The sequence below is a fragment of the Actinomadura latina NBRC 106108 genome, assembly GCF_001552195.1.
GTDB classification, from domain to species: domain Bacteria; phylum Actinomycetota; class Actinomycetes; order Streptosporangiales; family Streptosporangiaceae; genus Spirillospora; species Spirillospora latina.
Genome location: NZ_BCQS01000038.1, coordinates 1 through 54,030 on the forward strand (window position 1 = coordinate 1; position 54,030 = coordinate 54,030).

54 protein-coding genes are annotated in these 54,030 nt (G+C 74.9%); 22 read left to right on the forward strand and 32 right to left on the reverse strand.

The window, feature by feature from the left end; translation table 11 throughout:
• Positions 1-336: CbiX/SirB N-terminal domain-containing protein (locus AL2_RS32490; protein ID WP_281181643.1), on the forward strand; the 336-nt coding region annotated here is incomplete at its 5' end.
• Here AL2_RS32490 and AL2_RS32495 read toward each other — a convergent pair.
• The gene (locus AL2_RS32495; RefSeq protein WP_067640489.1) at positions 288-806 is read right to left on the reverse strand and encodes a MarR family winged helix-turn-helix transcriptional regulator; all 519 of its coding nucleotides are present in this window, start codon (positions 804-806) and stop codon (positions 288-290) included. The genes AL2_RS32490 and AL2_RS32495 overlap by 49 nt on opposite strands.
• A 117-nt stretch (positions 807-923) precedes the next feature.
• Between AL2_RS32495 and AL2_RS32500 the strand changes: the two genes are divergently transcribed.
• Entirely contained in the window at positions 924-1,907 is a 984-nt protein-coding gene (locus AL2_RS32500) for an ATP-binding cassette domain-containing protein (protein ID WP_067640491.1), read from the forward strand.
• A gap of 2 nt (positions 1,908-1,909) precedes the next feature.
• Positions 1,910-2,797, forward strand: a complete 888-nt coding sequence (locus tag AL2_RS32505) for an ABC transporter permease (RefSeq protein WP_067640493.1) — start codon at positions 1,910-1,912, stop codon at positions 2,795-2,797.
• Between the two features lie 79 nt (positions 2,798-2,876).
• Here AL2_RS32505 and AL2_RS32510 read toward each other — a convergent pair whose 3' ends face one another.
• From AL2_RS32510 to AL2_RS32515, 3 genes are all read right to left on the reverse strand, one after another.
• Entirely contained in the window at positions 2,877-4,253 is a 1,377-nt protein-coding gene (locus AL2_RS32510) for an RNA polymerase sigma factor (RefSeq protein ID WP_067640495.1), read from the reverse strand.
• Positions 4,254-4,572: 319 nt separating this feature from the next.
• Complete coding sequence (locus tag AL2_RS37840) at positions 4,573-4,815, reverse strand: hypothetical protein (RefSeq protein WP_157438512.1); 243 nt, start codon at positions 4,813-4,815, stop codon at positions 4,573-4,575.
• A 59-nt stretch (positions 4,816-4,874) separates the two neighbouring features.
• Entirely contained in the window at positions 4,875-6,038 is a 1,164-nt protein-coding gene (locus AL2_RS32515) for an AMP-binding protein (RefSeq protein ID WP_174550901.1), read from the reverse strand.
• A gap of 112 nt (positions 6,039-6,150) precedes the next feature.
• Here AL2_RS32515 and AL2_RS32520 point away from each other — a divergent pair, with 112 nt between their 5' ends.
• The 3 genes from AL2_RS32520 (at position 6,151) to menD (ending at position 9,744) form a co-directional block, all read left to right on the forward strand.
• The gene (locus tag AL2_RS32520; RefSeq protein WP_067640499.1) at positions 6,151-7,050 is read left to right on the forward strand and encodes a 1,4-dihydroxy-2-naphthoyl-CoA synthase; all 900 of its coding nucleotides are present in this window, start codon (positions 6,151-6,153) and stop codon (positions 7,048-7,050) included.
• 79 nt (positions 7,051-7,129) lie between these two features.
• Positions 7,130-8,080 carry an o-succinylbenzoate synthase gene (locus tag AL2_RS32525; protein WP_083947133.1) on the forward strand — a complete coding sequence of 317 codons (951 nt, stop codon included), beginning with the start codon at positions 7,130-7,132 and terminating at the stop codon, positions 8,078-8,080.
• A complete protein-coding gene (gene menD, locus AL2_RS32530) occupies positions 8,077-9,744 on the forward strand; it encodes a 2-succinyl-5-enolpyruvyl-6-hydroxy-3-cyclohexene-1-carboxylic-acid synthase (protein ID WP_067640501.1) in 1,668 nt (555 codons plus the stop codon). The genes AL2_RS32525 and menD overlap by 4 nt, the downstream gene beginning before the upstream one ends.
• Positions 9,745-9,887: 143 nt before the next feature.
• Here menD and AL2_RS32535 read toward each other — a convergent pair whose 3' ends face one another.
• Complete coding sequence (locus AL2_RS32535) at positions 9,888-10,691, reverse strand: tyrosine-protein phosphatase (protein WP_067640502.1); 804 nt, start codon at positions 10,689-10,691, stop codon at positions 9,888-9,890.
• Between the two features lie 200 nt (positions 10,692-10,891).
• On the opposite strand from AL2_RS32535, the gene AL2_RS32540 reads away from it, so the two are divergent.
• Both AL2_RS32540 and AL2_RS32545 read left to right on the forward strand, forming a co-directional pair.
• Positions 10,892-11,932: a fatty acid desaturase family protein gene (locus tag AL2_RS32540; RefSeq protein ID WP_067640504.1), complete on the forward strand. Its 1,041-nt coding sequence runs from the start codon at positions 10,892-10,894 to the stop codon at positions 11,930-11,932.
• A gap of 22 nt (positions 11,933-11,954) precedes the next feature.
• Positions 11,955-12,773 carry an Fpg/Nei family DNA glycosylase gene (locus tag AL2_RS32545; RefSeq protein WP_067640578.1) on the forward strand — a complete coding sequence of 273 codons (819 nt, stop codon included), beginning with the start codon at positions 11,955-11,957 and terminating at the stop codon, positions 12,771-12,773.
• 23 nt (positions 12,774-12,796) lie between these two features.
• Here AL2_RS32545 and AL2_RS32550 read toward each other — a convergent pair whose 3' ends face one another.
• From AL2_RS32550 to AL2_RS32575, 6 genes are all read right to left on the reverse strand, one after another.
• On the reverse strand, positions 12,797-14,047 hold the full coding sequence (locus AL2_RS32550; RefSeq protein ID WP_067640506.1) for a cation:proton antiporter: 1,251 nt from the start codon (positions 14,045-14,047) through the stop codon (positions 12,797-12,799).
• A gap of 6 nt (positions 14,048-14,053) precedes the next feature.
• On the reverse strand, positions 14,054-14,536 hold the full coding sequence (locus AL2_RS32555; RefSeq protein WP_067640508.1) for a cation:proton antiporter regulatory subunit: 483 nt from the start codon (positions 14,534-14,536) through the stop codon (positions 14,054-14,056).
• Positions 14,537-14,624: 88 nt separating this feature from the next.
• Positions 14,625-15,623 carry a helix-turn-helix transcriptional regulator gene (locus tag AL2_RS32560; RefSeq protein WP_067640510.1) on the reverse strand — a complete coding sequence of 333 codons (999 nt, stop codon included), beginning with the start codon at positions 15,621-15,623 and terminating at the stop codon, positions 14,625-14,627.
• A 30-nt stretch (positions 15,624-15,653) separates the two neighbouring features.
• Positions 15,654-16,889: an isochorismate synthase gene (locus AL2_RS32565; RefSeq protein ID WP_067640512.1), complete on the reverse strand. Its 1,236-nt coding sequence runs from the start codon at positions 16,887-16,889 to the stop codon at positions 15,654-15,656.
• Positions 16,890-17,073: 184 nt separating this feature from the next.
• A complete protein-coding gene (locus AL2_RS32570) occupies positions 17,074-17,661 on the reverse strand; it encodes a biotin transporter BioY (protein ID WP_067640514.1) in 588 nt (195 codons plus the stop codon).
• Positions 17,662-17,766: 105 nt separating this feature from the next.
• On the reverse strand, positions 17,767-18,474 hold the full coding sequence (locus AL2_RS32575; RefSeq protein ID WP_067640516.1) for a spermidine synthase family protein: 708 nt from the start codon (positions 18,472-18,474) through the stop codon (positions 17,767-17,769).
• Between the two features lie 72 nt (positions 18,475-18,546).
• Here AL2_RS32575 and AL2_RS32580 point away from each other — a divergent pair, with 72 nt between their 5' ends.
• The 6 genes from AL2_RS32580 to AL2_RS32605 all read left to right on the forward strand — a co-directional run bounded on the left by AL2_RS32580 (position 18,547) and on the right by AL2_RS32605 (position 23,849).
• Positions 18,547-19,347: an SDR family NAD(P)-dependent oxidoreductase gene (locus tag AL2_RS32580; protein WP_067640518.1), complete on the forward strand. Its 801-nt coding sequence runs from the start codon at positions 18,547-18,549 to the stop codon at positions 19,345-19,347.
• Between the two features lie 44 nt (positions 19,348-19,391).
• Entirely contained in the window at positions 19,392-19,931 is a 540-nt protein-coding gene (locus tag AL2_RS32585; protein ID WP_067640520.1) for a GNAT family N-acetyltransferase, read from the forward strand.
• A gap of 63 nt (positions 19,932-19,994) precedes the next feature.
• Positions 19,995-20,939 (forward strand): S1C family serine protease, encoded by a 945-nt coding sequence (locus AL2_RS32590; protein WP_067640522.1) that lies wholly within the window; start codon positions 19,995-19,997, stop codon positions 20,937-20,939.
• Positions 20,940-21,097: 158 nt separating this feature from the next.
• A complete protein-coding gene (locus AL2_RS32595) occupies positions 21,098-22,714 on the forward strand; it encodes a glycoside hydrolase family 10-like protein (protein WP_067640524.1) in 1,617 nt (538 codons plus the stop codon).
• 57 nt (positions 22,715-22,771) lie between these two features.
• On the forward strand, positions 22,772-22,969 hold the full coding sequence (locus AL2_RS32600) for a DUF3040 domain-containing protein (RefSeq protein WP_067640526.1): 198 nt from the start codon (positions 22,772-22,774) through the stop codon (positions 22,967-22,969).
• A gap of 358 nt (positions 22,970-23,327) precedes the next feature.
• The gene (locus AL2_RS32605; protein ID WP_083947135.1) at positions 23,328-23,849 is read left to right on the forward strand and encodes an ATP-binding protein; all 522 of its coding nucleotides are present in this window, start codon (positions 23,328-23,330) and stop codon (positions 23,847-23,849) included.
• A gap of 14 nt (positions 23,850-23,863) precedes the next feature.
• Here AL2_RS32605 and AL2_RS39910 read toward each other — a convergent pair whose 3' ends face one another.
• Both AL2_RS39910 and AL2_RS32615 read right to left on the reverse strand, forming a co-directional pair.
• Positions 23,864-25,003 (reverse strand): helix-turn-helix transcriptional regulator, encoded by a 1,140-nt coding sequence (locus AL2_RS39910; protein WP_067640528.1) that lies wholly within the window; start codon positions 25,001-25,003, stop codon positions 23,864-23,866.
• A 92-nt stretch (positions 25,004-25,095) separates the two neighbouring features.
• Positions 25,096-27,942: a hypothetical protein gene (locus tag AL2_RS32615; RefSeq protein ID WP_067640530.1), complete on the reverse strand. Its 2,847-nt coding sequence runs from the start codon at positions 27,940-27,942 to the stop codon at positions 25,096-25,098.
• A gap of 171 nt (positions 27,943-28,113) precedes the next feature.
• Here AL2_RS32615 and AL2_RS32620 point away from each other — a divergent pair, with 171 nt between their 5' ends.
• On the forward strand, positions 28,114-29,172 hold the full coding sequence (locus tag AL2_RS32620; RefSeq protein ID WP_067640532.1) for an EamA family transporter: 1,059 nt from the start codon (positions 28,114-28,116) through the stop codon (positions 29,170-29,172).
• Here AL2_RS32620 and AL2_RS32625 read toward each other — a convergent pair.
• On the reverse strand, positions 29,070-29,840 hold the full coding sequence (locus tag AL2_RS32625; RefSeq protein ID WP_210748710.1) for an ABC transporter permease: 771 nt from the start codon (positions 29,838-29,840) through the stop codon (positions 29,070-29,072). The two genes, AL2_RS32620 and AL2_RS32625, sit on opposite strands and share 103 nt — an antisense overlap.
• Positions 29,841-29,873: 33 nt before the next feature.
• A complete protein-coding gene (locus AL2_RS32630) occupies positions 29,874-30,821 on the reverse strand; it encodes an ATP-binding cassette domain-containing protein (RefSeq protein WP_067640534.1) in 948 nt (315 codons plus the stop codon).
• A 93-nt stretch (positions 30,822-30,914) separates the two neighbouring features.
• Here AL2_RS32630 and AL2_RS32635 point away from each other — a divergent pair, with 93 nt between their 5' ends.
• Positions 30,915-31,613, forward strand: coding sequence for a TetR/AcrR family transcriptional regulator (locus AL2_RS32635; protein ID WP_067640536.1), 699 nt, complete (start codon positions 30,915-30,917; stop codon positions 31,611-31,613).
• 277 nt (positions 31,614-31,890) lie between these two features.
• Here the strand turns inward: AL2_RS32635 and AL2_RS32640 are convergent, their stop codons facing one another.
• Positions 31,891-32,343 carry an acyl-CoA thioesterase gene (locus AL2_RS32640; protein ID WP_168444842.1) on the reverse strand — a complete coding sequence of 151 codons (453 nt, stop codon included), beginning with the start codon at positions 32,341-32,343 and terminating at the stop codon, positions 31,891-31,893.
• A 147-nt stretch (positions 32,344-32,490) separates the two neighbouring features.
• On the opposite strand from AL2_RS32640, the gene AL2_RS32645 reads away from it, so the two are divergent.
• A complete protein-coding gene (locus AL2_RS32645; protein ID WP_067640540.1) occupies positions 32,491-32,874 on the forward strand; it encodes a YybH family protein in 384 nt (127 codons plus the stop codon).
• A 25-nt stretch (positions 32,875-32,899) separates the two neighbouring features.
• On the opposite strand, the gene AL2_RS32650 is transcribed toward AL2_RS32645, so the two are convergent.
• Positions 32,900-34,198: an RNA polymerase sigma factor gene (locus tag AL2_RS32650; protein ID WP_067640542.1), complete on the reverse strand. Its 1,299-nt coding sequence runs from the start codon at positions 34,196-34,198 to the stop codon at positions 32,900-32,902.
• 15 nt (positions 34,199-34,213) lie between these two features.
• Complete coding sequence (locus tag AL2_RS32655) at positions 34,214-34,633, reverse strand: YciI family protein (protein WP_067640544.1); 420 nt, start codon at positions 34,631-34,633, stop codon at positions 34,214-34,216.
• A 191-nt stretch (positions 34,634-34,824) separates the two neighbouring features.
• On the opposite strand from AL2_RS32655, the gene AL2_RS32660 reads away from it, so the two are divergent.
• Together AL2_RS32660 and AL2_RS32665 are read left to right on the forward strand one after the other, a co-directional pair.
• Positions 34,825-36,009 (forward strand): AI-2E family transporter, encoded by a 1,185-nt coding sequence (locus AL2_RS32660; protein WP_067640584.1) that lies wholly within the window; start codon positions 34,825-34,827, stop codon positions 36,007-36,009.
• 134 nt (positions 36,010-36,143) lie between these two features.
• Positions 36,144-38,003, forward strand: a complete 1,860-nt coding sequence (locus AL2_RS32665; protein ID WP_067640546.1) for a glycoside hydrolase family 3 protein — start codon at positions 36,144-36,146, stop codon at positions 38,001-38,003.
• Between the two features lie 141 nt (positions 38,004-38,144).
• Here AL2_RS32665 and AL2_RS32670 read toward each other — a convergent pair whose 3' ends face one another.
• Positions 38,145-39,125: an alpha/beta hydrolase gene (locus AL2_RS32670; RefSeq protein WP_157438513.1), complete on the reverse strand. Its 981-nt coding sequence runs from the start codon at positions 39,123-39,125 to the stop codon at positions 38,145-38,147.
• 193 nt (positions 39,126-39,318) lie between these two features.
• Positions 39,319-40,107, reverse strand: a complete 789-nt coding sequence (locus tag AL2_RS32675) for an alpha/beta fold hydrolase (protein WP_067640550.1) — start codon at positions 40,105-40,107, stop codon at positions 39,319-39,321.
• A gap of 138 nt (positions 40,108-40,245) precedes the next feature.
• Here AL2_RS32675 and AL2_RS32680 point away from each other — a divergent pair, with 138 nt between their 5' ends.
• Positions 40,246-41,241 (forward strand): helix-turn-helix transcriptional regulator, encoded by a 996-nt coding sequence (locus tag AL2_RS32680; RefSeq protein WP_245667090.1) that lies wholly within the window; start codon positions 40,246-40,248, stop codon positions 41,239-41,241.
• A gap of 53 nt (positions 41,242-41,294) precedes the next feature.
• Here the strand turns inward: AL2_RS32680 and AL2_RS32685 are convergent, their stop codons facing one another.
• The 10 genes from AL2_RS32685 to AL2_RS32730 form a co-directional block, all read right to left on the reverse strand.
• Positions 41,295-41,855 carry a GNAT family N-acetyltransferase gene (locus tag AL2_RS32685; RefSeq protein WP_067640554.1) on the reverse strand — a complete coding sequence of 187 codons (561 nt, stop codon included), beginning with the start codon at positions 41,853-41,855 and terminating at the stop codon, positions 41,295-41,297.
• 9 nt (positions 41,856-41,864) lie between these two features.
• On the reverse strand, positions 41,865-42,914 hold the full coding sequence (locus AL2_RS32690; RefSeq protein WP_083947137.1) for a YihY/virulence factor BrkB family protein: 1,050 nt from the start codon (positions 42,912-42,914) through the stop codon (positions 41,865-41,867).
• 67 nt (positions 42,915-42,981) lie between these two features.
• Positions 42,982-43,368, reverse strand: a complete 387-nt coding sequence (locus AL2_RS32695) for a DUF3618 domain-containing protein (protein ID WP_067640556.1) — start codon at positions 43,366-43,368, stop codon at positions 42,982-42,984.
• Positions 43,365-43,853, reverse strand: a complete 489-nt coding sequence (locus tag AL2_RS32700) for a phage holin family protein (protein ID WP_083947138.1) — start codon at positions 43,851-43,853, stop codon at positions 43,365-43,367. The genes AL2_RS32695 and AL2_RS32700 overlap by 4 nt, the downstream gene beginning before the upstream one ends.
• Before the next feature lie 158 nt (positions 43,854-44,011).
• Positions 44,012-44,761, reverse strand: a complete 750-nt coding sequence (locus AL2_RS32705; protein ID WP_067640558.1) for an SDR family oxidoreductase — start codon at positions 44,759-44,761, stop codon at positions 44,012-44,014.
• A 57-nt stretch (positions 44,762-44,818) separates the two neighbouring features.
• Entirely contained in the window at positions 44,819-45,943 is a 1,125-nt protein-coding gene (locus tag AL2_RS32710; protein WP_067640560.1) for an AAA family ATPase, read from the reverse strand.
• Positions 45,927-46,715, reverse strand: coding sequence for an RNA ligase family protein (locus tag AL2_RS32715; protein WP_067640562.1), 789 nt, complete (start codon positions 46,713-46,715; stop codon positions 45,927-45,929). Before AL2_RS32715 ends, AL2_RS32710 begins: the two co-directional genes overlap by 17 nt.
• A gap of 52 nt (positions 46,716-46,767) precedes the next feature.
• Positions 46,768-48,159 (reverse strand): MFS transporter, encoded by a 1,392-nt coding sequence (locus AL2_RS32720; protein WP_245667091.1) that lies wholly within the window; start codon positions 48,157-48,159, stop codon positions 46,768-46,770.
• Positions 48,160-48,263: 104 nt separating this feature from the next.
• A complete protein-coding gene (locus tag AL2_RS32725; protein WP_067640564.1) occupies positions 48,264-48,926 on the reverse strand; it encodes a response regulator in 663 nt (220 codons plus the stop codon).
• Positions 48,914-50,074 carry a sensor histidine kinase gene (locus AL2_RS32730; RefSeq protein WP_067640567.1) on the reverse strand — a complete coding sequence of 387 codons (1,161 nt, stop codon included), beginning with the start codon at positions 50,072-50,074 and terminating at the stop codon, positions 48,914-48,916. Before AL2_RS32730 ends, AL2_RS32725 begins: the two co-directional genes overlap by 13 nt.
• Before the next feature lie 155 nt (positions 50,075-50,229).
• On the opposite strand from AL2_RS32730, the gene AL2_RS32735 reads away from it, so the two are divergent.
• Entirely contained in the window at positions 50,230-50,631 is a 402-nt protein-coding gene (locus AL2_RS32735) for a DUF6069 family protein (RefSeq protein WP_067640568.1), read from the forward strand.
• 141 nt (positions 50,632-50,772) lie between these two features.
• Here AL2_RS32735 and AL2_RS32740 read toward each other — a convergent pair whose 3' ends face one another.
• A complete protein-coding gene (locus AL2_RS32740; RefSeq protein ID WP_245667092.1) occupies positions 50,773-51,927 on the reverse strand; it encodes a hypothetical protein in 1,155 nt (384 codons plus the stop codon).
• A gap of 119 nt (positions 51,928-52,046) precedes the next feature.
• On the opposite strand from AL2_RS32740, the gene AL2_RS32745 reads away from it, so the two are divergent.
• Positions 52,047-53,231, forward strand: coding sequence for a tyrosine-type recombinase/integrase (locus tag AL2_RS32745; protein ID WP_083947139.1), 1,185 nt, complete (start codon positions 52,047-52,049; stop codon positions 53,229-53,231).
• A gap of 132 nt (positions 53,232-53,363) precedes the next feature.
• Here the strand turns inward: AL2_RS32745 and AL2_RS32750 are convergent, their stop codons facing one another.
• On the reverse strand, positions 53,364-53,933 hold the full coding sequence (locus AL2_RS32750; protein ID WP_067640574.1) for a TetR/AcrR family transcriptional regulator: 570 nt from the start codon (positions 53,931-53,933) through the stop codon (positions 53,364-53,366).
• Between the last annotated feature and the right edge of the window lie 97 nt (positions 53,934-54,030).

Below are 54,030 nucleotides of genomic sequence, written 5' to 3' on the forward strand. Positions count from 1 at the left end.
GCGGCGGGGTCCGCCGACCCGGCGGGCGCCACCGACGTGCGGGCCGCCGCCCAGCTGCTGGCGCGGCGGCTGCGGCGGCCCGTCACCTGCGGGTTCGTCGCCGCGGGCGGTCCCGCGCTGGACGACGCCGTCGCGCGGCTGCGGCGGCGCGGAGCCGGACGCGTGGTCGTGGCGGCGTACCTGCTGGCGCCGGGCCGGTTCATGGACCGGGCGCGGGGGTGCGGCGCCGACGCGGTGACCGCGCCGATCGGGGCGCACGAGGCCGCGGCCCGGCTCGTGCTGCGCCGCTACGACGAGGCTCGGTCGCGGACGAGCGAACCGGTGTCGGTGCGCTGACACGCCTCCGCCGCGTCCCGCCCCGGCGCGGCGAACCGGTCGTCGTGGTGGGCCAGGACGCGCAGCAGCATCTCCCGGAACAGATGCCGCTCGTCCGGGGACAGCGGCTCGAACAGGACCTCGTTGAGGCGGGCGCGGGCGGCCAGGCTCTCCCCGAGGAACAGCCGGCCGTCCTCGGTGGCGTCCAGCGCGTACCGGCGGCGGTCCGCGGGGTCGCGGCGGCGCTCGACGTGGCCGTCCCGCTCCAGCGCGTCGACGATGCCGACGAGGTCGCCGGCGTCCATCCGGAGCCGCTCGGCGACCTCGCGCTGCGACAGCGGCCCGGACCGCGCCACGCACCACAGGACGAGCAGGTGCGGCAGCCGCGGCTGGCCGGGGAACATCCGCGCGCCGGTGCGCCGCACGAGCCGCACGGCCTCGAACATCAGGTAGGTGGGGGAGTCGTCCATGGGGTCCGGCTGATCGGTCACGCCCGCTCCTCCGGGTTCGCTTGGCATTCCCTATCTCTCTTGACGTGAGAGATAGGGTACTCCTACCGTTGGAAGGCCCAAAATATGGGTGTGCGCTCCATGCGGAGGGAGGCCCCCATGCCGCCCGGGGGACCCGCCGTCGAGGTCGACGGCCTGATCAAGAAGTTCGGTGACGTGGAGGCCGTGCGGGGGATCGAGTTCACCGTGCGGCCGGGGGAGATCTTCGGTTTCCTCGGCCCGAACGGCGCGGGCAAGTCCACGACGATCAACATGCTCTGCACGCTGCTGCGTCCGACCGGGGGCCGCGCGCTGGTGGCCGGGCACGACGTGGTCGCCGAGCGCGACAGCGTGCGCCGCAACATCGGGCTGGTGTTCCAGGACCCCACGCTCGACGGCTACCTGTCTGCGGAGCAGAACCTGCGCTTCCACGCCGAGCTGTACGGGGTGCCGCGGTCGGTGACCCGCGCCCGCATCCAGCAGGTCCTGGAGATGGTCGCGCTGTGGGACCGCCGCGGCGACCTGGTGCAGACCTTCTCCGGCGGCATGAAGCGCCGCCTGGAGATCGCGCGGGGCCTGCTGCACTCGCCGCGGGTGCTGTTCCTGGACGAGCCGACCGTCGGCCTGGACCCGCAGACCCGCGCGTCGATCTGGGAGTACATCCGGCAGCTGCAGGCCGCCGAGGAGATCACGATCTTCATGACGACGCACTACATGGACGAGGCCGAGTTCTGCGAGCGCATCGCGATCATGGAATCGGGGCGGATCGTGGCGCTGGACACCCCGGAGGCGCTCAAGGCCGGCGTCGGCAAGGACCGGATCCGCATCCAGACGGCCGACGACGAGGCGGCGATCGCCGCGCTCAAGGAGCGGTTCGGGCTGGAGGCGGTCGTGTCGGAGGGCGCGGTGGCGTTCGCGGTGGCCTCCGGCGAGGAGTTCGTGCCGCGGCTGTTCGCCGAGCTGGGCGTGCCGATCCGGTCGGTGAACGTGGCGCGGCCGTCGCTGGACGACGTGTTCATGTCGTTCACCGGCTCCACGATCCGGGACGCCGAGGCGACCGGGAGCGACCGGATGCGGATGGCGATGCGCGCGGCGAGGAGATGACGATGGCGAGTACGGCGGAGCGCGCGGCGGCCCCCGAGGTCGTCCGGGTGCGGGTGCCCGAGCGCGGCCTGCGGCAGGACCTGCGCGCCGTGAAGATCGTCCTGCACCGGGAGCTGATCCGGTTCTGGCGGGACAAACTGCGGATGGTGTCCGGGCTCGTCCAGCCGGTGCTGTGGCTGCTGGTCATGGGCACCGGCCTGTCGAACCTGGTGACCAGCGGCGGCGGCCCGGCCGGGAACGTCGACCTGAAGACGTTCATCTATCCCGGCGTGTGTGCGATGTCGGTGATGTTCACCGCGATGTTCTCCGCCGGGTCGATCGTGTGGGACCGGGAGTTCGGGTTCCTGCGCGAGATGCTCGTGGCGCCCGTCAGCCGCAGCGCCATCGTGATCGGCAAGTGCATCGGCGGCGCGGTCGTGGCGACCCTGCAGGGCGTGGTGATCGTGATGCTGGCGCCGCTCGCCGGCGTCCCCTACGACCCGGCGCTGATGCTGCAGCTGATCGGGCTGATGTTCATCGGGGCGTTCGCGCTGACGGGGTTCGGCGTGATGATGGCGGCGCGGATCACCCAGATGCAGGCGTTCTTCGGCCTCATGCAGATGGCGATGATGCCGATGATGTTCCTGTCGGGCGCGCTGTACCCGCTGAACGGGCTGCCGACGTGGCTGACCGTCCTGACCCGGTTCAACCCGCTGACCTACGCGGTCGACCCGATGCGGCACGTGGTGTTCGCGCACCTGGACGTCTCGCAGCGGCTGCTGCGGACGTTCGACCCGGGCGTGACGTGGGGCGGCTGGACCGTGCCGATCTGGCTGGAGATCCTCATCGTCCTCGGCATGGGGGTCGGGCTGATGCTGGTGGCCATCGTGGAGTTCCGCCGCGCCGACTGACCGCGCCGATCGCAGCGGGGAAGCGCGAGGCCCGCCCGACCGTGCGGGTCGGGCGGGCCCCGGCTCGTGCTCGGCCGGGTCAGACGGCGAAGTCGAGCAGCGGGCGGGCGTTGCTGGGGTGCCGCAGCTTGGACAGCGACTCCTTCTCCAGCTGGCGGATCCGCTCGCGGGTCAGCCCGAGCGCCTTGCCGATCTCGTCCAGGGTGCGGGGCGTCCCGTCGTACAGCCCGAACCGCATCGCCATGATCTTGGCTTCGCGCGGCGACAGGATGTCGAGGGTGCGGCGCAGCTGCTCGGCCATCAGCTGCCGGTCGACCAGCTCGGCCGCCTCGGGGCTGTCGGTGTCCTCGATGAGGTCGCCGATGCGGGTCTCGCCGTCCTCGCCGATGGTGGAGTCCAGGCTGATCGGCTGGCGGCTGGTGCGCAGCAGCTCGCGGACCTGCTCGGGGCTCTTGTCCAGCTCGGTGGCGAGCTCCTCCGGGGTGGGCTCGCGGCCGAGCCGCTGGTGCATGTCGCGCTCGACGCGGCTCAGCTTGCTGAGCATCTCCAGCACATGCACGGGCAGCCGGATCGTGCGGGCCGAGTCGGCGAAGCCGCGCTGTATGGCCTGCCGGATCCACCACATCGCGTAGGTGGAGAACTTGTAGCCCTTGGAGTAGTCGAACTTCTCCACGGCGCGGATCAGGCCGAGGTTGCCCTCCTGGACGACGTCCAGCAGCGACAGGCCGCGGTCGGAGTACTTCTTGGCGACCGACACCACGAGCCGGAGGTTGGCCTCCAGCATGTGGGCCTTGGCGCGGCGCCCGTCGGCGGCGACCCATTCCAGGTCGGCGCGCAGGCGGGGGGAGAGGTCCTCGGTCTCCAGCTTGTGCTCGGCGTAGAGCCCGGCCTCGATGCGCTTGGCGAGGTCGACCTCCTGCTCGGCGGTGAGCAGCTGGCGGCGCCCGATGGCCTTGAGGTAGGTGTGGACGGAGTCGCCCATCGCGGTCGACTGGTCGTCCAGGTCGGCGGGGGCGTCGGCGGCCTCGACCTCGGTGACCTCGAACCCCTCGTCGGCGGCCGCGCCCGCGGCGTCGCCGCCGGGCGTCGCGCTCTTACTGGGGGCGCTCTTACTGGGGGCGGTCTTGCCGGGGGCGGCGGCCTTGCCGGGGGCCGCGGTCTTGCCCGGAGTCCTGCGGGGGGCGCGCTTCTTCGCCGGGGCGGTCTCGCCGCCGTGGTGGTCGGCGGCCGCGGCCATCGTGCGGGCGGTGTCGGACTCGCCCGCCAGGCTGATGCCGGCCTCGGACAGCTCGCGAAGGATGGAGCGGCCCTGCGCCGGGCTGATCCCGGCACTCTCGAAGGCCCCCCGCACCTCGTCGAGCGAGAGGCGTCCTTGGGCACGTCCACGCTTCAGGAGCTCGTTGAGCGCGGGGCCCGCCGACTCCGTGAGCGGGGTCTCGACAGCGCTTCGCGGCATGGGGACACCCCCCTCCCTTCGGTGAGTGAGTGCGGCGCGGATTGTGTGTTCGCTGGTGGCGCACGCACTTAACGGAACGTCGCACGACCGGGGCATTGTTCCCGCGGCCGTGGCAGCGGCGGCCCGCCGGGGGATCGCGGAGGAACGACCCAGAAGCTGCTGGTGCCCGCGATGGGCCGCTTCATGCGGTCTGACCTGAATCGATCCGACCTTACTGCGTAAAGGCGTTCGGCGGCAGCAGCGTGACGAACACCACTACCCGCCCAGACCCTTCTGTCGCAAAGTCCGGCCATAGCGTGCGATGACCCGTTCGCGCAGGTCAGGGTCGTCGCGGGGGACCGGTTCGAGGACGCCGACGAGGGCGGCGGAGTCCTCCAGCAGGACGCTGACCGAGGTGGGCTCGTCGGTCCGGCGAGGCCGACCCGGTGATCAGCGCGGCGAAGCCCTTGGCGACGGCGATCCCGAGGTTGGCGCCGAGGGCCAGGACGACGGTCAGCCCGCTCTCGTTCTCCTTGCCTCTTTCGCCGTTCGCCTGCTCCTGCCCGCCGCGCTGTCCCGCCATGGTCGTCCTCTCCCCGCCCGATCACCTGTCATGCGCGGGCGGACGCGGTCAGGGCGCGGTCAGAGCGCGGGGGAGCGGAGCCGGGCGCGGTCGGGTTTCCCGGACGCCAGCAGCGGGATGGCCTCCACCAGCTCCAGTTCGCGGGGCGCGGCGCAGGCGGGCATCGTCTCGCGGACGAAGGCGCGCAGCTCGGCCAGCTCCGGCGCGGCGGGCGCGGCGGGGACGACGACGGCGGTGACCCGTTCGCCCCATTCGGGGTCGGGCCGTCCGACCACGACGACGTCGCGGACCGCCGGATGCCGCGACAGCGCGGTGGCGACCTCCCCGGCGACGACCTTCTCCCCGCCGGTGTTGATCACGTCGTCGACGCGGCCGCGGACGCGGAGCCGGCCGTCCTCGATCGCGCCGAGGTCCTGGGTGACGAACCAGTCGCCGTCCCTGGCCTCGGCGGTCAGCTCCGGGCGCAGCCGGTAGCCGGTGAACAGCGACGGGCCCGCGAGCCGGATCCGGCCGCCGTCGCCGAGTGCGATGCGCATGCCGTCCAGGGGCGTCCCGTCGTAGACGCAGCCGCCGCACGTCTCGCTCATGCCGTAGGTGGTGAACACGCGGGCGCCGCGGGCGCGGGCGGCGGCGAGCAGGCCGGGCGCGGCGGCGGCGCCGCCGAGGACGATCGCGCCGAGCCGCGACACGTCGGCGCCCGCGTCCAGCAGGCGCCGCAGCTGGGTGGGGACGAGGGAGACGTGCAGGCCGTCCGACCGCGCGACGGCGCCGGCGTCGAAGCGCTGCGCGATGACCGGGTCGGTGCCGGCGACCAGGGAGCGGACGAGGACCTGGACGCCGGAGATGTGGCTGGTGGGCAGGCAGCAGAGCCAGCGGTCGCCGGGCGCGGCCCCGATCCTGGTGAGCGTGCCGGCGGCGGAGTGCCGCAGCGCGTCCGCGGACAGTTCGACGAACTTGGGGGCGCCGGTGGAGCCGGACGTGGCGATCAGCACGGCGGTGCCGGCGTCCACGGGCGGGTGCCCGCCACCGGGGTCGCGGGGGACGAGCCCGCCGGGCGTCTCGACCGCGTCGGGGGCCAGCGCGTCCAGCAGGCCGCGCAGGGCCGGTGCGGGCAGGTCGGGGGAGAGCGGGCAGATCGCGGGACCGCCGCCGAGCGCGTCCGCCAGGGCGTCGAGCAGGCGGGGGCCGGGCGGCAGGACGGCGGCGTGCAGCGGGCGATCCATGATCTCATCAGCCTAGACGACCCCGCTGAACGCGTTCAAACACAGGAACGGTTGAATGGGTCACGACCGCCCGCGACCCCGGCCGGGGCGGGCGCTTCAGGGAGAGGAACACATGGTCTCGGAGCTGTTCGACGCGGACGCGTGGAAAGAGGTCGAGGGGTTCGGCTTCACCGACATCACCTACCACCGGGCCGTCGGCCACGGCACGGTGCGGGTGGCGTTCGACCGCCCGGAGGTCCGCAACGCGTTCCGGCCCCACACGGTGGACGAGCTGTACCGGGCGCTGGACCACGCGCGGATGTCCAGCGACATCGGCTGCGTGCTGCTGACGGGCAACGGGCCGTCGCCGAAGGACGGCGGCTGGGCGTTCTGCTCGGGCGGCGACCAGCGAATCCGCGGCAAGGACGGCTACAAGTACGCCGAGGGCGAGACGTCGGAGACGATCGACCCGGCGCGGGCGGGCCGGCTGCACATCCTTGAGGTGCAGCGGTTGATCCGGATGATGGGCAAGGTCGTCATCTGCGTGGTGCCCGGCTGGGCGGCGGGCGGCGGGCACAGCCTGCACGTGGTGTGCGACCTGACGCTCGCCAGCCGCGAGCACGCCCGGTTCAAGCAGACCGACGCGGACGTGGCGAGCTTCGACGGCGGGTTCGGGTCGGCGTACCTGGCGCGGCAGGTCGGGCAGAAGTTCGCCCGCGAGATCTTCTTCCTGGGCGACGCCTACGACGCCGAGGCCGCGCACCGGATGGGCATGGTCAACGCCGTCGTCCCGCACGCCGAGCTGGAGGCGACGGCGCTGGAGTGGGCGCGGAAGGTCAACGGCAAGAGCCCGACGGCGCAGCGGATGCTGAAGTTCGCGTTCAACCTGGTCGACGACGGGCTCGTCGGCCAGCAGGTGTTCGCCGGCGAGGCGACGCGGCTCGCCTACGGCACCGACGAGGCCGCCGAGGGCCGCGACTCGTTCCTGGAGAAGCGCGACCCTGATTGGTCGCGTTTCCCGTGGTACTACTAAAGGTTCATACGCGCGGTGTGCTCCGGAATACCGTGATTCAGCGGGCAGGTCATTGGCGGGCAGCTCAGGGGGTCGGCGGGTGCGGGTCTTCTCCATCCCGATGCGGACGCGGTTCCGCGGTGTGACGCGGCGGGAGGGGGCCCTGGTGCAGGGCCCCGCCGGCTGGGGGGAGTTCTCGCCGTTCGCCGAGTACGGCCCGGCCGAGTGCGCCCGCTGGCTGGCCGCCGCCCGGGAGGCCGCCCGCGACGGCTGGCCCGCGCCCGTCCGCGACCGGATCCCGGTGAACGTGACGATCCCGGCGGTGGACCCCGAGCGGGCGTTCGCGCTGACCAAGGAGTCCGGCTGCCGCACCGCGAAGGTGAAGGTCGCCGAGCGCGGGCAGGGCGACGCCGACGACATGGCGCGGGTCGAGGCCGTCCGGGACGCGATCGGGGCGGACGGCCGGGTCCGGATCGACGTGAACGGCGGCTGGGACGTCGACCACGCCGCCCGGATGATCCGGGCGCTGGACCGGTGGGAGCTGGAGTACGCCGAGCAGCCCTGCGCGACGCTCGCGGAACTGGCGCTGGTGCGGCGCCGGGTGGACGTGCCGATCGCGGCGGACGAGTCGATCCGCCGCGCCGAGGACCCGCTGAAGGTGCGGGCGGCGGAGGCCGCCGACGTGGCGGTGCTGAAGGTGCAGCCGCTCGGCGGGGTCGCGGCGGCGCTGCGCGTCGCGGAGGCGTGCGGGCTGCCGGTGGTGGTGTCGAGCGCGGTGGAGACGTCGGTGGGGCTGGCGGCGGGCGTGGCGCTGGCCGCGGCGCTGCCGGAACTGCCGTACGCGTGCGGGCTGGGCACGCTTTCGCTGCTGGAGGGCGATGTCGTCGGTGATCCGCTGCGTCCGGTGGGGGGCGAGATCGAGGTGCGGCGCCCCGTGGTGGACGAGGAGGAGCTGGGCCGCTGGGAGGCGCCCGCCGGGGAGTGGCGGGCCCGGGCCCTGGCCGCGCAGGAGCACCTGGACGGCCCGAAGCTGATCGGGGCGGAGCGGTGAACCCGGCGACCGCGCTCGCGGCCGTCATGGCCGACGAGCTGCTGCGTTGCGGGATGACCGACGCGGTGCTGGCGCCGGGGTCCCGGTCGGCGCCGCTGGCGCTGGCGCTGCAGGCCGCCGAGGAGTCGGGCCGGCTGCGGCTGCACGTGCGGATCGACGAGCGGTCCGCGTCGTTCCTCGGGCTCGGCCTGGCGAAGCGGTCGGGCCGCCCGGTGGCGCTGGTGTGCACGTCGGGGACGGCCGCGGCCAACTTCCACCCGGCGGTGATCGAGGCGCACGAGTCGGGTGTCCCGCTGATCGTGGTCACCGCTGACCGGCCGCCGGAGCTGCGCGGCACCGGCGCGAACCAGACGATCGACCAGGTGAAGCTGTACGGGACGGCGGTGCGGTGGAGCACCGAGGTCGGCGTGCCGGAGAACCGGCCCGGCATGGTGGCGTACTGGCGGTCGCTGGTCAGCCGCGCCTGGGGGATGGCGCAGGCGCCCTCACCGGGGCCGGTGCACGTCAACGCGGCGTTCCGCGAGCCGCTGATCCCGGACGGCGACGAGACGTGGTGCGAGCCCCTGGACGGCGACGCGACGGGCGCGTGGACGAGGGTGCGGCCGGCGACGCCGGGTTCGGTGCTGCACGTCCCGCCGACGCGCCGCGGCGTCCTGGTGGTGGGGGACGGGGCGTCGAACGTCAAGCGGTACGTGGCGGCGGCGTCGATGGCCGGGTGGCCCGTGCTGGCCGAGCCGAACGGCAACGCCCGCTACGGCGACCACGCCCTGTCGTCGCACCATTTCCTGCTGGGCGTCCCGGAGTTTGTGGAGCGGCACCGCCCCGAGGTGGTGGTGACGCTGGGCAAGCCGGGGCTGTCGCGCCCGCTGCTGTCGCTGCTGCGCCGCGCCGAGGAGCACATCGTCCTCGCCCCGGATCTGGCGCGTTGGCCCGACCCGGTGCGGTCGGCGACGCAGGTGGCGCCCGAGGTGGAGATCCCCGTGGTGTCGGGCGACGACGAGTGGCTGAAGTCGTGGCGGACCGCGGACCTGGCCGCCGCGGAGGCGGTGGACGCGGTGCTGGACGCGGTGCCGGAGGTGAGCGAGCCGCGGCTGGCGCGCGACCTGGTGGCGGGGCTGCCGGGCGGGTCGCTGCTGTTCACGGCGGCGAGCATGCCGATCCGGGACCTGGACCAGGTGATGCGGCCGCGCCGCGGCATCCGGATCATGGCGAACCGGGGCGCGAGCGGCATTGACGGGCTGATCTCGACGGCGATGGGCGCGGCGCTGGCGCACAGCGGCCGCTCCTACGCCCTGCTGGGCGATCTGGCGTTCCTGCACGACCAGAACGGGCTGATCGTCGGCCCGTACGACCGCAGCCCCGACCTGGCGGTCATCGTGGTGAACAACCAGGGAGGCGGGATCTTCTCGCTGCTGCCGCAGGCGGCGCTGCACGGCCCGTTCGAGCGCGTCTTCGGCACCCCGCACCAGGTGGACATCGAGGCGGTCGCCGCCGCGCACGGCGTCCCGTACCGGCGGCTGGAGGCCGCGGCGGACCTGCCGAAGACGATGGCGGGGGAGGGGCTGCGGATCATCGAGGCCCGCACCGACAGGGAGGCGAACGCGTCCCTGCACGCCGACCTCCGCAAGGCGGCCCAGGCCGCCGTCCGCGCCACCCTGTCCTGACCGAGGTCGCCTGCCGCAGCACCGTCGGCCGAATACTTCACCCCTCAATTTACAACGTAAAGGCCGAGGGCTGGATCACTCCCCACCCCTCTATACAAACAACCCTCACCGACGCAAAAGCGCAGGCGGCGGGAGAGTGGGATTCAGGGGGCGAGGAGGCGCTCGCGGAGGACTTCGGTGTCCTCGGGGGTCCAGCCGTGACCGGCGAGCCAGCCGAGCGTCCCGCCGAACTCCTCGTCGACGCGGGCGAGGAGCTTCTCCATGAGGGCGGCGTGCGGCCGGTGGGAGTCGGCCGGGCGGGAGTCGAGGTCGGCGGCGTAGGTGTCGCTGGCCCGCAGCCGGCGCAGGACGGCCTCCAGGCGTTCGCCGGTCTGGGCGTAGTCGGCGACGATCGCCTCACGGGTGACGCCTGCGACGTCGAGTGCGAGGGCGCAGACCACCCCGGTGCGGTCCTTGCCGGCCGCACAGTGCACCAGTGAGGAGCCGTCGGTGCGGGTCATGACGCGCAGGGCGGCGACGATGGAGTCGCCGCGGTCGGTGAGGTAGCCGAGGTAGTGGCCGGTCGAGCGGTCGTTCTGCCAGGGCAGCGCCCTTTCGACGTCCACGGCGTCCACGGCGTCCACGAGGTCCCCGGTGTCGGCGGCGACGTCGGTGTGGCGGCCGCCCTCGGCGAACAGCGACAGCTGGTGGACGGTCACGGTCGGTATACGGGTGAGGGGTCCGGGGCCTTCGAGCCGCACCTCGGCGTCGCTGCGCAGGTCGATGACGTTCTTCAGCGCGTAGTCGTCGAGGAGGACGCGGACGTCGGCGACGGAGAGGTCCTGGAGGTTGTCGGAGCGGAGTACGCGGCCCCATCGGGTGGTCCGTCCGTCGGCCGCGGGGAGTCCGCCGAGGTCCCGGGCGTTGACTGCTCCGTCCAGTTCGATCCACCGCGCGCCGTCGTCCATGACTTGTGACCTTATAGGGCGGCGGTGGCCGGTCTTTTACGCAGGGTCCCGTCCGGAATGTGCCCTGGGGGAATGACATGTGGGGGCGGGGACCGGGACCTGGGAGCCAGGGCGGAGTTGGCTCCGCAGCGGGGCGACCCGGCGGTCTCACGCTCCGTAGCGTTCAAGCAGTCGGTTTCCCTGCTCGAACTGGAGGCTTCATGCCCGCGACGCTGCACGCCCCCTCGCCGTCGTCCCGAACGTCCGGGAGGCCGGCCGGCAGTGATTTCGCCCCGCTGGCGAGGCGGGTGCGCGAGAGCGGGCTGCTGGATCGCCGCCGCGGCTACTACACGCGGGCGATCGGGGTGAACCTGGCCGCGACCGCCGCGGTGTGGGGCGCGGTCGCGTGGGCGGGCGGCAGCTGGTGGACGGTCCTGCTCGGCGTTCCCCTCGCCGTCCTGTCGGCGCGGCTGGGGTTCCTGGGGCATGACGCGGGGCACCGGCAGATCGCGCGGAGCGCCCGGGCGAACCGGTGGCTGGGGCTCCTGCTGGGCAACCTGCTGCTGGGGATGGGGCACGGGTGGTGGAACGACAAGCACAACCGGCATCACGCCAACCCGAACCATGTGGGCAAGGATCCCGATGTCGGGGAGGGTGTGCTGGCGTGGACGCAGGAGCAGGCCGGCCGGAAGCGGGGTGTGCTGCGGTGGGTGGCGCGGCATCAGGCGGCGCTGTTCTTCCCGCTGCTGACGCTGGAGGGCGTCAATCTGAAGGTGGGGAGCCTGCTGTTCCTGCGCGGCCGGTCCCGGCGCGACCAGGTGGTGGAGGGCGGTCTGCTGCTGGCGCACGCGGCCGGGTATCTGGCGCTGGCGTTCGCGCTGCTGCCGGTGCCGCAGGCGGTGGCGCTGATCGCGGTGCAGCACGCGCTGTTCGGTGTGCATCTGGGGGCGGTGTTCGCGCCGAACCACAAGGGGATGGCGATGCCGGAGCCGGGTGAGCGGTGGGGGCATCTGCGGCGGCAGGTGCTGACGTCGCGGAACGTGCGGGGCGGGGTGTTCACCGACTGGCTGATGGGCGGGCTGAACTACCAGATCGAGCATCACCTGTTCCCGGGGATCCCGCGGTGCAGCCTGCGGCGGGTGCGGCCGCTGGTGATGGAGCACTGCGCTGCGGTGGGCGTCCCGTACACCGAGACGGGTCTGGTGGCGTCGTACCGGCAGGCTCTTGGTCACATGCGGGAGATCGGGGAGCCGCTGCGGTAGTGCCGGGGCTATGCTCCGGGCCATGCCCGAGGGACACACGATTCATCGCCTGGCCGCCGAGCATCAGCGGATGTTCGGCGGCCTCGCCGTCGCGGCCACGAGCCCGCAGGGGCGGTTCGCCGAGGGGGCGCGGCGGCTGGACGGGCGGGTGCTGGCGGATGCGGACGCGCACGGCAAGCATCTGCTGCTGGGGTTCGACGACGACCTGACGTTGCACGTCCATCTGGGGATCTACGGGCGGTTCGGGTTCGGTGCGCTGCCGGCGCCGGCGCCGGTGGGGCTGGTGCGGTTGCGGATGGTGGGCGGGGAGCATTTCGCGGATCTGCGGGGTCCGAACACGTGCGAGGTGCTGGAGCCGGGCGAGGTGAAGCTGCTGCGGGACCGGCTGGGGCCGGATCCGCTGCGGGCCGACGCCGATCCGGGGGTGGCGTGGCGGCGGGTCGGCCGGTCGCGGACGCCGATCGCGGTGCTGCTGATGGATCAGTCGGTGGTGGCGGGGCCGGGGAACATCTACCGGGCGGAGGTGCTGTTCCGGCAGGGGATCGATCCGCGGTTGCCGGGGCGGCGGCTGTCGGCGGGGCAGTGGGCGGGGATCTGGGACGATCTGGTGCTCCTGATGGCGGAGGGTGTGCGGGTGGGGCGGATCGACACGGTCCGTCCGGAGCACACGCCGGAGGCGATGGGGCGTCCGCCGCGTGTGGACGATCATGGTGGTGAGGTGTACGTGTACCGGCGTGCGGGGTTGCCGTGCCTGGTGTGCGGGACGCCGGTGGCGGCGGCGGAGGTGGCGTCGCGGAACCTGTTCTGGTGTCCGGGGTGCCAGCCGTCCGCCGCGGGGTGAGGCCGGGCGGGTGAGGGGCCCGGTCAGGAGATCGTGGGTGTGGGGCCGGTGTCGCCGGTGTGGACGGGCCTGGCGATGACGGGGACGTCGTCGTCGGTCTGGGGGGCGCGGCGCTGTGCGCGGCGGGACCGCAGGCGGGCGGTGAGGGGTTCGGTGCCGCGGGCGAGGACGGGTCCGGCGACGGCGAGGATGAGGACGTAGGCGGCGGCGAGGGGGCCGAGGCGGGGGTTGGTGCCGGCGCTGACGGCGAGGCCGGCGATGACGATGTTGAATTCGCCGCGGGGGACGAGGGCGGCGCCGGCGCGGAGGCGTCCGGTGGTGGCGACGCCGGCGCGGCGGGCGGCGATCCAGCCGGTGCCCATCTTGGTGAGGATGCCGGCGGCGGCGAGGAGTGCGGCGATGCCGAGGACGGGTGGGAGGTCGCCGGGGTCGGTGTGGAGGCCGAAGAAGACGAAGAAGACGGCGGCGAAGAGGTCGCGGAGGGGTGCGAGGAGTTTCTGGGCGGTGTGGGCGAGGGTGCCGGACAGGGCGATGCCGACGAGGAAGGCGCCGACGGCGGCGGAGACCTGGAGTTGCTGGGCGATGCCGGCGACGAGGAGGGTGAGGCCGAGGACTTTGAGGAGGAGGACTTCTTCGCTGGGGCTGGCGACGAAGCGTTCGACGAGTTTTCCGTGGCGGAGGGCGATGAAGAGGATGACGGTGATGGTGGCGGCGGCGATGCCGAGGGCGGCGGCGCCGCCGAGGAGTCCGGCGCCGGCGAGCAGTGCGGTGAGGATGGGCAGGTAGGCGGCCATGGCGAGGTCTTCGAAGACGAGGACCGACAGCAGGGCGGGGGTTTCGCGGTTGCCGATCCAGCCGAGGTCGCCGATGACTTTGGCGGTGATTCCGGAGGAGGTGACGTAGGTGATGCCGCCCATGGCGACGGCGGCGACGGGGCCCCAGCCGAGGAGGAGGGCGACGGCGACGCCGGGGGTGGCGTTGAGGGCGAGGTCGGCGAGTCCGGTGGGTGCGGAGGTGCGGAGGGTGCCGACGAGTTCGCTGGCGGTGTATTCGAGGCCGAGGGTGAACAGCAGGAGGATGACGCCGACTTCGGCGCCGATGGAGACGAATTCTTCGCTGGTGGTGAGGGGGAGGATGCCGCCGGAGCCGAAGGCGAGGCCGGCGATGAGGTAGAGGGGGATGGGGGAGATCGAGAAGCGGACGGAGACGGCGCCGAGGAGTCCGAGGGCGAGGATGATGGCGCCGAGTTCGATGAGTTGGACGGCTGAGTGCATGCGCGGTCAGCCGTTGGCGAGGATCTGGGCGACGGCCGCGGTGCCCTCTCCGGTGCCGACGACGACGATGATGTCGCCGGCGGTGAAGACGAAGTCGGGGCGGGGGCTGGCGAGGACCTGTCCGTCGCGGACGACGGCGACGATGGAGGCGCCGGTGCGGGTGCGGGCGCGGGTGTCGGCGAGGGGGCGTCCGTCGTAGGGGGAGCCTGCGGCGATGGGGTACTGCTCGGTGACGAGGCCTTCGACCTGGCGGTGGAGTTCGGCGAGGTGTTCGACGATGCGGCCGGTGCCGAGGAGTTCGGCGATGGCGTTGGCCTCTTCGGCGGTGAGGGCGACGGTGGCGATGCAGCTGTCGGGGTCTTCTTTGTCGTAGATGACCAGGTCGCGGCGGCCGGTGCGGTGGGAGATGACGCCGAGTTGGCGGCCGCGTCCGGTGGTCATGACGTGCTGCAGGCCGATTCCGGGCAAAGCGGTCCGTTCGATGTCCACGGTGCTTCGTCCTCCGTCTCGCTGTGCTGGGGTTGTACATGACCGTACCGGGCGCCGCGGGGTGCGGGAGGCGCGGGTGCGGGGGTCGTTACCGCAGTTGGGTGGGGGTGTAGCGGGCGGCGAGTGCGTGGACGGTCGCGGTGATCATGTCGCGGAGTCCGGGCGGGGCGAGGACTTCGGCGTCGGCGCCGAGTTTGAGGAATTCGACGTGGGCGTGGCGGACGGATTCGATGGGGAGGGTGGCTTGGACCCATCCGTCGGGGTCGGGGGTGGTGGCGGTGTCGAGGGCGGCTCGGGCCATGGCGGGTGGGAGCAGGATCTGGGCGCGGGTGAGGCCGTCGGGGGAGAGGCGGACGGTGGCGTGCTCGGGGTAGGAGTCGGCTTCGAAGCGTTGGGTGTAGTCGGCCCAGTGGGCGGCGAGGTCGAAGCCGTCGGGGCGGTCGAAGTGCTCGGGCAGGACGGTGAGGGTGAGGACGCGTGAGATGCGGTAGGTGCGGGGTGTGTCGGCCGGGTCGCGGCGGGCGGGGTGGGCGATGAGGTACCAGGATCCGGCTTTGAGGACGACGCCGAGGGGTTCGAGGGTGCGGGTGACCTGCTGGGGGTGGCGCCAGCGGCGGTAGAGGATCTCGATGCGGTGCTGGTTCCAGACGGCGTCGGCGATGGCGTGCAGGTGGGGGACGTCGTCGGGGGTGCGGAACCAGCCGGGTGCGTCGAGGTGGAAGCGTTCGCGGATGCGGGTGGCGCGGTTGCGCAGGCTGGGCGGGAGGGCGGCGAGGAGTTTGAGTTCGGCGGCGAGGACGTCGCCGAGGCCGAGCTGGGTGGCGGGGCCGGGGAGGCCGGACAGGGGGAGGGAGGCGGCTTCGGTTTCGGTGAGGCCGGTGAGGCGGGTGCGGTAGCCGCCGAGGAGGCGGTATCCGCCGTCGGGGCCGCGGTCGGCGTAGACGGGGACGCCGGCGGCGCTGAGGGATTCGACGTCGCGGTAGACGGTGCGGACGGACACGTGGAGTTCGGCGGCGAGTTCGCGTGCGGTCATGCGCTCCCGGGCCTGCAGGAGCAGCAGGAGGGACAGGAGCCGGCTCGCGCGCATCGTCCCAGTGTGCCGGGTGGGGAGGGTCGCTCAGCCGTGGAGGGCGTACTGCATGGGGCGGAACTTGGTGCGGGCCTCGGCGAGTTCGGCGGCGGGGTCGGAGTCGGCGACGATGCCGCAGCCGGCGAAGAGGCGGGCGCGGGTGCCGTCGATCTCGGCGCAGCGCAGCGCGATGCCCCATTCGCCGTCGCCGCGGGCGTCGACCCAGCCGACGGGGCCGGCGTAGCGGCCGCGGTCCATGCCTTCGAGTTCGCGGATGAGGTCGAGGGCGGTGTCGGTGGGGGTGCCGCAGACGGCGGGGGTGGGGTGCAGGGCGGCGACGACGTCGAGGACGGAGCGGTCGGCGGTGAGGTGCCCGCGGATGGGGGAGGCGAGGTGGATGACGTTGGGCAGGGTGAGGAGTTCGGGGGAGCCGGGGACGGTGAGGTCGGCGCAGAGGGGGGTGAGGGCGTCGCGGACCATTTCGGCGGCGTAGCGGTGTTCTTCGCGGTCCTTGGCGGAGGCGAAGAGGTGGTCGGCGCGGGCGCGGTCGTCGGCGGGGGTGTCGCCGCGGGCGGTGGTGCCGGCCAGGACGAGGGATTCGACGGCGTCGCCGGTGCGGCGGATGAGGAGTTCGGGGGTGGCGCCGACGAGGCCGGCGCAGGAGAAGGTGTAGCAGGCGGGGAAGCGGGCGGCGAGGCGCTGGAGGAGGACGCGGGCGTCGATGGGGGCGGTGGCGCGGGCGGTGAGGTCGCGGGCGAGGACGACCTTGCCGAGGCGGCCGTCGCGGATGCGTTCGACGGCTGCGGCGACGGCGTTCTTCCAGTCGTGTTCGGGGCGGGCGCCGTCGCTCCAGTGCAGGCCGGTGGGGGGCTGGGGCGGGTTGGCGAGGGTGAGGGGGTCGGTGTCGTCGCCGATGGTGGTGAGCCAGGCGCGGCCGTCGCGGCGGCCGAGGATGCGGCGGGGGACGATGAGGGTGGAGTCGGGGGATTTGGGGTCGAAGCCGAAGGAGCCGAAGGCGACGGGGCCGGAGCCGGGGACGGCTACGGTGTCGTCGACGGCGGCGGCGCCGAACAGGTCGCGGAGCATGCGGGCGGCGGCGGTGAAGCGGTCGTCGCCGCCGGTGAGGGTGAGGCGGGCGGCCTCGCCCCAGCCGACGATGCCTTCGCCGTGGCGGATCCAGGCGAGCGCGGAGGGGTGCGGAAGCCGCGCGATGAGGTCGCCCGGGTCGGGGACCGGGACGGTGCGGACGGCGAGTCGGTCCGGTGCTGTCACGGCGAGCTTCACACGGGCCACTGTACGCCAGATTTGAACCTGTTCAAACGGGCGGGGCGGGGGCGCGGTGTGAGGTGTGCGCCACACCACGGCGGGCCGGGGGCGGGCCGGGGGCGCCGGGTGCCCGGATGGGTGCCGTATGCCCGTCCCGCCCCGCCCCCATGCGCGGGGCGGGACGGACCGTTCGGGCCCGGGGTCAGCGGCGGGCGGCGCCGGTGAGCTTCCAGGCGGCGGGCAGGAGCCCGGCGGCGAGCAGCACCTTGAGCGCGTCGCCGGCCAGGAACGGCGTCATGCCGAGGTCGACGGCCTTGGCGAGGTCGACGTGCAGGGCGGCCATCAGGTAGGGGACGCCCGCGGCGTACATGATGGCGGTGCCGAGGAGCATGGTGCCGATGGTGCGCAGCGGGGTGCGGTCGCCGCCCAGCTGGGCGAGGCGCCCGACGACGGCGGCGGCCGCGACGAACCCGATGATGTAGCCGAGCGTGGGGAATCCGGCGCCGGAGGTGCCGTCGGTGAACCAGGGGACGCCGGCCATGCCGGCTAGCAGGTAGACGAGCATGCCGAGGGCGGCGCGGCCGGGGCCGAGGGCGGCGCCGGCGAGCAGGACGGCGAAGGTCTGCCCGGTGACGGGGACGGGGGTGCCGGGCAGCGGGACGGCGATCTGCGCGGCGGCGCCGACGAGGGCGGCGGCGCCGGCGACGAGGGCGGCGTCGCGGGCCAGGGAACCGGGCAGCAGGTCGCCCAGGACGGCGGGGCGCCGCTGGGTTGCGTGGGCAGTAGCCACAGATCCTCCCAAGAACGTTATGTCAGGCCGAAACCTAGCGAATGGGACTTCCGGGGCGGATCACGTGGGCTACAGAAACGGGCCCGCCCGCTTTGTAGGGGGCCGTCACGCCGCCGAGTGCGGGCGGGCGGCGAGGTAGATCACGTCGGGTTCGCCGCGCGGGACCGGCACCGGCAGGACGTCCACGCGGGCGAACCGCTCGCGCAGCAGCGCCTCGAACGCCGGTGCGGCGTTCGCGCTCCACACCGCGAGGACGCCGTGCGGCGTCAGCCGCCGGGTGAGCAGGTCCAGGCCGGTGGGGGCGTAGAGGCGGGCGTTGCCGGGGGTGACCGTCCAGTCGGGGCCGTTGTCGATGTCCAGGCAGAGCGCGTCGAAGCGGCCGGCGGCGGGGTCGGCGACGGCGTCGAGGAGGTCGGCGCACCGGACGGTGACGCGGGGGTCGTCGAGGGCTCCGCCCGACCAGGGCCGCAGCGGCCCGGCGTGCCAGCCGATGACGGCGGGTTCGCGTTCGACGACGGTGACATGCGTCACGGCGGGCAGGGTGAGGGCCTCGGTGAGGGAGAACCCGACGCCGAGGCCGCCGATGAGCAGCCGCACCGTCCCGTCCGAGTTCTGCGCGTCCAGGGTCTGCACGGCGGCACGGACCAGCAGCCGCTCGGATTCGCCGTTGCGGGTGTCCATGAGGAACACGCCGTTGCTGATGATCTCGTAGTCGGCGCCGGCGCGGCGCAGCACGAGTTCGCCGCCGACGCCGGCGGCGCGTTCGACGACCGCCGGTTCCGCGGGCGCGGCGGTTCCCCTGCCCTGTCCCATGCCCCGCACCTTAGCCGCCTCTGGAGCCGCCCCTCTGGGCGGGACGGGCCGGTGTCGGCTACGGTGCCGGTCATGCCCGAACCTGCTTCGCCCGGCGGCCTGCTGGCCGGGCGCCGGATCCTGGTCGTCGGCGCGGGGACGCGGCCCAGCGACGACCCCGCCGCCCCGGTCGGCAACGGCCGCGCGATCGCGGTGACCGCCGCCCGGGAGGGCGCGATGGTCGCGTGCGCGGACGTCGACGGGCACGCTGCGGGGGAGACCGCCGCGATGATCGCCGCCGGGGGCGGGGAGGCGTGCACGGTGGTGGCCGACGTCACCGACCCGGCGTCGTGCGACCGTGTGGTCACGCAGGCGGCGGAGGGGCTCGGCGGGCTGGACGGGGTGGTGTTCAACGCCGGCATCGGGATCGGGTACGGGCTGGCGGGGACGGCGCTGGCCGACTGGGACCGCGTCCTGCACGTGAACCTGAGGGCGCCGTTCCTGGTCGGCAAGGCCGCGATGCCCGCGCTGGACGCCGGTGGGTCGATGGTGTTCATCGGGTCGCTCGCCGGGACGAAGCCGGGTTCGCGGTCCCCGTCCTATGACGCCTCGAAGGCGGGCCTGGCGGGGCTGGTGCGGCACATCGCCGCCGAGGGGGCGCCGCGCAGGGTCCGCGCGAACGTGGTGGCGCCCGGCCTGATCGACACGGTGATGGGGCGGGACGCCTCGTCGGGCAACGCCTCCCGCGACCAGGTCGCGCGCCTCATCCCGATGCACCGGCAGGGCACCGCGTGGGAGGTCGCCGACGTGGCGGTGTTCCTGCTGTCGGACCGCGCGTCCTACGTGACCGGCCAGGTGCTGCACGTGGACGGGGGCCTGTCCACCCTGCGCTGAAACCCGGTGGTGCCCGCTGCCGCGCCGTCCTACGGTGAGGCCCCATGGACGATCTTGTGCGGTTGCGGCCCGTCGCCGAGGACGATCTGCCGTTCATCGAGCGGCTGCGCGCCGATCCCGGGCTGGCCGGGCCGTTCCTGTGGGAGGGCTGGTTCGATCCGCGCCGGTTCCGGCGCCGGTGGGAGTCCGACGGCATGCTCGGCGAGGACACCGGCAACCTGCTGGTCGCCGCGGGCGGCGACCGGCTCGGGCTGGTGTCCTACCGGCGCGTGACCACGACCGCGCGGACGTGGTGCTGGAGCATCGGGATCACGCTGATGCCCGGGGCGCGGGGGAAGGGCGCGGGGACCCGCGCGCAGCGGCTGCTGGCCGAGTACCTGTTCGCGCACACCACCGCGTTCCGGATCCAGGCCGAGACCGACGTGGCCAACACCGCCGAGCAGCGCGCGCTGGAGAAGGCGGGGTTCACCCGCGAGGGCGTGATGCGCGGCTGGAGCTTCCTGAACGGCCGGTACCACGACGAGGTGCTGTACAGCCTCCTGCGGCCCGAGGTGGACCTGCCCGGTGGTGGCCCGCCGGAGTGATGGGGAACACCCCTTCCCCTTCGATGGTTACCGTGTAACGCTGTAATCATCTGGGAGGGTGCCATGGAAGAGCCGCTGGACGCCTACTCCCGCGTGGTCTCCGCCGTCGCCCGCGAGCTGACCCCGCGCGTGGCGGCGCTGCGCGTCCGGCACCGGCGCGGCGAGGGCGCGGGGTCGGCGGTGGTGTTCACCGGGGACGGGTTCCTGCTGACCAACGCCCACGTCGTCGGCCGCGCCCGGGGCGGGGAGGCCGCGTTCGCCGACGGCGCCGCCGGCGAGTTCACCGTCGTCGGCACCGACCCCCTGTCCGATCTCGCCGTGGTCCGCGCCGACGGGCCCGTGCCCGGCCCGGTCACGCTCGGCGACGCCGACGCCCTGGTCGTCGGGCAGCTCGTCGTCGCCGTCGGCAACCCCCTCGGACTGGCCGGGTCGGTCACCGCCGGGGTGGTGTCGGCGCTCGGCCGGTCCCTGCCGGCCTCGCAGCCCGCCCGCACCGGCACCGCCGTGCGGCTCATCGAGGACGTCATCCAGACCGACGCCGCCCTCAACCCCGGCAACTCCGGCGGCGCGCTCGCCGACTCCGCCGGCCGCGTCGTCGGCGTCGCCACCGCCGTCGCCGGGATCGGCCTCGGGCTGGCCGTCCCGATCAACGCCACCACGCGACGGATCATCGCCGCGCTGATCCGCGACGGGCGGGTGCGCCGCGCGTTCCTCGGCCTGGCCGCAGCCCCGGTCCCCGTCCCCGCGCGGCTGCGGGAGCGTACGGGCCAGGACGACGCGCTGCGCGTCGCCGAGGTCGTGCCCGGCAGCCCCGCCGACCGCGCCGGGCTGCGCCGCGGCGACCTGGTCCTCACCGCCGGCGGCGCGCCCGTCTCGCAGGCCCAGTCGCTGCAGAAGCTGATGTTCGCCGATGCGATCGGCCGGCCGCTGCCCGTCACCGTCCTGCGCAACGGCGCCATGGTCGACGTCATCGCCGAGCCCGTCGAACTCGACCCCGAGCCCGCCTGACCCCCCCTCAGCCTCGACCTCCTCCACCGATGACCGCCGATGGGGGGCCTGCTCGAAGATCGCGAGGCAGAGACTGGGGCGAACGGGACGGTGGGGGATCACACGGGCATCGCTGTTCTGGCCCGAGCATCGCAACGGGTGCGTAACAATGAGCCGCTATGGCTACGCGATCCAGGTTCCGGGCAGTGGCGGCGGCGTTGACGGCGGGGGTGTCGGCGGGCGCGCTCGCCGCGTGCGGCATCCCCGCGTTCGGTGAGCGGGAGGGCGCCGCGCGCAGCCCCGTCCCGCCCGGCGCCAAGGCCGAATGCTCCCAGGTCGCCGCGCCCGGCGACTCCCGGCACCGCCAGCTGCGCGGCATGTGGATCGCCACCGTCGGCGGCATCGACTGGCCCAAGGACACCGGCGACTCCGCGGCACAGCAGAAGAAGCAGTTCACCGCGCTCCTCGACACCGCCGAGTCCATGAACATGAACGCGGTGTTCGTGCAGATCCGCCCCAACTCCGACGCGTTCTACGACTCCCCCTACGAGCCGTGGTCGCAGTGGATCACCGGCACCCAGGGCAAGGACCCCGGCTACGACGTCCTGGCGTTCATGCTCAAGGAGGCCCACGCCCGCAACCTGGAGTTCCACGCCTGGTTCAACCCCTACCGCGTGTCCCGCCAGGACGACGTGAAGAAGCTGTCGCCCAAGAGCCCCGCGCGGCAGCACCCCGACTGGGTCCGCAAGTACGGGACGGGCCTGTGGTACGACCCGGGCCTGCCGCAGGTCCGCGACCTGGCCGCCAAGGCCGTCATGGACGTCGTCGACAAGTACGACATCGACGCCGTCCACTTCGACGACTACTTCTACCCCTACCCCGAGGACGGCGACTTCCCCGACGGCGCCGCCTACAAGGCCTACGGCAAGGGCATGGACCGCGGCGACTGGCGCCGCGCCAACGTCGACGCCCTCGTCGAGTCGCTGTCGGAGAAGATCCACGACGCCAAGCCGTGGGTGCGGTTCGGCATCAGCCCCTTCGGCGTCTGGCGCAACAAGAGCAGCGACCCCGCCGGATCGCCCACCCGCGCCCTGCAGAGCTACGACGACATCTACGCCGACACCCGCAAATGGATCAAGAAGGGGTGGATCGACTACGTCACCCCCCAGCTGTACTGGCCGATCGGCGACCCCCGCGCCGACTACGCCAAGCTCGTCGCCTGGTGGGCCGGGCAGGTCAAGGGCACCGGCGTCCAGCTCACCATCGGGCAGGGCGCCTACCGCGTCGGCGCCGACGCCGCCTGGAAGGACCCCGCCGAGATGTCGCGGCACCTCACCGTCAACGCCAAGTACCCGCAGGTCCGCGGCGACGTGTTCTTCAGCGCCTCCGACATCGCCGCCAACCGCCGCGGGTTCGCCGCCCGGCTGCGCGACGACCACTACACCCGCCCCGCGATCCTCCCCGCCGTCGCCGCCAACGACGGCGGGGAAGGCGGGGACGCCGCGCCGCCGCCCGTGCACGGCACCTCCGCCGTCCCCGGCGCCAAGGGCGTGAAAGTGACCTGGCGGCCCTCCAAGGGCGCCGCCTCCTACGGCGTCTACCGCGTGGACGGCGCCGGGCCCGGCTGCGCGCCCGCCGACCCCGAACGCCTCATCGCCGACGTCCGCGGCGGCGGCATCATCGACCCGTCCGCCGAACCCGGCCGCGCCTACACCTACTACGTCACCGCCCTGGACCGCCTCCACCACGAGAGCGCCCCCGGACGCGGCGCAACGGTCACCGCGCCGAAGGGATAATGATCATGATCTGCGGGGAAGAATCAGTCACCTGACCACCCCCCGGAGGTTTGAAGCATGGCGCTGTCGATGGAGGAGCAGCGGATCCTCACCCAGATCGAGGTCCGCCTGAGCGAGGACGACCCGCGGCTGGCCCAGCGCCTCGCCCGCCACGGCACCCCCCGGCGCCGGGCCCGCACCATCGCCCTCACCGCCGCCGCCGTCATCATCGTCCTCGCCGCGATCGGCGCCGCCATCACAGCGGCCGTCCTGTAGAACCCGCCCCCACCGTTCCCCGCCCGCGGACACGCGAACGCCGAGGCCCCGGCGAGATCGATCTCGCCGGGGCCTCGGCGTTCAAGCCGGTGTGGTGGTCGCCTCACGGCGAAAGGCACAACGAAGCTCCAGCCCGGACCGCATGGGACCGGCGGTATTCCCCGAAGGCATCTAGTAGAGCCCGGGGGACACATGCCACACCGACCCGTCCACTGTAACGGCTTCCACCGGGTGCCCGGCCCAACGGCACCCCGCGCGGCGTTCACCTCACCCCGGAGTGAGGATTGCCTGCGCCCGTGCACCGCCCCGCCGCCGGGCGCGTCCCTGACTGTGACCGCACGAAACGGGGGACACCACCATGACGACCACGGGGACCGGAACCGCACGGCCCGCACCGACCACAACGCCCGCAGCAACCACAACGCCCGCAGCAACCGCGACCGGGGACGGCGGCCCTGCGGCCGCGTGGGACCTGCCCGCCCAGGCCCGCGCCGCGTCCCGCGCCCGCGAACTCACCGCCCGGACCCTGGCGCACTGGCACGTCACCGACCCCGCCGACACCGGCGACATCGTCCTCATGGTCGACGAGCTCGTCACCAACGCCGTCGTGCACGGCACCGGGCCCGTCCGCCTCGCGCTGCGCCTGGACGGGACCGTCCTCACCGCCGAGGTGACCGACGCCCACCCCGCCGCACCCGCCGTCCCCGGCGGCCCGCCCCGCGTCCTGGACTGGGCCGAGGCCGGCCGCGGCCTCCTCCTCGTCGCCGCCCTGGCCACCGGGTTCGGCGCCCGCCCGCGGCCCCCCGGCAAGACCGTCTGGTTCACCCGCCGCCTCGCCCCCGCCCAGGACGGAACCGGCGCCGCCGCCCTCGCCCGCTGACCCGCGGCGGGCGGTCAGGCCTGGAGGGGGCAGCGGTCGACGACCCAGACCTCCTCCTCGCCGTCGCCGGGCGGAGGCTCCGCGGGCTCGCCGGCGAGGCGGTCCAGGTGCCACTCGATGTGGGCCAGCGGGCCGCGCCAGCCCGCCAGCAGGTCCGCCAGCGGACGCGGCGGACCCGGCGGCCCGTAGGGGCGCGGATCGGGCAGCTCCTCCTCCCACAGCGCGTCGTCGCAGCACGCCGCCCAGTGCCCCACCTCCTCCAGCACCTCCTCCAGGTCGCGCGCCACGTCGCCCAGCGACCGCAGCGCCATCGCGTCCTGGATCATCCGCTCCCGCGCGTCATAGGGCAGCTCCCGGTCGAACACCGGCGGGAACGCCGGGCGGCGCCCCGCCGGCACCGGCTCCTCACCCGTCGCCGCCGACCGGATCGCCGCCGCCTGCCACCGCGTCCACTCCGCCAGATGCCCCAGCACCCCGCGCAGCGCCGCCGCACCCCCGCCCGGCCGCCCGGGACGCGCCGGGGAACGGGCCTCGGCCACCGCTTCCCGCAGCCGGGACCGCACGAACTCCAGCCGGTCCAGCGTCCACGCCCGGGCCCGCGCGTGATCGGCCGGCCCCCGCGGCCCAGCCCCGCCCGCCGGGCGCGGCACCGGCACCCGCAGCGCCGCCAGCAGCCCGTCCAGGTCCCGGACCTCCGCGCCCCGCCCCGACAGGAACGCCGCGCCGATCCGGTCCAGCCGGAACATCCGCGGCCCGTCCCGCATCCGGCACCACCCCACCAGGTACTCCCCGTAGGGGGCGATGACCAGGCCGTGCGCCTCCACGTCCCGGAAACTGCGCGCCCCCGCCTGGTCGGTGTAGGCGAGCCGAACGATCCGGCGGGTGCGGACCGCCTCGTCGAGCGTGCCGCGCACCGGCCCCATCAGCGACCCGACCTCGGTCAGCGGCGCCGGGTCCGGCGGGCCTGGCAGCGCGTAGCCGCGGCCCCGGCCCGCCCGCACCGGCAGCCCGCCGTCGGCGAGCAGCTCCAGGTCGCGGCGCACGGTCCGCTCGCTGACCCGCAGCCGCGCCGCCAGGACGGCCGGGTCCAGCGGCTCGGGCGAGGCCGCCCGGAGTTCGGCGACGAGGGCGAGCAGCCGGTCAACGCGATCCACACCCCCATCGTGACGCCGGGCACCGGCGTTCCGCCGTGCCGCGGGGACCCAAATCCCTTACCGGCAAGGCGAACCGCACCCTCCGGAGGGGGTCAGCGGCCGGACAGCTCCGCAGCCAGGCCCTCGAAGTCCGCCGCCGTCAGCGACAGCGCGCCGCCGATCGCCTGCGTCGCCTCCGCGCTGCCCAGATGCCGCGTCGCGGCCCGGTCCAGGTAGGCCTCCACCAGCCGCGCGCCGGTCAGCCGGCCGCGCGGCCGCAGCGACCCCACGTCCCGGGTCACCACCGCCCACGCGTCCGCGCCGAGCCGCAGGCTGCGCTCCTCGGCCAGCAGCCGCACCAGCGCCGCCCGCGCCGGCGGCGCGGACAGGTCGGGCAGCCGCACCGCGCGCAGGTCCGCGGTCAGCTCCGGCGACGCCGCCGACAGCTCCCCGACCCGGTCCGGCTCGCACGTGCCCAGCAGCGCGGTGTCGTTGACGCCCTCCAGCCGCGCCCGGTACAGGACGGAGGCGTACGCGGCGCCGTCGGCCTCGTCCAGGATCAGCCCGTCCAGGCCGTCCAGCAGCAGCACATGGCCCGCGTGGTCCTCCAGCGCGGCGCGCAGCCCGTCGGGGCCGTCCTCGCGCAGGTCCTCGGCGTGCACGGAGCGGACCTCGCCGCTGGAGGCCTCCACCTCCGCCAGCGCGCGGGCCGCCATCCGGGCCAGCCGCCGCTGCCCGCTGGACGGCGCGCCGATCAGCAGCAGCGCCGGCGCCGACGCGCTCGACACCTCCTGCCCGCGCAGCCGCCGCGCCCACTTGCCGCGCCGCCGCACCTCGGTGACGACGCGCTCGATGTCGTCGGCGCCGCACAGGAACCGGATCCCGTACGCCTCGGCGACCTGCGGCTCCGGGTCGGGGACGGGTGCGGGCGGCATCGGCGGGGGCGGCTCGGTCACCGGCGGGGGCGGCGGCGGCAGGTCCGCGTGCGGGGCCGGCTCCGGGTCGGCAGGCGGGACGGGCGGTGGTGCGGCCGGAGGCGCCTGCGGGATGTCCGGCGGGGGAGGCGCGGCGGGGGCGCCCGGCCACGCAGGGCCGGGGTCGAGGTGGGTCTTGAACGCATCGGTGTCCAGCTGGGTGCGCTGCGGCTCGGCCGGCCACACCGGCTCGGGAGCCGGCGGCGGGTACTGCGGCGGGTACTGCGGCCCGTCTTGGGCCGGCGGCGGGACCGGTGCGGACGCGGCCGCGTCGGTGGTCGTCGCGTCCGGCGCCGGCTCCGGCTCGGGCTCCGGCGCGGGCGGGGGCGGGGCCGCGGCGAACGGATCGGCCCGCCGCTCCGGGGCGGGCGGCGGCGCCGGGGCCGGGACGGGCGGCGCGGGAACCGGCGGCGCGGGCTGCTCGTGCCGGGACGGCTGCGCGGCGGGCGGTCCGGGGGCGGCCGGGGGAGGGGCGGGCGCCACCGCGGGCGGCGGTCCGGGCGCGTCCCGCACCGGCTCGGGCACCGGCGCGACCGGCTGGTCGGTGCCGGACGCGGCGCGCTCGGCGGCCATGTGGGCGCGGGCGGCCTTGATGATGTCCCACGCCGACAGCTCGTCGGTGGACGGCGGGCTGTGCATCGCCGGGGACGTCAGCTCCGCCGCGACCGCCTGCGGCACCGCGAACCCCGTCGCCGGCGGCGCGACCTGCGCGAGCCGGCACCACGTCAGCCCGAGCGTGTAGGTGGTGGCCAGCAGCGCGGCCAGGGCGTCGGCGTCGTCGCCGCGCAGCGCGTCCGGGAGCCGCCCGTCGCGGGGCCACAGCGACCGCAGCGGGTTCGCCGGGTCCGACAGGACGGCCTGCAGGGTGCGGACGCTGTCGGGGTCCAGCCAGCGCTGCAGCGCCGGCAGCGCGCCCGGCGCGGCCTGCAGGTCCGCGGCCAGCACCGCGATCCCGGCGCGGCGGACCTCGTCGTGGCCGCGGCCGGCCGCGCCCGGGCGCGGGCCGGTCAGCCCGGCGACGATCTCCTGCAGGTCGTACAGGGCCAGCCGCAGGTACTCGCCGGGCGCGGTGTCGCGGACCATCGGGATGGCGTACTCGGCGGGGCAGCGGCGCCGCCATTCCTGCAGGACGGCGCCGGGCCCGTACCGGACGGTGGCCATGTCCTGGTTGACGGTGCGCAGCGATGCCGCCGTGATCGCGGCGAGCGCGTCGGCGCCGGGCCGGAACCGGGGGTCGGCCTGCAGCCCGGCCGCGACCTCGTACATGACGCGGGCGATGTGGGCGGCGCCGCCGCCGTCGCCGGCGCCGAGCCGGTGGATGTAGTAGCCGGCGAGGGTGGCGAAGTCGGGCGGCATCATCCAGTGCAGCCGGTCCGCCGAGGTGGTCAGGAACGGGATGAACGACTCGATCAGCGGGTGCTCGGTCAGCGCCACCGGGGACCCGGCGCACCACAGCAGCGCGCCCCACGCGGCGGCGACGGTGCTGGGGGTGCCCGGCTGGAACATGGGGTCGCGCTGCGCGAACTGCTGCGGGTCGACGGCCAGCGCGGTGGTGAGGGCCTGGGAGATGCGCGCGACGACGGCGGTGTCGGGGACGGGCCCGAGGAACCCCAGCGGCGCGACCCGCCCGGCCGCCAGGTCGGGGCCGGTGGGGAACAGCTGCGGCGGGACCGGCGGTGTCCCCGCGCCGCGCGGCGCGGGGACGGCGACGCGGCGGTCCTCGAAGTCGGCGGGGGGCGGGCAGGGGTGCCAGGTGCCGTCCAGGCCGCACCGGTACCAGCGGCCCCACGCCCCGTAGAGCCACCATTCGCCGGTGCCCCACAGCATCCGCGCGGCGACCTGGGCCGCGCGGTCGGCGGGCTGGGCGGTCTGCCACCACGGCGAGGCCACCAGCTCGCGCACGTTGCCCTCGACCGAGGCGAACAGGTCGCCGCTCGGGCCGCCTCCGGTTCCGCCGGGGCCCGCCCCGGCCGCCTGCCAGCTCATCAGGCGAATATTAGCCGCCCCGGGCGGCCCGTCCGGCATCGCGTGAATCACGGGCCGGTATCCTCCCCTCGGCGTGTAAGGACTGTTATGGCAGGATGCTCATTAGTCCGCCGCGGGGGCGGGCGGCCGTGCGGCGGGACGAGAGCGGCGGACGAGAGCGGCGGGGTGCGGATGGACGGCGCGGCGCGCGCCCGGGGGACGGGCCTGGCCCTGGCGCTGGGGTCGTCGGTGTGCTTCGGCACGTCCGGGCCGTTCGGCAAGGCGCTCATCGAGGCCGGGCTCGGCCCGCTGCAGGCGGTGTGGCTGCGCATCGCGGTCGCCGCGCTGGTCCTGGTCCCGCTGGCGGCGCTCCTGCGCGGACGGGCGCTGCTGCGCGGGCTGCGGCCCCACGCGCGCCCGCTCGTCGTGTACGGGCTGACCGGCGTCGCGGGCTGCCAGGCCTGCTACTTCGTCGCCGCGTCGCGGCTGCCGGTGGGCGTGGCGATCCTGCTGGAGTTCAGCGGTCCCGTCATCGTGCTGGGGTGGCTGCGGCTGGTGCGCCGCGTCCGGGTGCACCGCACCGCCGCCGCCGGCGTCGCGATCGCCATGGCCGGGCTGGCGCTGGTGGTGCAGGTGTGGACGGGCCTGTCCCTGGACCCGCTCGGCCTGGCCGCCGGGCTCGGCGCCGCCGCCTGCCAGGCCGGTTACTTCCTCATCGTGGACGGGCTCACCGGGCGGGCCGACCCCCTGGTCATCACCTCGGCCGGGACCGTCGTCGGAGCCGCGGCGCTCACCGTCCCCGCCGTGCCGTGGGCGCTGCCGTGGGGCGTGCTGCCCGCCCAGGTCCCGTTCGCCGGGCACGCCGCGCCCGGCTGGGCGCTGGTCGCCTGGATCGGGATCGTCAGCACCGTCATCGCCTACCTCACCGGCGTCGCGGGCCTGCAGCGGCTGTCGGCGCAGGTCGGCGGCGCGATCTGCTACACCGAGGCCGTCGCCGCCGCCCTCATCGCCTGGGCCGTGCTCGGCGAGCGCCTCACCCCGACGCAGATGACCGGCGGCGCGGTCGTGCTGGCCGGCGCCTACATCGCCCAGCGCGCCGCCACGGCCCACCCCGCCGCCCATCCGGCCGCCCACTCGGCGGGGGCCGGTCAGGCGTTCTCGGCGCGGAAGCGGCGGACGCCCAGCGTCACCGACACCGCCAGCAGCACCACCGAGACCGCCGCGCCCTCGGCGACCGCCGCGGTGGAGTAGTCGCCGAGGAACGCCGCCCGGGCCGCGTCCACCACGTACCGGAACGGGGTGAAGCGCGACAGGACGTCCAGCCAGCCCGGCGCCAGGCTCATCGGCAGCAGGATCCCCGACAGCAGCATCAGCGGCAGCGTCACCGCCGACAGCAGCGGCGCGAACGCGTCCTCGCTGCGGGTCCGCATCGCCAGGACGTAGGACAGGGACGCGACACTGACCGCGAGCGTCACCACGAACAGCAGCCCGACCGCGATGCCGCCGGCGGGGGCGCGCAGCCCGAGCGCCAGCCCGGCCGCCACCAGCAGCATCCCCTGGAACGCCACCACGGCGGTGTCGCGCAGCACCCGTCCCAGCAGCAGCGCGGTCCGGCTGACCGGGGTGACGCGCAGCCGCTCCACCACCCCCGACCGCAGATCGGCGATCAGTCCGAACCCGACGAACCCGGCGCCGAACAGCGCGAGCTGGATCAGGATGCCGGGCACGAACACCCGCCAGGCGCCGCCCGCGCCGCCCGCGCGGACGCCGGCCAGGTCCCGCAGCAGCGGCCCGAACAGCACCAGGTACAGCAGCGGCTGCATCGCGCCGAACACCACCGCGACCTTGCTGCGCAGCGTCTGCCGCAGGCACCGCAGGAAGATCAGCCGGGTGTCGGACATCGTCCGGGTGAACGACATCGTGGTTCTCCTTTCCGGGGCGGACGAGACGGTTCAGGCGGCGTCGCGCAGGGAGCGGCCGGTGACGGTCAGGAACACGTCGTCGAGGGTGGGACGCGCCAGGCTCAGCGACGCCAGCTCCACCCCGGCGCCGTCCAGCGCCCGGACCAGGCCCATCAGGGCCTTCTCGCCGTCCTCGACGGTCAGGCGGATACTGCGGCCGGTGACCGCTGCGTCGCGGACGGCCGGATGCGCCGACAGCGCCCTGCGGGCGGGGCCGGCGCCGGAGGCGTCCGCGAGCTCCAGCCGGACCACGTCGCCGGCGACGCGGCGCTTCAGCTCGGCCGGCGTGCCCCCGGCCACGATCCGGCCCCGGTCGATGATCAGGAGCCGGTCGCACAGCGCGTCGGCCTCGTCCAGGTAGTGCGTGGTGAGGAACACGGTGGTGCCCTCCTCGGCGCGCATGGCGCGGATGTGGTCCCACAGGCCGCCGCGGCTCTGCGGGTCCAGGCCGGTGGTCGGCTCGTCCAGGAACAGCAGCGGCGGCCGGTGCACCAGCCCGAGCGCGATGTCCAGGCGGCGGCGCTGCCCGCCCGACAGCGACCCCGCCGGACGCGCCCGCACCCCCCCCAGGTCCAGGCGGGCGCACAGCCCGGCGATCCGCGCGGCGCGGCCGGGGACGCCGTAGAGGCGGGCCTGCAGGTCCAGCTCCTCCCCGGCCGGGACGGCCGGGTCGGTGCCGCCGCCCTGCGCGACGTACCCGATGCGGCGGCGGACGCCCGCCGGGTCGGCGCGCAGGTCGCGGCCGGCGACCCTCGCGGTCCCCGCGGTCGGCGCCAGCAGCGTCGTCAGCATCCGCAGCGTGGTGGTCTTCCCGGCGCCGTTGGGGCCGAGGAACCCGACGATCTCGCCGGGGCCGACGGACAGGTCCACGCCGCGGACGGCCTCGACCGCGGCGCGCCCGCCGGTGAAGGTGCGGGCGAGCCCGCGTGCGTGGATCACGGTGACCTCCTCGAAGACGACACCGGCAGAGTAACCACAAAAATAAAGTCACGCCAAGTTTTGAGTGACCCCAGGGAAGGTATATTTCCTCGCATGGGAGAGGACCTCGTCCCCGGAGCCGAACCGGAACTGGGGCTGCGCGAACGCAAGAAGCGCGAGACGCGGCGGCGCATCAGCGACATCGCCACCGGCCTGTTCATGACCCGCGGGTTCGACAACGTCACCATCGCCGACGTCGCCCGCACCGCCGACGTGTCGGTCAACACCGTCTTCAACTACTTCGGCACCAAAGAGGACCTGTTCTTCGACCGGCAGGACGAGGTCGTCGAGCAGGCCGCGCGCGACTTCCGCGGCCGCCGCCCCGGCGAGAGCGCCGCCGCGCTGTTCCGCCGCCGCTTCTTCGAGGGCCTGGACTCCGGCGCCCACCACACCGCGTTCCACGAGGGCTCGGAGGTCTGGACGCGGACCGTCCGCGACAGCCCAGCCCTCATGGCCCGCCAGCGCGAGATCGCCCGCCGCGCCCAGGACCGCCTCGCCGACCTCATCGCCGAGGACACCGGCGCCGGCCCCGACGACCTCGCCCCCCGCGCCGCCGCCGCCATGATCTTCGCCGTGCAGACCACGCTCACCGAGCAGATCGCCGCCCGCAAGAGCGCCGGGGAGACCCTCGCCGAGATGCGCGACGGCGTCTACGCCGCCGCCGCCCGCGCCTTCGACCTCCTCGAACACGGCCTCGACGGCTACGCCGCCGCCGGCGGACCCCAGGACGCCGGGGACGGCCCCGCCACCTGACCTTGACTCCCAGGCCGTTCCCGCCCCTTCCTGAACTCCGCGATCGCCGAACCCGACGACCACGGGCCCTCCGGCCCCACGAGGTTCGCCGGCGACGCCCGGCGCGACTGCGCCGGGCAGCCGAGCGGAGTGTCCGGGCACTGCCCGGCCGGCGAGCCCTGGCTGCACGCCGCCCTGCACGCCCGCCCGGACGATCTGGACCGGCGCGCCAGGCGGCGTGCCCGTCGGGGCGAACCCGCCCGCCCCGCGCGGCCGCGGTCTCAGAACCGGGGCGCCGTCACGGCGATGACGGCCCCGGCGGGGCGCCGGCCGCCCCTCCCGCACCGTCCAAGAACGGCACCAGTACAGAGCGGACCCGCGGCGGCATCTCCCGCTTGGCCTTGGACCGCGGGTCGATGAACACGTGCCGCACCTCGCCGTCGGCGATCAGCCGCTCGCCCACCCGGAACTCCGGCCGCACGATCATGCTCGTCGTGCCCAGATGCGCCACCGGCATCGACACCTCCAGCAGCTCGTCGAACCGGGCGCCCTCCCGGAAGCGGATCCGCGCCTCCGCGACCACCAGGTCGTAGCCGCGCTCCACCATCTCCCCGTAGTCGCCCACCAGCGCCCGCCACATCTCCGTCAGCGCCACGTCGTAGAAGAACAGGTAATGGCCGTTGAACACCACGCCCTGCTGGTCGCACTCGCTGTACCGCACGCGCAGCCGATGCGTGAACATCTCACCCATACCCGGCATCCTGCCTCACCGCGGCGACCCGCCTCCGCTCGGGCTTCATAAGTGATGCTTCTGGAAGTGAGAAGTTCCATCTCTTGGACTTCTGCAGCGGCGGCGACCACGATGGGAGACGAGGCAACCGGACACACGGAGGCACCCATGACGCACTACGAGAAGGCCATGCGGCCCGAGGACATCACGCGGCTGTTCGTCGAACGCTCCAACGCCGGCGACGCGGACGGCGTCGCCGCCCTCTACGAGCCGGACGCGGTGATGGCCTACCCGCCCGGCTCGCAGACCACCGGCCGCGACGCGATCCGCGAGCTGTGGGAGAAGGTGCTGGCCGCCCGCCCCCGCTTCGAACCCGAAGAGCCGCTGCCGACCCTGACCTGCGGCGACCTCGCGCTCACCTCCACCCCGCCCCGGGACGGCGCCGGCGCCCGCGCCCAGGTCGTCCGCCGCCAGCCCGACGGCAGCTGGCTCCGCGTCCTCGACCAGCCCGAGTTCACCCCGCCCGGCAAGGACGCCGCCCGCGCCGGATGAACCGGCCCGGGTCCGGCCGCACCGGTCAGGGCAGCGCGGCGAGCTTGCGCTCCAGCACCGTCCGCTCCCGGTCGTTGCCGCACAGGCGCGCTGCGCGCTCCAGTTCGGCGCGCGCCTCGCCGGCGCGGCCCAGGCGGGCGAGCAGCTCCCCGCGGACGCCCGGCAGCAGCTGCGAGCCCGCCAGCGCCCCCGCGGCCGCCAGCCCGTCCACGATCGGCAGCGCCGCCGCCGGCCCCCGCGCCATCGACACCGCCACCGCCCGGTTCAGCTCCACCACCGGCGACGGCGCCAGCCGGCCGAGCGCCTCGTACAGGACCACGATGCGGTCCCAGTCGGTCGCCCCGGCCGACGCCGCCACCGCATGGCACTCGGCGATCGCCGCCTGCAGCCCGTAGGCGCCCAGGCCCCGCCCCGCCCGCTCCGCGCGGGCCAGCGCGGCGCGCCCCCGCCCGATCGCCGCCCGGTCCCACCGGGTGCGGTCCTGGTCCTCCAGCAGCACCGGCTCGCCGTCCGGGCCGGTGCGGGCGGGGAACCGCGCCGCGGTCAGCTCCAGCAGCGCCAGCAGCCCGTGCGCCTCCGCCTCGTCCGGCATCAGCCGCGACAGCACCCGCGCCAGCCGCTGCGCCTCACCCGCCAGATCCGCGCGGATCAGCACCCCGCCCGAACTCGCCGACGAACCCTCCGTGAAGATCACGTAGATCACGCTGAGCACCGACCCGAGCCGCGCCGCCCGCTCCGCGGCCGGCGGCACCTCGAACGGCACCCGCGCCGCGCCGAGCGTCTTCTTCGCCCGGGTGATGCGGGCCTGCACCGTGGCGGTCGGGACCAGGAACGCCCTCGCGATCTCGTCGCTGGTCAGGCCGCCGACCACGCGCAGCGTCAGCGCCACCCGCGCCTCCCGCGCCAGCACCGGATGGCACGAGACGAACATCAGCGCCAGCACGTCGTCGTCGATGCGGTCCGGATCCCACAGCATGTCCCCGCCGTCCCCGGCGCCCGCGGCCGGGCCGGCGGCGTCCCCCGAGACGGCGCCGCCCTCGCCCAGCCCGCGGGCGAGGGCGGCGTACCGGTCGTCGCGGGCCGCGCGGCGCCGGAACGCGTCGATCGCGCGGCGCCGCCCCACCGTCAGCAGCCACCCCGCCGGGTTGCGGGGCACGCCGTCGCGCGGCCACGTCACCAGCGCCTCCGCCAGCGCCTCCTGCGCCAGGTCCTCGGCCAGCGCGAAATCGCCGGCGTAGCGGGCGAGGCCGCCGACGATCCGCGCCGACTCGATCCGCCACACCGCGGCGACGGCCTCGCGTTCACGGCCGACCCGGCCGGTCATCCGCCGCCCCTTCCGTCACAGCTGCCCGGTGGCCTCGCGCCACTGCCGCTCCTTCCTGATCCACTCGTTGTCCTGCGGGAACTCGTCGATCGTGGTGACCCGCCGGATCTCGGTCTTGAAGCCGGGGCCGGTGATCGGCGACCGCCTGGCCCACTCCACCGCCTCCTGCTTGGACGCCACCTTCAGGATGTAGAAGCCGCCGAACAGCTCCTTGGTCTCCCCGTAGGGGCCGTCGGTGACCACCGGCGGCTCGGCGGAGTAGTCGACGACCACGCCCTCGGCCGCGTCGCCGAGGCCCTCGGCGGCCAGCAGCACACCGGCCTGGATCATCTCCTGGTTGTAGCGGCCCACCGTCGCGATCATCTCGGTGAAGTCGGTGCCGGCCATCCCCGCGAACGCCTCGTCGGTGGCGCGCCAGATCAGCATGTACTTCATCGTCGTGCTCCCTCGTCCCGGGCTCCCTCCCGGAGCCTCTCATCCCAAGGTCGAACGAGGATCCCGCGGATCAACACGCCCCCCGGACTTTTTCCGGAGATCTCCCGCGCGGCTGAAACCTCGGCAAAAGCTCACCCTCCGTGCGGGCGGCATGACCGGAATGGGGGATGCGCGGCCGCTACCGTGCCGGAATGGCGCACACGCCCGGCGGCACAGCCGGCGACCCCTCCGGCGAGACGCCCGGCGACACCTCCGCGTACGCGCCCGCCGGGCCGCGCCGGATGCCGGCCTGGCTGCCGAAGGCGTTCGCGCTGGCCGGCGCGGCCGTGCTGGCGTTCCTGGCGGGGCTGTGGCTGCTGCAGCGGCTCCGGGAACTGCTGCTGCTCCTGCTGACCTCGCTGTTCCTGGCGTTCGCGATCGAGCCCGCGGTGAACTGGCTGGCCCGGCACCGGTGGCGGCGCGGCCCCGCCACCGCGCTGATGTTCGCGGCCGTCGGGATCCTGCTCGCCGGGTTCCTCGGCGGCATCGGGTCGCTGCTGGCCACCCAGGCCACCAACCTCATCGACGGCTTCCCCGGCTACGTCCGGCAGCTCATCGGCTGGGTCAACGGCACGTTCGGGACGCACCTGTCGCAGCACACCCTCTTCCAGCGGCTCCCCACCGTCACCGGCGCCCTGTCGCGGCACCTGTCCTCCCTCGCCCAGAACGTGTGGGGCATCGGCGCCACCGCGTTCGGCGTCGTCTTCAAAGCCCTCGGCGTGCTGCTGTTCACCTTCTACCTGTCGGCCGAGGGGCCCCAGTTCCGCCGGACGGTCTGCTCCCTGCTCCCGCCGCACCGCCAGCGCGAGGTCCTGCGCGCCTGGGAGATCGCCGTCGCCAAGACCGGCGGCTACATCTACTCGCGCGGCCTGCTCGCCCTCATCTCCGGCATCGCCCACTACACCGCCATGATGGTGCTCGGCGTCCCCTACGCCGCGACGCTAGCGCTGTGGGTCGGGGTGGTGTCGCAGTTCATCCCCGCCATCGGCACCTACCTGGCCGGCGCGGTGCCCGTCCTGATCGCGCTCACGGTCTCCCCGGCGACCGCGCTGTGGATGCTGCTGTTCATCCTCGCCTACCAGCAGCTGGAGAACTACCTGCTGCAGCCCCGCATCACCGCGCGGACCCTGGACATGCACCCCGCCGTCGCGTTCGGGCTCATCCTCGCCGGCGCCGCCGTCGCCGGGCCCATCGGCGTGCTGCTCGCCGTCCCGCTGGGCGCCAGCCTGCAGGCCTTCGCCGGCGCCTACGTCCGCCGCTACGACGTCCAGGACCACCCGCTGACCGCGCCCGACCCGCCCGGCGCCCGCTGGTGGCGCTGGCTCCGCCGCGGCTGACCCCGGCCCCGGGGACCCGGCGGGACGGGGCGGCGGGCGTCGTCGAGGATTGCCGTGGACGGCGCCGCCCGCCGGGGTTACCGTGCAGAAAACATGATCACCAGGTAGTCCCGGGGGGCCGGGAGGGAGCCGACATGTACCGTCCCCGCACGCGCCGCCGCCGGTGGGCCGCCGGCCTCACCGCCGGGGCGCTCGCCGTCACCGGCCTGGCCGCGCCCGCGGCGCACGCCGCCCCCGCGCACCGCAAAGGCCACGGCCACGGCCACGGGAAGGACCCCGCGCTGCTGCGGATCCTGCGGTCCATGACACTGGAGGAGAAGGCCGCCCAGCTGTTCGTCCTGCAGATCTACGGGACCAGCGCCGACACCGCCGACCCCGCCGACGTCGCAGCCAACCGCAGGCTCTACGGGGCCGGCAACGCCGCCCAGGTCATCGCCCGCTACCACCCCGGCGGATTCATCTACTACTCCAACAACGTGCGGGACCCGCAGCAGGTCGCCGCGTTCTCCAACGGCATCCAGCGCGCCGCCATGGCCCAGCCGCACCCGATCCCCGCCACGATCGCCACCGACCAGGAGGGCGGCATCGTCGCCCGCATCCAGCCGCCCGCCACCCAGTCGCCCGGCGCCATGGCACTGGCCGCCGGGCGCCGCACCGGCGACGCCCGCGCCCTCGCCCGCATCACCGGACGCGAACTGCGCGCCATCGGCGTCAACCAGGACTACGCGCCCGACGCCGACGTCAACGTCAACCCCGCCAACCCCGTCATCGGCGTCCGGTCCTTCGGATCCGACCCGGACCTGGTCGCCTCCATGGTCACCGCGCAGACCGGCGGCTACCGGGCCGGAGGCGTGACCGCCACCGTCAAGCACTTCCCCGGGCACGGCGACACCACCACCGACAGCCACACCGGCGTCCCCCACATCGACCACACCCGCGCCGAATGGGAACGGCTCGACCTGCCGCCCTTCCGCGCAGCCATCGCCCACGGCGCCGAAGCGATCATGACCGCGCACATCGTCGTCCCGTCCCTCGACCCGTCCGGCGACCCCGCCACCCTGTCGCGGCCCATCCTCACCGGAATCCTGCGCGAGCAGCTGCACTACCGCGGCGTCATCGTCACCGACGCCCTCGACATGCAGGGCGTCCGCGACAAGTACGGCGACGAGAACATCCCCGTCCTCGCCCTCCAGGCCGGCGCGGACGTCCTGCTCAAACCGCCCGCCGACGCCGCCGGCGACGGCGTGTTCCCCCGCCAGCTCGCCGCCGTCGTCAACGCCGTCAAGACCGGGGAGCTCACCGAGCAGCGCCTCGACGCGTCGGTGTACCGGATCCTGGAGCTCAAGCAGCGGCGCGGCCTGTTCCGCGACCCCTACGCCGACGAGTCCCGCGTCGGCGGCATCGTCGGGACGCCCGCGCACCTGGCCGCCGCGCAGCGCGCCGCCGACCGCACCACCACCCTCGTCAAGAACGACGCCGGCGTCCTGCCGCTGCGGCCCGGCGCCCGCGACGTCCTGGTCACCGGATGGGGCGTGTCCACCACCGCCGCCCTCGGCACCGAGATCGCCCGGCGCGGCGCCACCACCACCATCCGGCAGACCGGCATCAGCCCCGGGCGGGCGCAGATCGACGCGGCCGCCGACGCCGCCCGCGGCCAGGACCTCGTCGTCGCCGTCACCAACCGCGCCTGGGACGCCGAGGACGCGCCCGGCCACAACGGGCCAGGCCAGGCGGACCTCGTCAACGCGCTCATCGCCACCGGCACGCCCGTCGTCGTCATCGCCGTCCGCGACCCCTACGACATCGCCTGGTTCCCCGGGGCCGCCACCTACCTCGCCACCTACTCCTACACCGCCGAGGCGCTGCGGTCGGCCGCCAGGGTCCTGTTCGGCGAACTGGACCCGCGCGGCCGGCTGCCCGTCGCCGTCCCCGTCCGCGACGAGCCCGGCGCCGTCCTCTACCCGTTCGGGCACGGCCTGAGCTACCGCCGCTGACCCCGCGGAACCGGCCTTGAGGAAAGGCGGAGTAAAGGCGGCGGCCCGGTTCCCCGGCGGCAGCCGCTGCCGCCGGGGAACCGGGCCGGGTTCGATCTCACCCTGCGAGGCCCTACCCCAAGGGGGCGCGCCTCACGGGGGTCACGCCTTGCGGGCGCCGATCGACTTCATCAGCGTCGGCCAGATCGCCTTCGACTCCCGCACCCACGCCGGCCAGTTGTGGCGGCCGTCGCCGTAGATGTCGGCCGTGTAGGGGATCTTCAGCTCGTCCAGCCGCTTCTTGAAGTCCCTGTTGTTCGCGCCCACCGCGATCTCGCTGAGCAGGCCGATGTCCCACGGCGCCACGTTCGGGTCCCCGGGGCCGGGCCGGCCCGTCGTCCCGGCCGAGAAGAAGATCCCCGTGCCGCGCAGCTTGGGCGCCAGCGTGTACGGGTCGTGCGCCTTCCAGTTGGCGTCGTCGGCCCACGGGACGCCCCAGATCGCGAACGGGTCCTGCCCGTTGCCGGCGTTGGTGAACATCAGCATCGCCGGCATCCCGATCGACCGCATCGACAGGATCCCGCTCAGCGACGCCGCGTACTTGAACATCCCCGGGTGCCTGGCCGCGTACGCCATGGCGCCGGCGCCGCCCGAGGAGTTCCCGACCGCCGCGCGCAGCGCGCCCGCGTGGTAGTTGCGCTCCATCAGCTGGCGCACCTCGGCGGTGTGGAACGTCTCCCACTTGGGCGTCCCGCCCTTGCCGTAGTTGTACCAGTCGGTGTAGGAGCCGTTGTCGCCCTCGGGCATGACGACGATGACGTTGTACTGGGCGGCCCACGCCTCGATGTCGGTGTTCTTGGTCCAGGAGGTGTAGTTGTCCTGCCCGCCGTGGAAGGCGTACAGGATCGGCCACGTCGCCGTGGACGCGCGCGTCCAGTTCGCCGGCAGCAGGATGCGGGTCTTCACCGACTTGCCGAGCGCGGGGGAGGCGATGGTGATGTCGACCTCGCGGGTGCCGACCTTCTTCTCCGCGGTGATGCGCGCCCCGTCGTCGGCCTTGACCGGCCCCGCCAGCGCCTGCGCGGACCCCGTGCCCGTCGCGCCGATCCCGGCGACCAGGACCACGCCGGCGGCGGCGGACACCAGCGGACGCCGCCGCCGGATTGCGTGGGACCGACGACGGACCGTGGATGACATCTCTCACCTCGCGGATCAGGCCCGACCCCCGTGGCCGCGCGACTCCCGGGAGAGTGTCCTCGCCGCGGCCGAAACGATCTACAGGGGCGTGTTACAAGAAATGCGCGCGGGCCTGTGCAGAAGTGAGTCATCGAATGAGTTATCGACGTGGCGGCGCGGCGGCCTCGGCCAGCAGCGCCGCGAGCTCGCGGGGCCGGGAGAACATCGGCCAGTGACCGGTCGGCAGCTCCCGGTAGGTCCAGCCCGGGCCGGTCATCGCCGCGAAGACCGGGTGCCCATCCTCGCCCATCCGCTTCACCGCCGCCAGCGGGATCGTGGTGGCGATCAGCGTGCGCGGCGTCGCCGGCAGCGGGTCGGGGCGCGCCGCGGGCTGCGTCGCCGTGCCGAACGGCTGCGGCGTGCCGCGCTCGCGCATCTCGGCCAGCCGCCCGGCGGTGAGCCCCGCCAGGTTCACCGGGTCGGCGTCCGGGTCGAACGGCGGCACCGGAATGTACCGGCCGCCGCCCTCGTCGGCGACCGCCTTCTCCAGCGCCGCCCGCGCGTCCGGCTCGTGGAAGTCCACCGCCGCCATCCCGGACGGCATCGGGCCGGTGTCGACGTACACGACGCGGGCGATCCGGTCGGGCATCCGGTCGGCCGCGCCCGTGACCGCCATGTTCGCGCCGCTGTGCCCGACGAGGACGACGCCGTGCAGGCCGCCGTCCTCGATCACCCCCGCGATGTCGTCGACGTGGGTGTCGACGTCGATGCCGCCCGGGTGGGACGCGGCCTCACCCGCCCGCTCGGCCTGCCCGGCCGGGGTGACCGCGTGGACGTCGTGGCCCGCGGCGCGCAGCACCGCCGCGACCTCGTCCCACGCCCACGCGCCGAGCCAGTATCCGGGCACCAGCACGAACGTCGCCTCTCCGGCCCTCACGTCAGCGTCCATGTCGGCCGTCCTCCCTCGTCGTTCCTCGTTGTTCCCGGTCGTTCCCCGCCGTTCGGCGGGTACCGCGCCTGCTGGCGGGTACGGCTGAACGCTACGGTGAATACCGGACAGGACCCGCCCGGATTAAGTGAGTGACCCGTGCCACAGCCGTCCCACCCGACGACCCGCGTCCTGGCGATGCTGGAGCTGCTGCAGGCCAACCACCTCATCGGCGGCGCCGAGCTGGCCCGGCGGCTCGGCGTGGACGAGCGCACCGTTCGCCGCTACGCCGCCCGGCTGGACGACCTCGGCGTCCCCGTCGCCGCCGAACGCGGCCGCCACGGCGGCTACCGGCTCATGCCCGGCTACAGGATGCCGCCGCTGATGCTCACCGACGACGAGGCCACCGCCGTCGTGCTGGGCCTGCTGGCCGCGCGGCGCATGGGCCTGCCCGGCCAGGCCACCGAGAGCGCCCTCGCCAAAGTGCAGCGCGGGCTGCCCGCCGCGCTGCGCGACCGCGTCCAGGCGCTGCGCGACACGCTCGGGTTCACCGGACCCGACCGCGCCGCCGACGGGGCCGTGGCGCCCGGCACCGGCACCGTCCTCACCCTGGCCGCCGCCGCCCGCGAACGGCGCCGCGTCCGCCTGCGGTACCGGTCCTGGCGCGGCGAGGACAGCGAACGCGACCTGGACCCCCACGGGCTGGTGTTCCACTCCGGCCGCTGGTACGTCACCGGCCACGACCACCGCAGCGGCCAGACCCGCACGTTCCGCGTCGACCGGATCGCCTCCGCCGAGCCCGGCACCGCGACGTTCGAGGTCCCCGGCGACGTCGACCCCGTCCGGCACGTCACCGCGTCGCTGGCGCGCGTCCCCTACGCCCACGAGGTCGAGGTGGTCCTCGACACCACCCTCGCCGAGGCCCGCCGCCGGATCCCCGCATCGGTCGCCGAACTCACCGCCGGCGGCGGCCCCGGCGGCGAGGACGGCGAGGACGGCGGGGGAGTGGTGATGACCATGCGCGCCGAACGGCTGGACGGGGCGGCGCGGATGCTGGCCGGGCTGGGGTTCCCGTTCACCGTCCGCCGCCCCGCCGAACTGCGCGGCCACGTCCGCGACCTGGCCCGCACGCTGCACGAGCAGGCCGCGCGATGATCACTCGGCCGCAGGGCCGGACACAGAGCCGGCCGCAGGGGGAGAGGACGGGGTCAGGCTCGGGCGTCCCACTCGTGCCGCAGCATCGCGTAGACGACCTCGTCGCTCCACTCGCCCTTGACCATCTCGTTCTGCTTCAGGTGCGCCTCGCGGCGCATCCCCAGCCGCTCCAGCACCCGCGCGGACGCGGCGTTGCGGCCGTCCAGCCGCCCGCACACCCGGTGCAGGTCCAGGCCCTCGAACCCCAGCCGCAGCACCACCTCGGCCGCCTCGGTCGCGTACCCCTTGCCGTGGTAGGCGGGGTTGAAGATGTAGCCGATCTCGCCCTGCCGGTGCTCACGGCTGCGCCACTGCAGGTTGACCTCGCCGATCAGCTCGCCGGTGTCGCGACGCACCACCGCCAGGACCAGCCAGTCGCCCTCCTTCTCCACGGTGGAGGCGCCCATCTTCTGCTTCAGGAACGACCGCGACTCATCCAGCGTGCGGGGCTCCCAGTACAGGAACCGCGCCACCTCGGGCAGGGACTGGTAGGCGTACAGGCCCTCAAGGTCGTCCTCGTGGAACGGCCGCAGGGTGAGCCGCTCGGTCTCGATCGGGTAAGCGGGACGGAGCATGCCGTGATCCTATTCACGGTGTTCGGCCCTGTGCGACCCGGGATGCCCCGGGTGCTCTCCCTCGTCGCCGCGGGCCTTCGCGTCCCCCGCGCCCGCCTCCGGGTCCGCCTCCAGGCCGGCCTCGCGGCGATCGTCCTCGTCGAAGCTGCGCGTGTCGCGGAACTCCACGTACGGCTCCTCGCCCGGGGGAGTCCCACCGGCGATGGCGCGGCCGCGCTCCAGCTCGGCGTTCAGCTCCGCGCCCAGCAGGATCGCCAGGTTCGTGATCCACAGCCAGACCAGGAAGATGATGATCGCCGCGAGGCTGCCGTAGGTCTTGTTGTAGGAGCCGAAGTTCGCCACGTACACCGCGAACAGCGCGGACGCCGCCAGCCACAGCGCGATCGCCAGGAGACCGCCGGGCGCCAGGCCCTTCAGGCCGCGCTTGGCGTTCGGCGCCGCCCAGTACAGCAGCATGAACAGGAACGCCACGACCAGCAGCAGCACCGGCCACTTGGCGATGTTCCACACCGTGACCGCCTGCGAACCGGCGCCGATCACATCGCCGGCCTTGCGGGCCAGCGGCCCGGTCACCACCACCGCGATCACCGACGCCGACAGCAGCACCAGCGTGACGAGCGTGACGCCGACGCGGAGCGGGAGGGTCTTCCAGATCGGGCGCCCCTCGGGGACGTCGTAGACGATGTTGGAGGCCTGCATGAACCCGCCGACGTATCCCGACGCCGACCACACCGCGCCCAGCAGGCCGATGATGGCGACGACGCCCGCGCCGCCCGTGCCGCCCTGCAGCTGCCGCACCGAACTGACCAGCAGGTCGCGGACCGCGCCCGGCGCCATGTCGCCGATGTTGGCGATCAGGTCGTCGGTCGTGGACTGGCCCGCCAGCCCGACCAGCGACACCACCACCAGGATCGCCGGGAAAATCGACAGGACCGAGTAGTAGGTGAGCGCCGCCGCCCACGCCGTGAGGTTGTCCTTCTTGAACTCGCGGACCGTGCGCTTCAGCGCCCCCACCCACGAGGTGGGGGGCGCGTCGGCGATGACGCCAGGGGTGGGCATGACCGTCCTCTCAGCGGATACGTGCGGCCAGCGCGTCAATGCGGCAGCACGTCATTGCGTCAGTGCGTCAGTGCTTCCTGGTGCGGCGCACCTTGACGGCGCGGCGCCGCCCGGTGCGGACGCGGACCCGCACGGGCCCCATCCGCGCTGTGGACGCGCGGCGGCGGCGCATCCACAGCGCCGCCATCGCCACGGCGCCCGCCGAGGCGACCACCACGCCGCCCTGCCGGGCCCGCGCCATCGTCTCCTGCGAGCCCGCCGCCTGCCACACCGACGCCGCCGCGTCCCGGGCCCTGCTCTTGGCCTGCTCGGCCTTCTCCCGGGCCATCGCCTTCACATCGGCCTTGGCGGCCAGCTGCTCGACCGTCTCGCCGAGCTCGTGGCGCGCCCGGTCGACCTCCTGGCGCAGTTCCTCGGTGCCGGCCTCGGCGCCGTGCTTGCCCTGCGTGGTCATCGGTGCGTCGCCCTCTCCTTCAGCTCGGCCACCGTCCGCCTGGCCCCGTCCATGGCCTGCTCCGGCTTGGCCGGTGTGGCGCGCCTGGTCTGCGACCTGCCCATCAGGGCCAGCACCCCCGCGACCAGCAGCAGCGCGCCGCCGATGATGAGGGCGGCCGCCCACACCGGCAGCGCCACCGCGATCGCGGCGATCGCCGCGGCCAGCAGCGCCGCCACCCCGTACAGCGCGATCAGCGCGGCGCCGCCGAACATCCCGGCGCCCGTGCCGGCGTGCCGGCCCTTGTCCTTCAGCTCGGCGACGGCCAGCCGCAGCTCGGCGCGCATCAGCTCCGACACCTGCTGCGCGGCCTGCCGCACCAGCTCGCCCGTGCCCGCTTCCTCGCGTCCGGCGTGGAACTCCGGTGCGCGGGCCTGGTCCTGCCGGTGCGCGCCCAGGCTCTCGGCCGTGGTCTCGCCGTCATGCGTCGGCCGCACGATGCTCATAGCCTCCAGGCCTCCTCCGCGTTTCGTCTCGAAGCCTGGAGGAGGCGTTCCCCCTCGTCAGGGGCTAAACGTGTCCGCTTCCCGACAAAGGGTGAACAGGTGCCGCGCGGCGTGCGGCCGCGTGTGCCCGCGGACCGGCACGCCCGCGGCGCAGCTGGTCAGCCGCGCCCCACGCTGGACGGCATCGCGGTGGCCAGCACCGTCATCGACTGGACGTTGGCCTCCAGCGGCAGGCCCGCCATGTAGAGGACGGCGTCGACGACGTGCCGGACGTCCATCACCGGCTCGGCCCGCACCGTCCCGTCGGCCTGCAGGGTGCCGGCGCCGAACCCGCCGGTCATGTCGGTGGCGGCGTTGCCGACGTCGATCTGCCCGCACGCGATCCGGTAGGGGCGGCCCTCCAGCGACAGGGCCTTGGTGAGCCCGGTCACGGCGTGCTTGCTGGCGGCGTAGGCGACCGTCCGGGGACGCGGGGTGTGCGCCGACAGGGACCCGTTGTTGATGATGCGGCCGCCCTGGGGATCCTGGTCCCTCATCATCCGGAACGCCTGCTGTGCGCACAGGAACGCGCCGGTGAGGTTGGTGTCCACGACGGTGCGCCACTCCTCGTGGGAGTACTCCTCGACGGGCGCGGACGCGCCGAACACGCCGGCGTTGTTGACCAGCAGGTCCAGCCGCCCCCACCGGCCGCGGACCGCGCCGAACAGGGCGTCCACCGAGCCGGGGTCGGTGACGTCGGCGGCGACCGCCAGCGCCTCCCCGCCCCGCGCGGACCGGGCGGTCTCCTCCAGCCGCCCGGCGCGGCGGCCGGCCAGCGCGACGCGCCATCCGGCGTCCAGGAGCGCGGCCGCGACCGCGGCGCCGATGCCCGATCCGGCACCGGTCACCAGCGCCGTGCGTCCGTCCATGGATCCGCCTCCCCGTCCCCGCCGTCCCGGCCGCCTTCATTATCGCCGGGGCCGGCGTCAGGCGGTGGTGAGCCAGTCGACGCGGTGGCCCTCGGTCGGGTCGGGGGTCTCCCAGCGGCGCACCAGCCGGTCGACGACCGCGTCCGGGACGGGCGCGGTCCGGGCCCGGTTGCGGTCGCGGATGACGCGGGGCGGCGCCTCCAGCGCGACGACCTCGACCCGCCCCCGGTAGCGGGCGGCCAGGCCGGTGCACGCCTCCCGCTGCTGCCGGGACACGTTGGTGGCGTTCCACACGAACGACCGCCCGGCCCGCAGATGCCCGCGCGCCTCCTCGTAGGCGGCGGCGGCCACGGCGCGCTGGTCCCCGGCCGGGGACACCCTCATCTCGGCGCGGAGCCGGTCGAGGCCGACGACCGGCAGGTCCGGGCGGTTCGCGGCGATCCAGTGGTCCTTGCCGGCGCCGGGCAGCCCCGACAGGACCGTCACCGTGCAGCGGGTGTCGTCATGGGCGGCGTAGGCGGGGTCGCGGCCGGGCGTGCGGAAGTACCAGAACCTCGCGTGGTCGGACGGGAACGCCCGCGGCGCGTCCAGGCACGCCTGCTCGGCGCAGTACTCCCCGTACAGGGCGGCGTTGTCGAGCAGTTCGGCGGTGTCGGGGCAGACGCGGCCCAGGATGTCGGCCGACGCCAGCAGCACCAGGTCGTCGTTGCGGGCCAGCAGGCTCGCGCGGAACGCGATCTGCTGCAGGTCGGGGCGTTCCAGCGCCCAGAACGGCACCTGGTGGTGGCGGACCAGCGCCGCCACGTGCTCGCGCCACGCGACCGGCGCGCCCATCTCCCACAGGATGCGCCGCACCATCAGGTCGCCGCGGCGCGAATGGCCGCGCGCGGTGACGCGGCCGTCGTCGCCGGTGGCGGTGCAGTGCGGTTTGGCGACGTCGTGCATCAGCACCGCGGTGAACAGCCGCACCCGCTCGGCGGGCGGCCTGGCGCGCCACTGCGGCAGCGCCGCCAGCGCCTCGCACGCCATCCGGGTGTGGACCTCGACGTCGCCCTCGCCGTGGTGGACCGCGTCCTGCGGGACGCCGGCCAGGTCGCGGACCCAGCCGAACGCGTCCCGGATCTCCGGCCACGGGACGTCCCAGTGCGGCGGCGCGGGGCACAGCTCATCGAACACCCGCATACAGCACCTCCGGGTCGGCGAGGCCGTTGGCGACGATCGGGCGGTCCTGCCAGTGGGTGCCCGCGTCCAGGATCGCGGTCAGGAAGCTGGGCCGGACCCACTTGCAGCGGCCGGTCGTCCGGCCGCCCTCCTCGATCTTGATGTAGAGGCCCTCCATCTCCTCGGACGCGTCGGTCTCCTCCGCGACCCGGGCCGGGTCGGCGCCGCTCGCCCGCGCCGCCGCGGCCAGCGCGTCCCGCCACCCGGAAGTGCGGCAGGTGGACGGCCCGGCCAGCGCCGTCAGCGCCGCCAGATCCGGGAGCGGGCCCTCGTGCAGGACGGGCACCGGCACCACCGGCGTGCCCGCCAGCAGCTCCCGGCGGCGGGCCGTGGACAGGAACGTCCCGTCCCGCCCGTCGAGTACGTCGAACGCGCAGAAGTAGTGGGGGAGCGCGTCGTAGAAGACGGTGTGCTTGGCGTACAGCCACTCCCCGTACAGGACGTACCGGTCGCGCAGCCGTTCGCGCAGGACGTGCTGGACCGACGCCGCCCACGCCTTGAACGGCCCGAACTGCCGCTCGCGGGGCCCGCCGGCCAGGTAGTGGCCGCGGCTCTGCAGCCGCAGCCGCCCGCCGGAGGTGAAGCTGATGCCGGCGTTGGCGCCGTCGAGTTTCTCCTCCACCACCAGGTACCGGCCGGCGATCTCCGCGAACGGCACCGAGGCGAGGTCGTGGTCGCCCGGCTGGAGCCGCGACCCCGCGAGGTGCCGGGTCCGGGGGTATTTGCGGAGCATGCCGTCCGTTGTAACGGACCCCGGTGATCACGCCAACCGGTTTTCGGGTCCGTCACCGCGCCGGGACGGTGCGGGTCAGCGCGAGCGCGGCCAGCCACAGCGCGGCGCTCGCCCAGCCGAGGACGTGCAGGCCGGAGGCGAACGCGGGGCGCAGGGCGGGGCCGGCGACCGCCCCGTACACCGCGACGCCGAGCGCCGTCCCGGCCTGCCGGGCGGTGTTGTTGAACCCTCCCGCCAGGCCCGCGTGCGCGGGCGGGGCGGCGCGCATCGCGGCGGCGACCACGGCGGTGACGATCAGGCCGTCGCCGATCCCGATCGCCAGCAGCGCCGGGAGCAGCGCCGCGTAACCGCCGCCGGGCCCGGCGGCGAGCAGGGACAGCGACCCCGCGGCGGCGACGGCGGTGCCCGCGCCGAGCGGCACCCGCGTCCCGAACCGGGCGGTGAGCCGGCCGCTGACCGGCGCGAGCAGCGCCAGCGGCGCGGCCATCGGCAGCAGCATCGCCCCGGCGGCCAGCGCGGGCCGGCCGCCGGCCTGCTGCAGCCGCAGCGTCGCCACGAACAGCACCCCGTTGGTGACCAGGTTCATGATCAGCGCGATGGCGTTCGCGCCGAGGAACGCCGGGGCGCGCAGCAGCCCGCCCGGGATCATGGGCGCCGCGGCGCGCCGCTCCGCCGCGGTGAACGCCGCCGCGGCCACGGCGGTGACCGCGGCGGTGACGGCGGCGGTCTCCCGGTGGCCGTGCCCGGCCGCGATCACCGTCCACACCAGGCCGCCGAGGACCAGCGGCGCCAGGACCGTCCCGGCGCGGTCCAGCGGGACGTCCCGCCGGGTCCGGCGCGGTACCCGGACGAGCGCCAGCACCCCCGCGCCCGCGGCCGCCGTGACCGGGACGTTCAGCAGGAAGATCCACCGCCACCCGGCCGTGTCGACCAGCAGCCCGCCCAGCAGCGGCCCGGCCGGCAGCGCCGTGGAGGAGATGCCCGCCCACATCCCGAGCGCCCGCGCCTGCTCGGCCCGCCCCGGGTACAGCGCGGTGATCAGCGCGAGGCCGCCGGGCAGCAGCAGCGCGGCGCCCGCGCCCTGCGCGACCCGCGCCGCGACGAGCGGCCCGGCGCCGGGCGCGGCCCCGCACGCCAGCGACGCGGCCCCGAACAGGGCGAACCCGGCGACGGTGACGCGGCGGTGCCCGATCCGGTCGCCGAGGGCGCCGCCGCCGAGCAGCAGCCCGGCGATCGCGACCGCGTAGCCGTCCACGACGCCCTGCAGCCCGGGCAGGCCGGTGCCGAGGGCGCGGCCGATGCCGGGGAGCGCGACGTTGACGACCGTCACGTCGAGCAGGACCAGGAACATCCCGGTGCACAGGATCGCCAGCATCGCGCCGCGGCGCGGCACCGGGCCGCCGGTGGCCGCGAGGGCGGTGGCGGGTGTCGTGGAGGAGCCCATGCGTCCACCGTGGCGCCGGGACGTTTCGGCGGGGCTCGAACCGTCGGCCGGCGGCGACGCGGGGGGAGGGTCCGTGCGGGCGCGGCCCTGGGGTGACGCCCGGTTCAGGCGAGGCCGGCGTCGTGGGCCAGGAGCGCGATCTGGGTGCGGTTGTCCAGGCCGAGCTTGGTCAGGACGCTGGACACGTGCGCCTTGACCGTCGCCACGCTCATGAACAGCTCCGCCGCGATGTCGGCGTTGGACCGGCCCCGCGCGATCGCCAGGACCACCTCGTTCTCGCGCGGGCTGAGCCGGGCGAGCGCCGCGCGGGCCCGCTGGTGGGCGCCGGCCTCGACCGCCGCGCGGTCCATGAGCCGGCGGGTGATGCGCGGCGACAGCATCGGGTCCCCGGCCGCGACCCGCTGGACGGCGTCGACGATCCGGTCCGGCGGGGTGTCCTTCAGCAGGAACCCGCTGGCCCCGGCGCGCAGCGCGTGCAGGATGTTCTCGTCGGAGTCGAACGTCGTCAGCACGATGACCTCGGGGGGGTTCGCCCTGGCGCGCAGCCTGCGGGTCGCGGTGATGCCGTCCACGCGCGGCATCCGCAGGTCCATCAGCACGACGTCGGGCGCGTGCGCGTCGGCGGCCGCCGGCACCTCGTCGCCGTCGGCGGCCTCGCCGGCCACGGTGATCCCGCCCGTGCCGTCCAGCATCATCGACAGTCCGGCGCGGACGAGCGCGTCGTCGTCCACGATCAGCACGCGCAGGGGGCGGGTCACGCCGGCCATGGTAGCCAGGCGCGCAGCCGGAACTCGCCCGCCGCGGCCTCGTGGTCGAGGCGCCCGCCGGCCAGCCGGACCCGCTCGGTCAGCCCCACCAGGCCCGTCCCGCTGCCCGGCGGCGGGGCCTGCCCGCCGTCCTCCCGCAGCTCGTTGCGGACGTCGATGACCAGCCCGTCGCCCGCCCGCCCCGCCACGACCACCCGGACGGGACGGCCCGCGGCGTGCTTGCGGGCGTTGGTCAGCGCCTCCTGCACCACCCGGTACGCGGTCCGCCCGGCGGCCGGCGGGAGGCCGTCCGCGCCGGCCACCTCGTCCCGCAGCTCCACCCGCCCGCCCGCGGCCCGCGACTCCGCCACCAGCCGGGGCACATCGTCCAGGACGGGCTGCGGCCGGCCGTCCTCGGCGGCGTCATCGGCGCGCAGCAGCAAGATCACCTCGCGCAGCTCCTCCAGCGCCTGGTGCACCCCCGCGCGGACCACCCCGGCGGCCTGCGCCAGCCGCTCCGGCGGCGCGTCCGGCCGGTACTCCAGCGCCCCCGCGTAGGTGGCCAGCAGCGACAGCCGGTGCGCCAGCACGTCGTGCATCTCCCGCGCGATCCGGGTCCGCTCGGCCATCCGCGCCTCGGCGACCCGGCGGCCCTGCTCGGCCTCGGCGCGGCGCGCGCGCTCGCGCAGCGACGCCAGCAGCGCGCGGCGCGCCCGGGCCAGCGCGCCCCAGCCGACCAGCGCCCCGTACCCGAGCGCGATCAGCAGCAGCCACCAGCCGAACGAGATCCCGCCGCTGGGCTGCCGCAGCCCCTGCACGACGTGCGCGGCGATCCCCGCCGCGCCGACCGCCGCCGCGACCGGGAACGGGCGCCGCTGCGCGACGTGCAGCACCCCCATGCTCGCCGCCGGCGTCGCCGCCGGCGACAGCGCCGCCAGCACGCTCAGCGCCAGCGCGACCGCGACCGGCCGCCACAGCAGCAGCGGCGACAGCAGCCAGCCCGCCGTCCCCACCGCGATGTCCAGGACCAGATCGCCGCCCGCGTTCGACCGGCCCCAGACCGTCAGCGCGATCAGCACCCCCGACACGGCGAGCAGGATCACCGCGCCGGAGGCCCCGCGCCGCCGCCCCGGACCGGTGTCCACCTGGCCGAACGTCTCCTCGTCCATCGGGCAAAGGCTAGCCGCGGGCCCCGCGCCCCGACACCGACCAAAGTCGGTGGCCGCCCCTCCCGGCGGCGGACCGGCCGCCGCCTCGCGCCCGATGCGGCCGGCCCGTTCCGGCGGCGACGCTGACCGCATCGAACCGAGCGAAGGAGACGCACATGTCCGGCACTACCCTGACGCGGCGGGGACTGACCATCGCCGCCGCCACCCTCGCGCCCCTGGCCCTGTGGACGCTGACCGGCCCGGTCGCCGGGCTCGACCCGTCCGCCGAGAGCGGCGGCCGGGCCCACCCGGTCGGGGCGGTCGCGGTCGTGGCCGCGAGCCTGGTCATGGGACTGGCCGCCTGGGCGCTCCTCGCCCTCCTGGAACGCACCACCGGCAACCCCCGCCGAGCCTGGACGATCACCGCGGTCGCCGTCCTCGCCCTGTCGCTGACCGGCCCGCTGGGCAGCGCCGCCGACACCGCGTCCCTGGCCGTCCTGACCGCCATGCACCTGCTGGTCGCCGCCATCCTGATCCCCGGCCTCGCCCCATCGGCCCGCCCCCGCCGGGCCCGCTGACCCCGGCCCGGCACCGGCACCCGGGCGGCGGTGTTCTCGCGATGACCAGCCCGCTCCGCCGGAGACCACCGAGCTCACCCCCGGCCACCGAGCGCTGCGCTGGATCACCCCGCTCGCCCCTCGACCGCCGCGCACCGGGGGTCACGGGGCGCCGGAGGTGCGGGCGGCGAGTTCGGCGGTGACGGCGCGTTCGCGCTGGGCGGTGGCCTCGGCGCGGGCGGCGTCGCGTTCGCGGGCCAGCTCGGCCGACCGCGCCTGCTCGGCGCGCAGGTCGAGGCGGGCCTCGGCGACCTGCTCGCGGAGGCGTTCCGCTTCCGCGCGCAGGCGCTCGGTCTCCTGTTGGGCCGCCGCGGCCTGCTCGCGGGCGAACCCGGCCGCCTGGCGCTGCAGCTCGTTGTCGGACCGGGCGGCCTCCAGCGCGGTGAGCGCCTCGGTCCGGGCGCGCTCGGCGAGGCGGAAGCGGTGGTCGGCGCGGTCGCGCTCCTGCTCGGCGGCCTCCGCGCGGGCCTGTTCGGCCGCGCGGAGGCGTTCACTGTCCTCAAGGGCCTCCCGGGCCCGGGCCGCCTGCGTCCTGGCCTGGCCGGCGTCATCGCGGGCGGCGTCGGCGGCGCGCCCGGCCTCGGCGGCCCGCGACCGGGCGTCCCGGGCGTCCATGCGGGCCTGCTCGGCCTGCGCGTGCGCCTCCGCGGCGACGCGATCGGCCTCCAGCCGGGCCTGATGGACGAGCCCGTCGGCCTCCGCCCGGGCGGCCGCGATCGTCCGCTCGGCCTCGTCCTGCGCGCTCTGCACGGCGGCTGCGGCCTGCGAGCGGGCCCGCTCCGCGTCCCGCAGGGCGTCGTCGCGTTCGCGTTCGGCCTGGCCGGCGCGCTGCCGGTCGGCGCGGCCCCGTTCGCGCGCCTCCTCCGCGGCCTGCTCGGCGCGGGCGGCGCGCGCCTCGGCGTCCTCCCGCTCGGCCAGGGCGGCCGCCACGGCCGACTGCGCCTGCGCGGTGACGGCGCTGATCCGCGCCTCCACGCCGCGCGGGGACAGCTCCGAGTCCAACGCCTGCGCGAGAGGGGCCAGGGCCGCGGCGAGGCCCTGCTCCATGCGCTCGTAGAGGTCCTCGGCGCGTGCCAGAGCGCCCTCCAGGCCGGGCGTGCCGCGCCGCACCTCCCGTTCGCGCTTGGCGCGGGCCTGGCAGTCGCCGTCGGGGCAGTACTCGCGCGGCCGTCCGCGTCCTTCGCGCTGAGGGACCGGCCTCCCGCAGTACCGGCACGCGCGCTCGGCCACCGGCGTCATCTCGTCGCTCGTCGTCACAGCAGCATCCTAGGGTTTTCTGATTTCTATTTCCAGAAAATAAGAAGCCCTGGAAAACGTGGCGCGATGACTAACGACAATGTTCGTTCTCAGAAGCCAGCTCGGCTAGGCTTCCGCGCATGGACGATCTCCAGCCGCGCGCCGCCGATGCCCCCGCGCAGGCCGATCCGGACGCCGCGACCCCTCACGGGCATCCCGCGCCGGCCGGGACGCCCGGTGATCCCACCGCCGCCCGGGAAGCCGGCCAGACCCCGCGAACCCCTGGAACCCTTCGCCCCTGGGAGACTCCGCAACTCCTTGAGGCGCCCTTGCAGTCCGGCGTGGCGGATGGCGGCGGTGCGCGCAACGCGTTCCTGGTCTATGTGGCCGAGCTGGAGAGTCCCCGGTCGCGGCGGGCGATGAGCGCCTGCCTGCACCGGCTCGCCGCGATGTTGCACACTGCGGCGGGCCGCGAGCCCGGCCCCGCGCCGGGCGAGCGGTTCCCCTGGGCGGAGCTGCGCGCCGAGCACACCGCCGGGCTCCGCGCCCTGATCGGCGGCCAGACCGTGGACGGCCCCGACGGCGAACCGGTCCCGTGGTCGCCCGCCTACCGCAACCTGCACCTGTCGGCGCTGCGGGGCGTCCTGCGGACGGCGTGGCGGCTGCGCGGTATGTCCACCGACGACTACCAGCGGGCCGCGGCGGTGCGGAACTTCCGCGGCACGCGGCTGCCCGCCGGCCGCAGCGTCCACGCCGCCGAGTTCACCGCCCTGCTGGCGGCCTGCGCCGCGGACCGGTCCCCGGCGGGCGTCCGCGACGCCGCGCTGCTGGCCGTCCTCTACACCACCGGCGCGCGCCGCGCCGAGGTCGCCTCCCTGCGCCGCGAGGACTACGACCCGGGCGAGCGGTCGCTGCGCATCACCGGCAAGGGCGACAAGCAGCGCATCGAGTACGTCCACGAGGGCGCGGCCGCGCTGCTGGGCGCGTGGCTCGCCGCCGACGACCGCACGTCCGGGCCGCTGTTCAAGCCGGTGCACCGCTCGGGCGCGGTCCAGCACCGGCCGATGACCGACGCCGCCGTCCGCAACGCGGTCGTCAAGCGGCGCAAGGAGGCGTCCCTGCCGCCGGTGACCCCGCACGACTTCCGCCGCACGTTCATCGGCGACCTCCTCGACCAGGGCGTCGACCTGGCGACCGTCCAGCACCTGGTCGGGCACGCCTCACCGGCCACCACGGCCCGCTACGACCGCCGGCCCGAGCGGCGCCGCCGCAGCGCCGTCGACAAACTCCCCTTCCCGTCCCCGGAGCCCCGCCCGCGGCCCTGAACCCGCCGAGCAAGACCACCACCCGCGGACGGACCGCCGGCAGCTTGCACCTGCCGTCTCGGACGGCTCGGGCCTGCCGCGAACACGCGCGGGAGGGGTCCGCGGCCGTCCCGGGCCGTGGTGGCGTGATCGTCAGCGCACCAGCGGAAGGAAGATCGTGTCGACGATCTCTTCGAGGACGCGGTCGGGCGCGGGGGCGAACGTCGTGAGCAATTCGTGGCGCAGCAGGTCGAAGGGGAGGGACTTGACGCGCTCGGTGAGGTGCTCCGGCCTGATCTCGCCGCGGGCGGCGGCGCGGTCGAAGAGCACGTCGAGCGCGGCTCCGCGTCCGGTCACGGCGGGGTCGAACAGGTCACCGGGCCTGGCCCCGGTCTCCTGGTGGTAGCCGGCCAGGTACGCGCTCATGGCGGTGACGAGCTGAACGCGGGTGGCGTTGATCTCCCGCATCAGGGTGAGCACGTCCCCTCGCAGGCTTCCGGTGTCGGGGACAGTCAGGACCGACTCGCGCATCGTGTGGACGATGGCCGCCCGCACCAGGTCGTCGCGGTCGGACCAGCGGCGGTAGAGGACGGGAGGGCTGGTGCCCGCGCGCCGGACGACGGCGTCCATGGTGAACCTGGCGTAGCCCTTCTCCGCCAGTTCCTCCCAGGCCGCCTCCAGCAGCGCCTTCTCCAGTGCCGCCCCGCGGCGTCGCTCAGCCATCCCCGTCCCCTTAGATAGACTCGCTTATCTAATTCTAGCGGGCTGGTCCGCCCTCCATAAGATAGAACTCTCTATTTTAATGGAGTGCTCATGGGCG

What these genes read in the sequence shown, in the direction of transcription:
- AL2_RS32575 (WP_067640516.1), bottom strand. Translation starts at nt 18,474, where the DNA reads ATGGGACAGGGCAGGGGAACCGCCGCGCCCGCGGAACCGGCGGTCGTC.
- AL2_RS32695 (WP_067640556.1), bottom strand. Translation starts at nt 43,368, where the DNA reads ATGACCACGCAGGGCAAGCACGGCGCCGAGGCCGGCACCGAGGAACTG.
- AL2_RS32540 (WP_067640504.1), top strand. Translation starts at nt 10,892, where the DNA reads ATGCCCGCGACGCTGCACGCCCCCTCGCCGTCGTCCCGAACGTCCGGG.
- AL2_RS32605 (WP_083947135.1), top strand. Translation starts at nt 23,328, where the DNA reads ATGACGACCACGGGGACCGGAACCGCACGGCCCGCACCGACCACAACG.
- AL2_RS32600 (WP_067640526.1), top strand. Translation starts at nt 22,772, where the DNA reads ATGGCGCTGTCGATGGAGGAGCAGCGGATCCTCACCCAGATCGAGGTC.
- AL2_RS32690 (WP_083947137.1), bottom strand. Translation starts at nt 42,914, where the DNA reads ATGCCCACCCCTGGCGTCATCGCCGACGCGCCCCCCACCTCGTGGGTG.
- AL2_RS32615 (WP_067640530.1), bottom strand. Translation starts at nt 27,942, where the DNA reads ATGAGCTGGCAGGCGGCCGGGGCGGGCCCCGGCGGAACCGGAGGCGGC.
- AL2_RS37840 (WP_157438512.1), bottom strand. Translation starts at nt 4,815, where the DNA reads ATGGCGGGACAGCGCGGCGGGCAGGAGCAGGCGAACGGCGAAAGAGGC.
- AL2_RS32560 (WP_067640510.1), bottom strand. Translation starts at nt 15,623, where the DNA reads ATGCGCGCGAGCCGGCTCCTGTCCCTCCTGCTGCTCCTGCAGGCCCGG.
- AL2_RS32660 (WP_067640584.1), top strand. Translation starts at nt 34,825, where the DNA reads ATGGCGCACACGCCCGGCGGCACAGCCGGCGACCCCTCCGGCGAGACG.
- AL2_RS32750 (WP_067640574.1), bottom strand. Translation starts at nt 53,933, where the DNA reads ATGGCTGAGCGACGCCGCGGGGCGGCACTGGAGAAGGCGCTGCTGGAG.
- AL2_RS32585 (WP_067640520.1), top strand. Translation starts at nt 19,392, where the DNA reads ATGGACGATCTTGTGCGGTTGCGGCCCGTCGCCGAGGACGATCTGCCG.
- AL2_RS32720 (WP_245667091.1), bottom strand. Translation starts at nt 48,159, where the DNA reads ATGGGCTCCTCCACGACACCCGCCACCGCCCTCGCGGCCACCGGCGGC.
- AL2_RS32730 (WP_067640567.1), bottom strand. Translation starts at nt 50,074, where the DNA reads ATGGACGAGGAGACGTTCGGCCAGGTGGACACCGGTCCGGGGCGGCGG.
- AL2_RS32580 (WP_067640518.1), top strand. Translation starts at nt 18,547, where the DNA reads ATGCCCGAACCTGCTTCGCCCGGCGGCCTGCTGGCCGGGCGCCGGATC.
- AL2_RS32700 (WP_083947138.1), bottom strand. Translation starts at nt 43,853, where the DNA reads ATGAGCATCGTGCGGCCGACGCATGACGGCGAGACCACGGCCGAGAGC.
- AL2_RS32705 (WP_067640558.1), bottom strand. Translation starts at nt 44,761, where the DNA reads ATGGACGGACGCACGGCGCTGGTGACCGGTGCCGGATCGGGCATCGGC.
- AL2_RS32590 (WP_067640522.1), top strand. Translation starts at nt 19,995, where the DNA reads ATGGAAGAGCCGCTGGACGCCTACTCCCGCGTGGTCTCCGCCGTCGCC.
- AL2_RS32745 (WP_083947139.1), top strand. Translation starts at nt 52,047, where the DNA reads ATGGACGATCTCCAGCCGCGCGCCGCCGATGCCCCCGCGCAGGCCGAT.
- AL2_RS32515 (WP_174550901.1), bottom strand. Translation starts at nt 6,038, where the DNA reads ATGGATCGCCCGCTGCACGCCGCCGTCCTGCCGCCCGGCCCCCGCCTG.
- AL2_RS32725 (WP_067640564.1), bottom strand. Translation starts at nt 48,926, where the DNA reads ATGGCCGGCGTGACCCGCCCCCTGCGCGTGCTGATCGTGGACGACGAC.
- AL2_RS32685 (WP_067640554.1), bottom strand. Translation starts at nt 41,855, where the DNA reads ATGCTCCGTCCCGCTTACCCGATCGAGACCGAGCGGCTCACCCTGCGG.
- AL2_RS32655 (WP_067640544.1), bottom strand. Translation starts at nt 34,633, where the DNA reads ATGAAGTACATGCTGATCTGGCGCGCCACCGACGAGGCGTTCGCGGGG.
- AL2_RS32520 (WP_067640499.1), top strand. Translation starts at nt 6,151, where the DNA reads ATGGTCTCGGAGCTGTTCGACGCGGACGCGTGGAAAGAGGTCGAGGGG.
- AL2_RS32505 (WP_067640493.1), top strand. Translation starts at nt 1,910, where the DNA reads ATGGCGAGTACGGCGGAGCGCGCGGCGGCCCCCGAGGTCGTCCGGGTG.
- AL2_RS32550 (WP_067640506.1), bottom strand. Translation starts at nt 14,047, where the DNA reads ATGCACTCAGCCGTCCAACTCATCGAACTCGGCGCCATCATCCTCGCC.
- AL2_RS32640 (WP_168444842.1), bottom strand. Translation starts at nt 32,343, where the DNA reads ATGGGTGAGATGTTCACGCATCGGCTGCGCGTGCGGTACAGCGAGTGC.
- AL2_RS32645 (WP_067640540.1), top strand. Translation starts at nt 32,491, where the DNA reads ATGACGCACTACGAGAAGGCCATGCGGCCCGAGGACATCACGCGGCTG.
- AL2_RS32510 (WP_067640495.1), bottom strand. Translation starts at nt 4,253, where the DNA reads ATGCCGCGAAGCGCTGTCGAGACCCCGCTCACGGAGTCGGCGGGCCCC.
- AL2_RS32735 (WP_067640568.1), top strand. Translation starts at nt 50,230, where the DNA reads ATGTCCGGCACTACCCTGACGCGGCGGGGACTGACCATCGCCGCCGCC.
- AL2_RS32625 (WP_210748710.1), bottom strand. Translation starts at nt 29,840, where the DNA reads ATGTCGTTCACCCGGACGATGTCCGACACCCGGCTGATCTTCCTGCGG.
- AL2_RS32715 (WP_067640562.1), bottom strand. Translation starts at nt 46,715, where the DNA reads ATGCTCCGCAAATACCCCCGGACCCGGCACCTCGCGGGGTCGCGGCTC.
- AL2_RS32535 (WP_067640502.1), bottom strand. Translation starts at nt 10,691, where the DNA reads ATGGACGACGGCGCGCGGTGGATCGAACTGGACGGAGCAGTCAACGCC.
- AL2_RS32650 (WP_067640542.1), bottom strand. Translation starts at nt 34,198, where the DNA reads ATGACCGGCCGGGTCGGCCGTGAACGCGAGGCCGTCGCCGCGGTGTGG.
- AL2_RS32675 (WP_067640550.1), bottom strand. Translation starts at nt 40,107, where the DNA reads ATGGACGCTGACGTGAGGGCCGGAGAGGCGACGTTCGTGCTGGTGCCC.
- AL2_RS32665 (WP_067640546.1), top strand. Translation starts at nt 36,144, where the DNA reads ATGTACCGTCCCCGCACGCGCCGCCGCCGGTGGGCCGCCGGCCTCACC.
- AL2_RS32595 (WP_067640524.1), top strand. Translation starts at nt 21,098, where the DNA reads ATGGCTACGCGATCCAGGTTCCGGGCAGTGGCGGCGGCGTTGACGGCG.
- AL2_RS32545 (WP_067640578.1), top strand. Translation starts at nt 11,955, where the DNA reads ATGCCCGAGGGACACACGATTCATCGCCTGGCCGCCGAGCATCAGCGG.
- AL2_RS32620 (WP_067640532.1), top strand. Translation starts at nt 28,114, where the DNA reads ATGGACGGCGCGGCGCGCGCCCGGGGGACGGGCCTGGCCCTGGCGCTG.
- AL2_RS32500 (WP_067640491.1), top strand. Translation starts at nt 924, where the DNA reads ATGCCGCCCGGGGGACCCGCCGTCGAGGTCGACGGCCTGATCAAGAAG.
- AL2_RS32635 (WP_067640536.1), top strand. Translation starts at nt 30,915, where the DNA reads ATGGGAGAGGACCTCGTCCCCGGAGCCGAACCGGAACTGGGGCTGCGC.
- AL2_RS32710 (WP_067640560.1), bottom strand. Translation starts at nt 45,943, where the DNA reads ATGCGGGTGTTCGATGAGCTGTGCCCCGCGCCGCCGCACTGGGACGTC.